The following is a 51,048-nucleotide window of genomic DNA, read 5'->3' on the forward strand; positions in this document are numbered from 1 at the left end:
TGCTGGTCGGGCTGGTCTTCCTGGCACTGTGCAGCGTGTTGCGCCTGCTGTTGCCGGGTCAGGATGTCAGTGCGAAAACCCTCGGCGAGGGCTTGCTGATTGTAGGCTGGGTGGCCATGTGGAAGCCGCTGGAAATCCTGTTGTATGAATGGTGGCCGTTGCTGGCGGATGCAAGATTAGATGCGAGGGCCACCGCCTTGCATGTGGAGGTGCGTGAAGGGTAAGCACGGTGATTCTGACGACGGTGTGCCGGATTCTCCGGCAATGCCAGCCCGTTTACGGATTTCTCCTTGATCTCTGTCATATGAGGCCAACCAGTTCACAAATTACTGACAGTTAATTTGACATTATAACTTATGTGGTCTTAAATCTTTGCCAATCCCTTCCCCAGCCGCTGAGGCCCGTCATGGCATCTACTGCCCCCGCTGATCTGTTCCAATGGTCCGATGATTTCAACGTCAACATCCAGGAAGTCGATGAACAGCACAAGGTACTGGTGGATCTGCTGAACCAGTTGCACCGCGCCATTATGGAACACCGTGGCAAGGCTGCCTCCCGCGTCATTCTTGACCAGCTGGCCGACTACACCCGCACCCACTTCCTGCTGGAAGAGAGCCTGATGCGGGTGCTGCATTATCCCGGTCTGGAAATTCACAAGCAGCAGCATGAAGACCTGATCAAGCAGATTCATGAGTTGCAGCACAAGCTGGACCATGAAAACGTCACCATCACCTTTGAGCTGCTGCACTTCCTGAAGATGTGGCTGATCCAGCACATCAACGAAAGCGACAAGCGTTTCGGGGATTTCTTCGCCAAGTCCCAGAATCTGCAGCAATACCAGACTTGGAACAAGGAAGTGGAACAGACGATGACCAAAAAGAAATGGTGGTGGAAGTTCTGGTAAACCGCCAAGTTTCATTGCGAAAAAAACGGGCCGTCTTGACGGCCCGTTTTTTATGGGTGGTTATCCGGTATCACGACCGGTCCTGCACTGCAGAGGGCTTGGCGCGTGCCTGCCGACGTTCGTTGCGCCAGGCCTCATAACCCCGCGCATAGGTCCCCCAGAACCGGTCCAGATAGGGCAGGAAACCGGCGTAATTACCCTGATACTGCGAGTGATGAAAGTCGTGATAGCCCGCGCCTTCGTACAGCGGGAGGATATGGCCGGGATTCCACGGGAAGACGTAACCGCAATGGCCGTCCGCCGCCTCGAATTGGCGGATCACGATCCAGATCCACAACACGTAGAGATGCGCCCCCACCAGCCACGGCCCCACCAGCGCCAGCGTGCTGATGATGACAAATTCCAGCAAGTGGAAATAGTTGCCGTTGATGGCGCTGGTCTGGCGGATGCGGTGATGCACGCTGTGCACGTGCTTCAGCAGCCAGCCCTTGTGCATGGCGCGGTGCACCCAGTAGTACAGGAAATCGTCCAGGAAGATGAAAAACAGCAGTTGGGCAATAATGATGTACCAGGCAGGCAGCTCACCAAGGTGAATCGGAGTCAGGCGCATCCACGGCCAGCTCAGCACCAGGATCACCACCATCACGGCATTGTTGAATAACAGCCGCCCGATGGTCGGTCCCAGCCATTTTGGGACGTCAAATGGTTTGTCCTGAACCTTGTATCTGGACAGTGAAGGCGGGTCGATCCACGCAAGGACGGTGTAGGGGATGGCAAACAGCAGGAAGGTGCTGAAGCTGATGGCCAGCGTCGCCATCGGATACAGCCAGAACATCGGTTCCTGGTACCAGCCGGTAATGGTGGCGATAAGGTCGGGCGGCATGACGTTCTCGGTTTGTTTTGATTATCGAGTCAGTGTAGTTCGGGATGGCGGGGCGGGCTTGCCGGTTTGCGCCAATGCCGGTCAGGGCGGGTGCGGCGGATGCTTCAGGAAATAGAGATTGGCTGCGGCGCGGGTGCTGCGTGGGTCCAGCCGCATCGCTTCGGTGAAGGCAAGGCGAGCGCAGTTGGGCCGTCCTTCCTTCTGGCAGGCGATACCCAGATTGTTCCAGACCCGGCTTTTGCCCGGTGACTGTTCGGCGGTGCGCGCCCACAGGGCGGTGGCGCTGTGGTAATCCTCGTTGCGGATCTGCAGGGCGGTGATCAGCAACGGCAACAGCAGCCATAACAGGCAACGTCCGGCGCGGACCGGTTGCAGCAGGCTGCCCGCAGCCCACGCCAGACCGATCAGCGCCGGGTAGAGGTGACGGTCACTGGCCACATCCAGTCGCGGCATGAGGCTGTTGGTGGGCGCCAGCATCAGGAAGAACCAGAGCAGCCCGCCCGCCGTCCACGAACGCCGGGCTACGGTAGACCACAAGGCGAGGCTGACGATCAGCAGCCAGCCCGCGCCCCAGAGCCAATGCACCATCGCGGGGGACGACGGCACGGCCAAGTCCGGGTCGAGGTTGGGCGTCAGCCGCAGCGGGCCGGTGACAAAGTAACGCAGAGCCTCAATCTGGGCCAGCCCTTGTGCGGCAGGCGGGCGGGTGGCCAGGCTGACATCGATCAAGCGCCGGAAATGCGGTTCTATCAGGAAGATCAGTGCGGCGACGGCCACGACAGTGAGTGTCGGCCATAACTGCCGCAGGATATCCTGAGCCTTGCGACCCTGAAGCCACAATACCAGCGCAAAGGCCGCCGGAAATATCCAGGCCGTTTCACGCACGGCCAGCGCCGCCAGGGTACACAACGCCGCCAGCGCGGCCCGTTGCGGGTGATGTCCGGCCAGCAGCCACAGCCCCGCCAGTAGGCCTGTGGTGGATAACGATACCGAGCGCCCGGCGATGTAGGTCACGGCCTCGGTCTGCGCCGGATGCATGAACCAGAGCAGGGTCACCGCCAGTTGCACCGGCTTTGCCAGCCGGCCGGTGCGGCCCAGCCACGCGTACAGCAACCCGCCATTCAGGGCATGGATCAGCAGGTTGGTCAGGTGGAAGCCGAACGGGTCTGGAGCCAGCGTCCAGTTCAGGGCATAGCTGAGCTTGAGCAGGGGGCGGATGCCCGGCAGCGACCGCCACCAGGCTTCCAGGCTGTGCACCGCCGGCTGATCGACAATGACATTGTAGTCATCGAACTGGAAGGGCCCGGACAGGGCGGGCAGCCACAGCAACAGCGCAACAACCGGCAGCAGCCATGGCCACGCCGGTTGCCGCTCCAAGTGGCTGGTCATCAGCGACCGAACAGGCCCCGCAGCTTGTTGAGGCCTTCGATCGCCTTCATGCCCTGATCGAGGGTGTTTTCGGTTGCGGCGGCCGGTTTGCGCGGAAGGTAGTGGTCGCAGAGGCCTCTCATGCCGCGGCGCGGGTCATCCTGAGACATACCGGTGAAGATCATGCCCGGACATTCCTTCTGGGCAACGGCAGCCAGTTCTGCATCTTCTCCGCACAGCTCCCAGGCGGCGTCCCAGCGTTTCCGGTTTTTGGCGGCGGAGCAGGCCTTCTGTTGCAGGGCTCCGGCATCCTGTCCGCAGTAGCCCGCCACGCCATCCAGCTTGCTTTCCTGCTTCAGTTCCATGAAGGCGACCGGGTCGTCGGCGCGTTGCGCAAGCGCCTTGCAGATGTTGGTCTTCAGGTTGGGGCAGGTCTGGTTCATGTACTCACTGCCCTGCCAGGAGAGATTTTCAACCATCTGCTGGCACATCATATTGGTATAGGCCACCTGATTGGCCTGGGCATTTTGAGCTTGGGCCTGAATGGCGCGGACGTTGACGCTGTCGCCGGTGCAGGGGCCGGTCTTACGACCGGCGTAGGCCAGGTTCATGTCCATGCGTTGGCCGTCCATCTTGGTATAGGCCTTGAGACTGCCTTTGTAGCTGTTGCCGCTGTAGGTGATCTGGCCGTCACCGGACATGGCTTGCGGGCCGGTGCATTCGATATGAAAGCTGCTGGTGTTGCCGGTGGACTTGAAATTGCTGACCTTGCAGTTCTTGTCGGCGGGCACCATTTTCTGCTTCGACTGCTCCCCTGGCGGCACGCAGATTTTGGTGGTAGTTGGCGGTACCTGGAACGGCATGCCGGCCATCTCGACCGAAGTGGTGACTTCCCACTGCTCATCCGCCAGGGCGTGGGTGGCCAGCAGGCCAAGGATCAGGGTCGTAACGAAGCGGGTTTTCATGGCGTTACCCCTCCAGGGGAGAACAGTGAGTGTCTTTTCGTGATTCTATGCCTGCCCCGAATCAGCGGCAATAACCATTTTCCGCGTGAGGTTTATAGCGCCGGAATGTGCGGTATGGAGAAATGGAGGGCATGAAAAACCCGCCATGAAGGCGGGTTGGACGGGGTGGGAGTCGTTAATCCCGAACCTTGAACGGCATGGGGTCCTTGGGGTTTTTGAAACGCTCGGTCTGAACCACGCGTTGCAGGCCCATGACGGTGTAATACGGCGCCTGACGTTGCACGGCGTTGATCGCCCAGGCGGGAACGTATCCGCCCGGATCAATGTAACCTTCAACTTCTTCCCGCGTGCTGCCGTCAGGCTGGGGAGTCCATTTGATCACCATGTCTTCGGCGTTCATGCGAACCATGCCGGCGCGTGGCGGCATGTAGTCCGGCTTGGCTTCCAGGATGAACAGCGCGTAACCCTTCCGGCTGGTCCAGGGTTCGATTTTGGCATGAATGATGGCGTCACGCGGGGGCAGGCCCACCGGGGCGCGGTGCACCACGTAATAATAGAATTCCGTGTCGGAGACTTTTTTCAGGATGCGGCTTTCCTGAACTTCCCAGAACCATCGCGGGTAATACTCAATGTCGGTATAGGCACGCGCTACGGCTTCCAGCGGAGCGTCGATGATCAGGTCCAACTTGAAGGAGCGGTATTTCTTGTCGTCGTCGCGCTTGTCCCAGGCCTTGATGTTCTTGCGGGAGTCATTCTTGATCAGCCGCCACTCGCTGCCGAGTCCGGGGCCGCGCAGTTCGTCCAGATCCTTGTCAGCGAAGGCGGGGAGGGAAGCCAGGCCGATAAATGCAGCCAAGGTGAGAACGGCGGTTTTTTTTATCATGTAATTTACCCGTCGAGGTCTGATAGTTATAGAAAGAGGTTACGCGCTAAGCTTAGCGGCGACAAGGCCATTCCTTATCTCGAAACCGCCATCTGTCATGAAACGGCAACCGTCCATCCTGTTGCCGTAACACCGTCAGGCCAGGGCTGGGTAGTCGGTATAGCCTTCCTCGCCGCCGCCATAGAGGGTGGCGGGGTTGAGCAGGGCCAGCGCCGCACCGGTGCGGAAGCGTTCCGGCAGGTCCGGGTTGCTGATGTAGGGACGGCCGAAGGCGGCGGCGTCAATGTAGCCCTTGGCCAGCAGGGCCTCGGCTTTCTCCACCGTGTAATTGCCCGCGCCGATGATGATGCCGGGGAAACGGTCGCGCAGCGCCTGGCGGAATTCGTCGGTGTGCGCCGGGCCGCCCGCCCAGTCCGGTTCCGACAAATGCAGGTAGGCAATATGGCGCTTGCCCAGTTCTTCAGCCAGATACAAGCCCATCTCCAGCCCGGCAGAGTCGTCCAGGCCGTTGAAGGTGCCCAGCGGCGAGATGCGGATACCGACATGGTCGGCGTCCCAGGCGGCGATGCAGGCGTCCACCACTTCCAGCGTCAGGCGGGCGCGGTTTTCCACGGAACCGCCGTAGGCGTCGTCACGCAGGTTGCTGACGGCGGACTGGAACTGGTGCAGCAGATAGCCGTGGGCGGCGTGAACTTCCACCAGGTCGAAGCCGGCTTCACGCGAATTGACCGTAGCCAAGCGGTAGGTTTCGATCAGGCCGGGAATTTCATCGGTTTGCAGGGCGCGCGGCGTGTCGCAGGCGACGCGTTGCGGCTTGCCGTCTTCACCCCGGATGGTGGTCTTGTTTTCGTAGGGAATGGCGGAAGCCGAGACCGGCAGCTGCTGGTCCGGTTGCAGCAAATGGTGGGAAACCCGGCCCACATGCCACAGCTGGATGGCAATGTGTCCGCCCTCGTCATGCACGGTCCGGGTGATTTCCCGCCAGGCCTGCACTTGTTCGGCGCTATAAATGCCGGGGGTGCCCATGTAGCCCTTGCCTTGCGGCGACACTTGCGTGGCTTCGCTGATGATGAGACCGGCATTGGCGCGCTGGCGGTAGTATTCGGCCATCAGCGGCAGCACCGGTACGTCGCCGGGCTCGCGGCTGCGCATGCGGGTCAGCGGGGCCATGAAGATGCGGTTGGGCAGGGACAGCGGGCCCAGGCTAACGGGGGTGAAAAGCTTGCCGGTCATGGAGCGGTTCTCGGGGTCGGGAGTGGTGAGGCCTCCGACTATACGAGCAACCGTGCCGGGTGGGTAGGGGTCAGAAGCGTTCGTAGCCCAGCAGGTAGCGCCATTGCCCCGGCTGCAACCCGGCCATGGGCAGGCGGCCAATGCGGATGCGTTTCATGGCTTCGATTTCCAGCCCCACCTCCCCGCACATCCAGGCGATTTGTCCCGGTTGGTTGTCCTTGAGCGCAAAGCGCAAGCGGTTTTCGCTCTGGCGGCTCACTTTCATCGGCGGAATGGCCCAGTCTTCATAGACCAGGCCGTAATTCAGCAGGGCCAGTGCATCCGGCGTCAGCTCACCCTTGAAGGTGACAATGTATTCCTGCTCGATTTGCGCGGCGTCGTCTTCCAGCTTGCGCAAGATGCGCCAGTCCTGGGTGTAGACCGTCAGGCCTTCGGCATCGGTTTCCAGCGGCAGCGGCGAGGAGAGGCGGGTGAAGTGCCGTTTCAGCGGCCGCAGGCCGGAACGGTCCTCGGGCAGCAGTGCTTCCGGCGTCACCAGTTTCAGCGCCGGGTTCGGGCCATCGCCCGACTGGTAGCCGGACAGTTTGTTGAGCAGGATCGTGACCGGCGGCAGCGGTTCGGCCCGGGCACCGGGCAGCAGTTCCACGGTCTGGTCCTGCACCCGGAAATGGGCTTCGTCCACGACTTCGCCGTCCACCAGCACCCAGCCGCCTTCAATATAGAGTTCGGCATCACGGCGCGAGCAGGGCAGCAGTTCGGCCAGGCGTTTGGAGAGACGGACGGGTTCAGTCATGGTGCATAAGTCATTGGGAAGCGGATGCTGCATTGTACCCGATGCCGCCCGGTTTCAGGACTTGGCCTTCAACGGCTCGCCGTCAAAGCGGATACCGGCCCAGCCGTCGGCCATGAAGCGGCGGATGTTGCCGTGCGAACTGCCTGCCGGGTCGGTCAGCACATCGCGGTAATGGCGGCCGAAGCAGCGCAGGGTGTCTTCCGCATTAAGGCCGTTCAGCGCGGCGAACGCGAAGATGCGGCAGGAACCTTCGTTTTGCCCCGCTTCGCTGACCAGGGTGTCGGTCAGGCCGTTGCTGAAGCGGGTGGGGGTGTAGTCGTAGAGGGTGTTGATCAGGGTGATGGTGTCTTCAAAGTCGGTTTCACCGGCGCGCAAACGGGTCAGAAAATCGGTCAGCATGGGGCATCCTTCATCAAATGGACAAGAATCTGTCACGAACGGTTTATGAGCGGCCGCTAGTTTAACGCTTGCAGGACCAACGGCAACCGCAAACGGATTCAGCCATGGACGGAGTGAGGCGGGTCAATCGGCGACAGGGAAACCGTTGGAGCCAGTGAGGGAGCTTTGAATTCCCGCTTGATACGGAGTTGCAGCCTGCAACTCCGTTTTTTTTGCGCCGGCTGTGGCAGAATCGGACGCACTTTTTCTGACCGGACCGGAGAGTCATCGTGGGCAAGAACGTCATTATTACCGGCGCTTCCAGCGGCATTGGCGAGGCGCTGGCGCGGGCCTTTGCGGCCAAGGGTTACAACCTGGGGCTGGCGGCCCGTCGCACTGACAAACTGGAAGTCCTGGCCCGCGCGCTGGAAGATGCCCACGGCGTCAAGGTGGTGGTCACTGCGCTGGATGTGCAGCAGGATGAGACCGTACCGGACGCCATCAATGCGCTGGCGCAAGGGCTGGGTCCGGTGGACATTGTGGTGGCCAATGCCGGGATTACGGGGGTGCGCCGCAGCGGCAGCGGTGATCTCAGTGTCGACAAGGCGGTGTTCCAGACCAACATCATCGGGGCGGTGGCGACGCTGGATGCGGCCACCCGCATCTTCAAGGCGCAGGGTTTCGGGCATCTGGTGGGCATTTCCTCGGTGTCCGCCTTCTTCCCCATTCCCGGCAGTGCGGCCTATTCTTCCAGCAAGGCGGCGCTGACCAACTACATGAATGCCATGCGCCTGGAACTGGCCAAAAAGAAGATTGCGGTGACGGTGATTCACCCCGGCTTTATCAAGACCGACATTGCACCGGGCATGGACAAGTATCCCTTCGTGATTGAAGCCGATGCGGCTGCGAAGCAGATGCTGGCGGCGATTGAGGCGAAGAAGACCAATGTGATTGTGCCGGCCATGCCGTGGAAGCCGGTGAAGGGGCTGATAAGCCTGGTGCCGGATTCGCTGATGACGATGCTGGTCACCCGCTTCATGAAGTAATCATCGGGGCCGGGCAGTGACGCTCCGGCCCGTCGCCGACGCTTAACGTGCGGGCGGAAACAGCACCGGCTTGATGGCCTGTTCGCAATGCTCGGGCGTCTTGCCGTCGTCAACAAGGGCAGTCAGTTGGCGGGCGTTGGTGACCTTGCCGTCATAAAACATCACTACCGCATACTCATGGGCGGTTTTACCGCTGCGGCAATAGTGCCAGGCGTCGGCGCGGGTGTTGAATTCGGCCTTGGCCGGTTCGCCCAGCATGCGGCGCACGGTTTCCTTGCTCATGCCGGGTTCCAGACGGGAGACGAGGTTGATGGGGTCAATGTCGGGGGAGCGGAAGGTGGAACACCCCGCTAGGGCAGTCAGGATGAGGGTGAGTCCCAAGCTCGGTTTTTTCATGGCGGAGTGATCCTTTGACCAGTGTGGATGGCGATTCGCCGCCATGCTAAGAGGATGGGTGGCTGAATGCAATTGCCCTTTGGTTTTTCACATCCGCAGCCGCTCCACCTGCCACGCCCGCTGTGCTTCCAGATGCCGCCGCACCGTATCTTCCGGCACACCCATGCTGGCCAGCGCCCGCCCGGCCAGTTGCAGGGCGGCCTCCACCGCTTCAGGAATGACCTCGGTGGCGCCCAGTTGCAACAGGCGCATGGCGTGCGGAGTGTCGCGGGCGCGGGCGAATACCGGTAACAGCGGCCATGCCTGGCGGACCGTCTTGACAATCTGTTCCGCCGCCTCGGGGTGATCCAGAGTCACCAGCAGCGCCCGGGCGCGATCGGGATGCGCCTTGCGCAGCAGCTCCAGCCGCGAGGCGTCGCCGAAATACACCGGGATGCCCGCCGCGTGCGCCTGTTCGACATGCTCGGCATGGCGGTCCAGCGCTACGAAAGGAATGCCTTCCGCTTCCAGGATGCGCGCCAGCATACGGCCCACCCGGCCAAAACCGGCGATGATGACATGCCCGGCAAGATCACCGGGCAAGTCCGTCCCGGAGGAAGCTGCCGGTGCGCCCGTCGGCTTCATTTGCCGGGCCAGGCGGCCGGCGGCGAAGGCAACCAGCGGTGTCACTGCCATGGACAGCCCGGTCACGATCAGCATGAAGTGGCCGGTTTCAGTGGGCAGGATGCTTAATTGCATGGCCAATCCCACCACCACGAAGGCGAATTCGCCTCCTTGTCCCAGCAGCAGGCCCGTCTCCACCGCCGTGGTTCGCGGTATGCGGAAGGCCAGCGCCAGTGCGGCGATGATGCCGCCTTTGATCAGGAACAGTCCGGCAACCGAGGCGGCAATCCAGAGGGCATCGCGGCCGACTATCCGGTAGTCGATACCCATACCCACAGACATGAAGAACAGCCCCAGCAGCAGCCCTTTGAACGGTTCAATGGTGACTTCCACCTCATGCCGGAATTCGGTTTCCGCCATCAGCAAACCGGCCAGAAAAGCCCCGAGCGCCATGGACAGCCCGCCCGCACCGGTGAGGGCGGAGGCGGCGAGGATAATCAGCAGCGTGGTGGCGGTGAACATGTCCGGGCTGCGGGTGCGCGCTACCATATGCAGCACCGGGCGCATCAGGCGGGTGCCCAAGGTATAAATAATGGCAATGACGGCGGTGGCCTGACCCAGTGAGATCAGCAGTTCTGTACCGACATCGTCGGTATGGGGATGGCCGAGCAGGCCGACCAGGAACAGGATGGGCACCACCGCCAGATCCTGCATCAGCAGGATGGCGAAGCTGGTCTGGCCCAGAGGGTAGCCCAGTTGGCGGCGTTCCACCAGCAACTGCATGACAATGGCGGTGGAGGAGAGAGCCAGGCAACTGCCCAGCACCACCGAGGCGGCGAGGCTGTTGCCAAACGTATACGCCACGCCGCCGATAAGCCCGGCCGTGAGCAGGACTTGCAGCGCGCCCAGGCCGAACACCAGCCGGCGCATGGCCCAAAGTCGGTCCAGCGACAGTTCCAGGCCGATCATGAACATCAGGAAGATCACGCCCAGTTCCGCCAGCGCCTGCACTCCTTGAAGGTCGGTGATGGTGAAATCAGACAGCCAGGGGAGGGTGTCGGTGAACAGGCCGAGTCCGAAGGGGCCGATCAGGCCGCCGATGGCCAGATAGGCCAGCACGCCGGGCACGCGGATGCGTTGCAGCAGCGGCACCAGGATGCCCGCCGTCAGCAGGAAGATCATGGATTCGCGGAGGAATCCGAGGTCGTGTGCTTCCACGTTATACGAAGTCGAAGAGTGCTGAGGGAGATGGATTATGGGGCCGGTTCGGCGGGCTTACCAAGCATTGTTTGGTATCGGCGCATCCCGGGCCGGGCCGTCTTCCGTTTCCGGCATCACCGTCACCCACACATCCAGTTCGTGGTCGCCGCCGCCCAGAATGACGCCGCGCAAGGGTGAGACATCGCTGAAGTCGCGGCCCCAGGCCAGGGTGAGGTGCTCCGTTCCGGGCACCACATCATTGGTGGGGTCGAAGTCAGTCCAGCCCGCATCCGGGCACCACACCGATATCCAGGCATGCGAGGCGTCGGCGCCGATCAGTCGCGGCTGGCCGGGCGGCGGCTGGGTCAGCAGGTAGCCGCTGACATAGCGGGCGGGGATGCCCAGCGCGCGCAGGCAGGCCAGCATCAGGTGCGCAAAGTCCTGGCAGACGCCGCGCTTGCGTTCCAGCACTTCGGTCAGCGGCGTAGCGACGTGGGTGGCTTCGGGGTCGAAGGTGAATTCTTCGTGGATGCGCGACATCAGCGCTTCCACGGCTTCCAGCAGCGGCCGCTGCGGGGTGAAGCTTTTCAGGGCGTAGTCGGCAAAGACATGCTTGATGCGGATGTAGGGGGATTCCTGCCGGTAACGCAAGGCTTCCAGCTGTTCAGAATCAATCGGGCCGCTGTGGTAGCAGCAGTCTTCAACGACCTTTTCCCAGGCCGGTGAGTCTTCAAAGGCCATCAGCCGGGGGCGTTCCATCACCTCCAGGTGCATTTCGGCGCAGACATTGAGCACGGTATGCGGCTGGTTGATTTCCAGCCGGGTGCAGGGATTGCCGAAGCTGTCCTCGCCGTTGTAGCGCCGCACCGGCAGCGGCGATACGGTCAGCGAGCGGCTGTGGACGCGCTGCCAGGGCATGTCGCGTGGTTCCAGATGCAACAGTTGTTGCGACAGCGACACCGGCCAGCGGTAGCGGTATTCGGTTTCGTGGATGACGCGGTAGGCGGGCATGTCAGGTGGATACCGTGGGGTGGCTGATGCTGTCGACATGCGCAAAATAGCGCAGCGTCAGCTGGTCGGAAAGGCCGAGACCCGCCCGGGCGATGTCGTGTAACAGGTGTGCCAGAATGGCCAGCGCCTTCGGCAGCCGTTTGGGATACTGCATTTCACTTTCCAGCACCCCCAGATCCAGGGTCGCCAGTTGGTCGCGAATGGCGGCCAGGCCGTAATCCTCGTCGTCGCCGATATGCCGCAGCGACGACACCAGCTTGTCCAGTTGGTAGATCAGGGCATGCGGGTTGGCCGGATCCAGCAGAATCAGGTCCAGCACCGGAATCAGTTGTGCGGTGGACAGGTAGCGGCTGCGGTAGGTGATGGTGCTGTCGGCCAGTTCCAGCAGCCAGTCGAGGCCGGTCTGGCCAGTGGCGGCCGGGGTTTCCAGCAGCCGCGCAATGGCCGAGGCCAGGAATTGCAGCCGTTCCAGCCGCCGTCCGATCATCAGGAAGCGCCAGCTGTTGTCCTGGGTCATGTCGTCCATGGCGAAACCGGCCAGCGACGACAGCGACATCAGCAGCCGGTCGAGGAAGACCAGCGATTCACCGATGGCCATGGCGCCCGGCCGCAGTTGGTCGGCCTCCTGCTCCAGATCGACAATGGCAATCCAGTTCTCGTGCGACAGCCGGCTCCGCACCTGTGAGGCGGACCAGATCAGCGAGCCCAGTGAGCCGCGCAGGCTGCCGCCTTCACTTTCACACAGCGAGGCGGTCAGTTTCAGCGCCGGGTCGTCATCTTCTTCCAGAATGCCCAGAAAGCGGCAGGTGTCCAGCGCCACTTCCAGACCGGAATCGCCGTCCCCGGCCACTTCCACCAGCCGCGACAATGCCGAGCGCAGCAGCCGCGCGTTGTTGTCGCAGCGCTCGGCGTAGCGGCCCAGCCAGAACATGTTTTCCGCCACCCGTGACGGCAGGTAGGGGTCCTGGCGCAGCAAGTCGCTGACGCCCAGCGGCCGCACGGTCGGCGTTTCGCGGCGGGTGCTGGGGCTGAAGCAGACCCAGGTGTCCTTGCTGATGCCGCCGCGCTGCATCGACACCACTTCCTGCGATTCCTTGCCCGCCACGCGGGTCAGGCCGCCGGGCATCACCAGCCAGCCCTTTTCGGTGGCGACGGCATAAACCCGCATCGCGGCCGAACGGGACGTGAACCGGCCTTCGGAGCTCTGCCAGACCGGGGCCAGCGACAGCTGCTTCAGCTCTTGCGCCACATAGGCGTAAGGCCGGCGGGATATGCGCTGGCGAATCTCGGCCATGCCCTTTTTGTCCAGCAGCTTGCCGAACACCGGCCCGAAGCGCTGGGAGGGGAAGGCGGGCTTGATCACCAGTTCGGGCAACCGCTCCAGGGCTTCTTCCTGCGCCGGGGCTTCACCGCACCACCAAGTGTCCAGCGACGGCATTTCCAGCGTCTCGCCGGTCAGGAACTTGGCGATGCGCGGCAGGAAACCGTGCAGGCCGGGGGTTTCCAGCACGCCTGAGCCGAGGGCGTTGGCAATCAGCACGGTTCCGGCGCGGGCCGCTTCCAGCAGGCCGGGCACGCCCAGCGCCGAGTCGCTGCGCAGTTCCAGCGGATCGCAGAAGTCATCATCCAGACGGCGGAAGATGGCGTGCACCCGCTTCAGACCGTTCAGCGTCTTCAGGTACACCACCGACTGGCGCACCGTCAGGTCGTTGCCTTCCACCAGCGGCATGGCCAGCTGACGCGCCAGGTAGATGTGCTCAAAGTAGGTTTCGTTATAGCGTCCGGGGGTCAGCAGCACCGTCAGCGGCGGTTCGCCCATGGTCGGGGCCAGCCGGGTCAGCGTCTGTTGCAGTCCCTGGAAGAAACCGGTCAGCGCCTGCACCTGCAGCTGCTTGTATTGTTCGGGGAAGGCGCGGGCGACGATCTGCCGGTTTTCCAGCGCATAACCCATGCCGGACGGGGCCTGCGTGCGGTCCGCCATCACCGACCAGTGGCCGTCGGGGCCGCGCGCCAGATCGGCGGCGTACACATGCAGGAACAGGCCGCCGGGCGGCTCCAGCCCCACGCAGGGCCACAGGAAGTTGTTGTGGCCGTAAACCAGTTCCGGGGGAAGAAGACCTTCCGCCAGCAGCGTTTGCGGACCATAGAGGTCGGCCAGCACCCGGTTCAGCAGTTCAGCGCGCTGGGCAATGCCGGAAGCGATTTCCTGCCATTCCGCCGCCGGGATCAGATTGGGCACCGAACCCAGCCGCCAGGGGCGGCTGGTGTCGGTAGCGGTGCTGTAGATGTTGTAAGTAATGCCGTTTTCCTTGACCAGCCGCTCCACCAGCTCGGTGCGGTGCTGCATCTGCTCCGGCGTCATCGCCGACAGCAGGGCGTGGAAGTCGCGCCAGTGCGGGCGAACCTCACCCTCGGCCGTGAATATCTCATGATAACGGTCGGGTTCGTCGGGCAGGGGTGCAAACAAATCGGTCATGGCAGGCGTGGTTTCCGGGACACCCGGACGCGCGCCCTGGCGGGCCAGGGCGCGGGCGTTGCGGATCAGGGTGTCAATCAAAGTCGGTTGGCACGCAAGTCTAGCACGAAGGGGAAGTCAGGCGACCGGTTGATCTGCGGAACCGCCAGTCGTCCCGGGGTATGCCCCAGCCGGAAGAAGCGCGCCAGACGGCGGCTTTCGGCTTCGAAGGCATTGACCGGGAAGGTATCGTAGCTGCGGCCACCGGGGTGCATTACGTGGTACTGGCAACCGCCCAGCGAGCGTTTCTGCCAGGAGTCCACCAGATCAAAGGTCAACGGAGAGTCCACGCCAATGGTCGGATGCAGGCAGGACGGCGGTTGCCAGGCCCGATAACGCACGCCTCCGACGAATTCCCCGACCGTGCCGGTCGCCTGCAGCGGCACCGGCCGCCCGTTGCACATCAGCACATAACGGTCCGGGGCCATGCCGCTCACCTTGACCTGTACCCGTTCCACAGAGGAATCGACAAAACGCACCGTACCGCCGGGTGAACCTTCCTCGCCCATCACATGCCAGGGTTCCAGGGCATGCCGAACTTCCAGCGCCATGCCTTTCACCGCAAAATCGCCGTATTTGGGGAATCGGAATTCAAAATGGGCGTCGAACCATTCCGGACGGAAGTCATAACCCGATCCCTGCAAGTCCTGAATCACATCCTCGAAATCCTGCTTGACGAAATGCGGCAGCAGGAAACGGTCGTGCAGTTCGGTGCCCCAGCGGGTCAGGCGCTCCGGGGCATAAGGTTCTTCCCAGAAGTGCGCCAGCAGCGCCCGCAACAGCAGTTGCTGCGCCAGGCTCATCCGCGCATGCGGCGGCATTTCAAAGGCGCGCAGTTCCAGCAGGCCCAGGCGGCCGGTGGGGCCGTCCGGTGAGTACAGCTTGTCGATACAGAATTCAGCGCGATGGGTGTTACCGGTCACGTCAATCAGCAGGTTGCGCAACAAGCGGTCCACCAGCCACGGCGGGCAACTCGATCCCGGTTGCGGGAACTGCTTGAAGGCGACTTCCAGTTCATAAAGCGAGTCATTACGGGCTTCGTCCACGCGCGGCGCCTGGGATGTCGGGCCGATGAACAGACCCGAAAAGAGGTAGGACAGCGACGGATGGTTGTGCCAGTAGCTGACCAGGCTTCGCAGCAGGTCGGGGCGGCGCAGGAACGGCGAATCGCCGGTGGTGGCGCCGCCCATCACGAAATGATTGCCGCCGCCGGTGCCGGTATGGCGGCCGTCCACCATGAATTTCTCGGTGGTCAGCCGTGACTGGTGCGCTGCCTCATACAGGTGGGTGGTGCGTTCCACCAGATCGCCCCAGTCCGCCGCCGGATGGATGTTGACTTCAATGACGCCGGGGTCAGGGGTGATGCGGAAATTCGTCAGGCGCGGGTCGGAAGGCGGTTCGTAACCCTCCATGATCACCGGCATGCCCAGCGACGCAGCGGTGGCCTCAATGGCGGCGACCAGCTCCAGGTAGTCGTCCAGCTGCACCAGCGGCGGCATGAACAGGTACAGCTTGCCGTCCCGCGGTTCGGCGCACAGGGCGGTGCGGGTCAGTTGCGCGGCGGATTTCTTCTTCTCGGGCACGGTTTTCAGCACTTCGCCGGGATGAGCGTTATGCTGGGACTGATAGCGCAGGGTGGCGTGCGACTTCAGGCGGCCAAAGGTCTGCGCCGGGTCCGGCTGGTGAATGTAGGGATAATCGCCTTCGCTGACCCAGGGCTGTCCGTCCAGCGGCAGGCGATAGCCGATCGGGGAATCGCCGGGAATCAGGAAGCAGTGTTCCCCGCGCAGGAACCACGGTCCGGTTTGCCAGGCGTCGGTGCGGGCGCTGCGCGCCAGCGGCAACACATGGCCGATCACTTTCTCCAGCCCTTGGCTGAAGACCTTCGCCATGCGCTCCCGCTCCATGGGATCGCTCAGGCGGGAATCCAGCGGATCGACGTTGACCGGCAGCTTGCGTTCCTTCCACAGGTAATAAAAGACGTCCTCATAAGCCGGAAAGACATACTGGCTGTCGAGGCCGAGGCGGGCGGCCAGTCCGTGCAGGAATTCGGCGGCCAGCGCGGCATCCGCCCCGTATTGTTTGCGTTCGTCGGCATAAAGGCTGTTGTCCAGCCACACCGGCTCGCCATCCTTGCGCCAATAGCAGTTCAGCGACCAGCGCGGCAGTTGCTCGCCGGGATACCACTTGCCTTGCCCGAAATGACACAACCCCTGCGGGGCATACTTGTTGCGCAGACGGTTGTACAGTTCCAGCGCCCGGTAGCGCTTGGTGGGGCCGAGGGCGGCGGTGTTCCATTCCTCACCGTCGGGATCATCCACCGCGACAAAGGTCGGCTCGCCGCCCATGGTCAGGCGCACGTCGCGTTCGCGCAGGTGGCGGTCAATATCGTGTCCCAGCGCTTCAATGGCCGCCCATTGCTCTTCGGAATAGGGTTTGGTGACGCGCGGGGCCTCCCAGATGCGCTCCACCTTCATGTGGTGTGCGAATTCCACTTCGCAGGGGTCTGTCAGGCCGCTGATCGGCGCGGCGGAGGAGGGTTCGGGACTGCAGGCCAGCGGCAGATGCCCTTCACCTGCAAACAGGCCGGAGGTCGGGTCCAGCCCCACCCAGCCCGCACCCGGCAGGTAGACCTCGCACCAGGCGTGCAGGTCGGTGAAGTCGGCGCTGGGGCCGGACGGGCCGTCCAGCGCCTTCACATCCGCCGTCAGCTGGATCAGGTAGCCGGACACAAAACGCGCCGCCATGCCCAGATGCCGCAGCAGTTGCACCAGCAGCCAGGCCGAATCGCGGCAGGAGCCGGAGCCATTTTCCAGCGTTTCCTCCGGCGACTGCACCCCCGGCTCCATCCGGATCAGGTAGTTCACGTCCTGATAGACGCGCTGGTTCAATTCCACCAGGAAATTGACAGTGGTCTTCGGCTCTCGCGGCACTTTTGCCAGATACTCACTGAAGCGCGGCGACAGCGGCAGGGTCACCAGATACGGGGCCAGCTCGTGCAGCAACGCCGGGTCCTGGTAATCAAAAGGAATCTTTTCGGCATGCGGTTCCAGGAAGAAGTCGAAGGGATTGATCACCGACAGTTCGGCAACCAGATCCACCTCGATGCGCAATTCTTGCGTGGTTTCCGGGAAAACCAGACGCGCCAGATAATTGGACTGCGGGTCCTGTTGCCAGTTGATGAAGTGCTTTTCCGGCGTCACTTTCAAGGAATAGGACAGGATGCGGGTGCGGCAGTGCGGCGCCGGACGCAGGCGCACAATTTGCGGCCCGACATTGATGGCGCGGTCATAGCGGTAGTGCGTGACATGGTTCAGGGCAACATGGATGGACACGGTAAGCTCCCGTCTGCGGAATGGGCAGGTATCCCATCGCCTCAGCAAGAGTTGTGCCATGCCATTCTGACAAAAATATGGCACGGGTGGCGCTTTGAGTGCGCCAAAACAATGCGCATGCACCGCGACAGTGCAGAAACAGGGCTGTTTCATCCATCGTGGCGGCTCATTCCCGCCGCTCATCCTGCGGGTGTATGATTTACAGATAAAGCATGCGGATTTAACGGCATGGGTGAAGAAATCGGCAGAACCCGGTTTACGCCGGCGGATGTGACCCGTTTCAATGAGCGGTTGGCACAGGAAACGCAGTGTCTGGAAGGCTGGTTCCGGGATGGCGTGTTTTCGGAGAGCGGCTATTCCTGGGGGGTCGAGGTCGAAAGCTGGCTGCTTGACCATGATTATTTTCCCAATCCCGCCAATGAGGTTTTCCTCAACAAGCTCAGGCATCCGCTGGTGGTGCATGAGCTCTCGCGCTTCAATGTTGAATTGAACACACCGCCGCTGGATTTCAGTCTTGACACCTTCCAGCGGGCGGATCGCCAGTTGCGCGAGCTTTGGGAGCACTGCAATCGGGTGGCGCACGGGCTGGATGCCAATATGCTGCTCATCGGCACCTTGCCCGCCATCCGCCAGTCCGACCTGACGCTGGCCAATATCTCGGTAGTGAAGCGTTATCAGGCCCTGAACAGCGAAGTCTTGCGCGCCCGGCAGGGAATGCCCTTCGAGCTGGACATCCAGGGCCGCGACCATCTGCACCTGGTGCATGAGGATGTCATGCTGGAAGCCGGCACCACCTCCTTCCAGATCCATCTCAAGACGCCGGCAAGACTGGCGCACCGCTATTACAACGCCTCGTTGATGGCGGTGGGGCCGGTGCTGGCCGTTTGCGGTAATTCGCCTTTCCTGTTTGGCCATGACCTGTGGGCGGAGACCCGGATTCCCCTGTTCGAACAGTCCATCGGCCTTGGCGGCCGCCTGCCGGACAGCGAGCGGGTCGGCTTTGGTCGCGGTTATATTGATTCGGTCATGGAATTGTTCCGTGAGAACCGGGAGGAATACCCGGCCTTGCTGCCCCTGGGATTCGACGAGCCGCCGGAAGCCCTGCGCCACCTGCGTCTGCACAACGGCACCATCTGGCGCTGGAACCGTCCGCTGATCGGTTTCGAGGAGGATGGCCAACCGCATCTGCGCCTGGAATTCCGTTGCCTGCCTGCCGGGCCCTCATTGACCGACATGGTGGCCAATGCCGCGCTTTTTCTGGGGCTGGTGCATGGCTGGGTCATGCAGGATGTTGACACCTCAGGCTTGCTGCCCTTTGCCGATGCCCGCGCCAATTTCTATGCCGCCGCCCGCGACGGAATGGACGCCCCCTTGCGTTGGGCCGGAAAAGACGGCATGCCGGTTCGACGCTTGTGGCTGAATGAATTGCTGCCGATGGCCCGGTCCGGATTGCGCGAATTCGGCATCGGCAGCGTGGATATCCACCGTTATCTGGATGTGATCGCTGGCCGTATCGAGTCCGGAATGACCGGTGCGGTCTGGCAGCGCCAGGCCCTGAAGCGCTGCGGGGGCGATATTCCCCGCTTCATGGCGGCGTATGCGGAGTGCCAGCGCAGCGCAGCGCCCGTCCACCAATGGCCGTTGCCGTCCGGCGGCTGAACGCGACAACCCCATGTTCTCAGGAGATTTCACTCATGCCCCGCCTGCACCTGCTGGATTCATTGCCGCCTGACTTGCTGGCCATGACCGCTCCGGAACTGGCAACCCGTCTGCCGGGACCGACACTGGTTCATCTGCCCGGACGCCATGCCAGGCCGCTGTTTGTGTCCGTTCTGCTGCATGGCAACGAGGATACCGGCTGGGATGCGGTGCGGGAGGTGCTGCAACGCTATCAGGGGCGGGAGTTGCCGCGCGCCATGTCGCTGTTCATCGGCAACATCCATGCAGCGGCGGCGGGGGTGCGTACCTTGCCGGGGCAGAGCGACTTCAACCGTGTCTGGCCGGGAACCTGTGTGCCGGAAGCGGCGGAAGCCGCCATTATGGCTGACGTGGTGGCGATCATGCGTGAACTTCAGCCCTTCGCCAGCATCGACATCCACAACAATACCGGTCTCAATCCGCATTACGCCTGTCTTAACCGGCTGGATACCCGCTTTTTCCATTTGGCGCGGCTGTTTTCCCGCATCGCTGTGTATTTCAGCGAGCCGGTGGGCGTGCAGTCCATGGCCATGGCGGAGTTATGTCCGGCGGTCACCGTGGAGTGCGGCAAGGTCGGGAGTGGCAGCGGGGTGGGTCATGCCGCCGAGTTCCTCGAGGCCTGCCTGCATCTGGATCATTTTCCCGAGCATGCGCTGGCTGCCGGTGAGCTGGAGTTGTTGCAGACGGTGGCCATTCTGAAAGTGCCCGAAGGATTGTCCTTTTCCTTTGACGGTTCAGCGGCGGATATCCGGTTCCGGACGGATATTGATACGCTCAATTTTACCGAAGCGGCTCCCGGAACCCTGCTGGGCAGGGTTGGAACGCCCGGTTCCCGTTTGTCGGTGGTTCCCGGCGTGCCGGGTGAGAGCCTGCCGGCGGATTGCGTGGTGGTCGAATCCGGCAGTATCCGCCTCGGGCAGCGTCTGGTTCCCGCCATGCTGACGCGGGACCCGCAAGCGGTGCGGCTGGATTGCCTCTGCTATCTGATGCGGCGCATTGATGACCAAGGCAATCCCGTGCAGTCCCGTCCCTGATGCATCAGGGCAAGTTCTCCGTGTTGTAGACCGGGAAGGGCAGTGGGTCCCGCGATAACCGGTATTCCGCCTCGTTGGCGATCCGCTGCATGGCCAGCATCACCGCATAGGGCGCAGTGCGCTGCACCAGGTTGGCGGCCCACGGCGGCACCACGCCGCCCGGATCAAAGTAGCCTTCCACCTGCATCTGCACCTGATTATTGGGTAACGGCCAGAAACGGATTGTCATTTCCTCGGCGACCACCCGCACCAGCGGCGGTTTGGCCGGAATCATATCGGGCACGGCCGTGGTCTTCAGCAGCACATACGGTCGGCCCTTGCCTTGGGGCTCCACCGTCGCCTTGAGCACGGTGTCGCGGTCCGGGAGGCCGTAAGGGGCGTCGTGGGTCATGTAGACGAAATATTCGGTGGCCGAGTCCTTCCGCAACAACCGGGCTTCATGGGTCTTCCAGAACCACTTCGGATAATTCTCGAAATCGAGCAGCACCCGTGCCAGTGGTTCCATGCGGGTTTCCAGCACGGCTTCCACCTTGAACGAGCGGTAGCGCTTGCCGTCTTCCAGGCGGGCATAGGTGCGGATCTTGCGCATCCGGTCGTTTTTGACCAGCAGCCATTCCGTGCTGAGTCGGGTGCGCAGGGCATCCAGTTCATTGCCATCGTCTTTGGCCTTTGCGGGGCCGGTGGCGAATGTTGCCAGCAATAGGGTCAGGGTCAGCAGGATTTTGATCATGGCGCTTCAGGGCCCGGGATTATTATGTAAAGGCGGTCTGCCTTGTGACTGACCGCCCGGTTGTCGCAAGGCTAAGCGTGGTTGTGCCGCATGACGTTGGAAAGCTTGGGATGCGGTTGCTTGGCGGCCCGGTACAGCAGCACCAGCTTGCCGATGACCTGCACCGCCTCGCTGCGGGTTTGCGCCGTAATGGCGTCAATGACGGCGCGACGGGCCTCGCGGTCCTCGCCGCCGATGCGCACCTTGATCAGCTCATGGTCTTCCAGGGCGCGTTCGATTTCCGCCATCACGCCCTCGGTCAGCCCTTGGCCCCCCAGCATGACAACGGGATTCAGCTGGTGGCCGATCTGGCGGAAGCGTTTTTTCTCGGTAATGGACAAAGGCATGGCGGAAAGACTCGAAACTTGATAAAAAGAGCGGTTATTTTAACCCAAGTTCAGGTTTCACGCATTGTGGCGGTACGCATCAACAACCGGAATCTCAGTAAAAGCAGCAAGGATTGGCTGAAAGAGCATTTCGAAGACGTTTATGTCCAGCGGGCGCAGAAGGACGGCTATCGCGCACGCGCGGCCTACAAGCTGCTGGAAATCCAGGAAAAGGACAAAATCATCCGTCCGGGCATGACAGTGGTCGACCTCGGAGCGGCCCCCGGCAGCTGGTCGCAGATTGCTGCCCGGATTGTGGGCGTCAATGGTATGGTTATTGCCTCAGATATCCTGGAGATGGATGCCTTGCCCGGCGTCACCTTCCTGCAAGGCGATTTCCGTGAGGAAGAAGTCTTTGCGCAGTTGCTGGATACGCTTAATGGCCGTCCGGTCGACCTTGTAATTTCAGATATGGCCCCCAATACTTCCGGTAATACGGCAGTTGATCAGCCGCGCGCCTTTTACCTGTGTGAACTGGCGCTGGATTTCGCCGTGCGGGTGTTGAAGCCGGGTGGCCAGTTCCTGGTCAAGGTCTTCCAGGGGGAGGGCTACGACGAGTACCGCAAGGCGGTCCAGGATAATTTCGCCACCCTGAAAAGCCGCAAGCCCGATGCTTCGCGGTCGCGTTCACGAGAAATGTACTTGCTGGCCGGCGGATTCAAGGCAAAATAGCCTTGGCCTGCGGTCGGCGGCCGGGCCCCCAATCGGGGATTGTGGCTTCCAAGCAGTTGTAATGCCTAAGGATTGTGACCCTTGAACGACATGATGAAAAATTTGCTGCTGTGGCTGGCCATCGCCGGTATCCTGGTTTTTGTGTTCAGCAATTTCAATCAGCAGACGCCGACCAAAAATCTGAACTACTCCGAGTTTGTCAGTTCGGTCGGTAATGGCGAGGTCAAGCGCGTGCGCATTGACGGCCTCACCATTGCCGGTGAAAAGATGAACGGTGACAAATTCGAAACGGTGCGGCCTTCCATTGCCGACCCCGAACTGATGGGCAAGTTGCTGGAAAAGAACGTCAGCGTTGAAGGCGCCGCTCCCGAGCAGCAGAGCGTCTGGATGCAGTTGCTGGTCGCCAGCTTCCCGGTGGTGCTCATTGTGTTGCTGTTCATGTTCTTCATGCGGCAGATGCAGGGCGGCGGCGGCGGCGGTCGCGGCGGTCCCATGACCTTCGGCAAGTCGCGGGCGCGCATGCTGTCCGAAGACCAGATCAAGACCACCTTCGGCGATGTCGCCGGGTGTGATGAAGCCAAGCAGGATGTGCAGGAAATTGTTGAATTCCTGCGCGATCCCTCGAAATTCCAGCGTCTGGGCGGCAAGATACCGCGCGGCATGCTGTTGGTCGGTCCTCCCGGCACCGGCAAGACCCTGCTGGCCAAGGCCATCGCCGGCGAGGCCAAGGTGCCGTTCTTCACCATCTCCGGTTCTGATTTTGTTGAAATGTTTGTCGGGGTTGGCGCGTCCCGGGTCCGGGATATGTTTGAGCAGGCCAAGAAGCAGGCTCCCTGTATCGTCTTTATTGATGAAATTGATGCGGTTGGCCGCCAGCGCGGCGCCGGTCTGGGCGGTGGTCATGACGAGCGCGAGCAGACCCTGAACCAGTTGCTGGTGGAAATGGACGGTTTTGAAGGCAATGAAGGCATCATTATCGTTGCGGCGACCAACCGTCCGGATGTGCTGGATGTCGCCTTGCTGCGTCCGGGCCGTTTTGACCGCCAGGTTGTGGTCGGCCTGCCCGATATTCGCGGCCGCGAGCAGATTCTCAAGGTGCACATGCGCAAGGTGCCGCTGGGTGATGATGTCAATCCGGGCCTCATAGCGCGCGGCACACCGGGATTTTCCGGCGCCGATCTCGCCAATCTGGTCAATGAAGCCGCTTTGTTTGCCGCCCGCAGCAGTAACAATACGGTCGGCATGCGCGAGTTTGAGTTGGCCAAGGACAAGATACTGATGGGCGCCGAGCGCAAATCAATGGTCATGTCCGAGGAAGAAAAGCGCAACACCGCCTATCACGAAGCAGGCCATGCCATTGTCGGCCGCCTGTTGCCCGACCATGATCCGGTTTACAAGGTCTCCATCATTCCCCGCGGGCGGGCGCTGGGGGTCACCATGTTCCTGCCCGAAATGGATCGTTATTCCCGGTCCAAGCGCGGCATTGAATCGATGATCTGCTCCTTGTTTGGCGGCCGCATAGCCGAGGAGTTGACGCTGGGATTCGACGGCGTCACCACCGGCGCTTCCAATGATATCCAGCGCGCCACCGAACTGGCCCGGAACATGGTCACCAAGTGGGGGTTGTCCGAAAAGCTGGGCCCCATGCTCTACGATGAAGAAGAGGGCGAGGTTTTCCTGGGCCGGTCCGTGACCCAGCGCAAGAATGTGTCAGCGCAGACTGCCATGGATATCGATAATGAAATCCGGGCCGTCATTGACCGCTGCTATAACCAGGCCAAGGAGATGCTGGTCAGTCATCGTGAAATGCTCGATGCCATGGCCGAGGCCTTGATGAAATTCGAGACCATTGATTCCAGCCAGATTGACGACATCATGGCAGGCAAACCGGCGCGGGCCCCGCAAGACACCTCCGGGAATGATGCTGGCAAGGATCGCGACGGCAAGGTATCTATCGACAAGCCCAATCCGGATACGCCGGGCTGATGAAGCCAGGGTTGCAATGTGGCAGTCGTTGGCTTGATCTGTCGCATCCGGTCATTATGGGGGTGCTTAATGTCACCCCCGATTCCTTTTCTGACGGGGGGCGTTTCGTGCGCCCGGATGACGCCTTGCGCCAGGCGGAGCAGATGCTGGCGGAAGGCGCGTCGCTGCTTGATCTGGGTGCGGAGTCCACTCGTCCCGGTGCAGCGGTGGTCAGTGCCCAGCAGGAACTTGACCGCCTGTTGCCGGTGCTGGAGGCCATAGCCGCCCGCTTTGACACCATCCTCTCTGTAGATACCTCTTGTCCTGAAGTGATGACCGAGTCGGCTGCCCGTGGCGCCGGGCTGATCAATGACGTGCGTTCATTGCAGCGTGACGGGGCGCTGGCGGCCGCGGCGGCCACCGGCCTGCCGGTCTGCCTCATGCATATGCAGGGTCAGCCTTCTACCATGCAACAGTCTCCGCAATACCGGGATATCATTGCCGAAGTCCGGGACTGGCTGGAGCGGCGTGTGGATGAGTGTGTACAGGGCGGCATCGCCCGCTCACGCTTGCTGATAGATCCGGGTTTCGGCTTTGGCAAGACAGCCGGGCACAATCTGGAGTTATTGGCCCGGTTGCGGGAAGTCCGGGTCGGGGGGCTGCCGCTGCTGGCCGGCATGTCCCGGAAAAGCATGCTGGGGGCCGTCCTCAACGGCGCTCCGGTGGATCAGCGTCTATTCGCGGGAGTTGCCGCCGCCGCCTTGGCGGTTGAGCGCGGCGCTTCGATTATCCGCACCCACGATGTAAAGGCCACCCGTGAAGCGGTGGCGGTGGCGGCGGCCTTGTTGCCTTGGGAGAACAAAAAATGAGCCGACAGTATTTTGGAACAGATGGCGTGCGTGGCCGGGTCGGCGAGATGCCTATTGTCCCGGAATTCGCCATGAAGCTGGGTTGGGCGGCGGGAAAAGTGCTGGCGGCCAGCGGCAAACCATCGGTGGTTATCGGCAAAGATACCCGCTTGTCAGGCTATATGCTGGAAGCTGCCCTGCACTCTGGGCTTTCCGCCGCCGGGGTCGATGTGCGCTTGCTGGGCCCGATGCCGACACCGGCCGTTGCCCATTTGGCCCGGGCCTTTCACGCCAGCGCCGGCGTAGTCATTTCCGCCTCGCACAATCCTTATTATGACAACGGCATCAAATTTTTTTCGGCTGACGGCAAGAAATTGCCCGATTCGATTGAACGTGAAATCGAGGACTGGCTGGAAAAGCCCATGACCATCGACAATCCGGATGCGGTCGGCAAAACATTGCGCCAGGAAGATGCCAAGGGTCGCTATATTGAGTTCTGCAAGGCCAGTTTTCCTTACCACCTGAGCTTGCGCGGGCTGAAAATTGTGGTGGATTGCGCCCACGGCGCCACCTACCAGGTTGGACCTGCCGTGTTCCGGGAGCTGGGCGCGCAAGTCATTACCGTGGGGTGCGAGCCGAACGGTCTCAACATCAATGCCGAATGCGGTTCCACGCATCCGCAGGCTCTGCAGGCCTCGGTGCTGGTCAATAAAGCCGATTTGGGTATCGCCTTTGACGGCGACGGTGACCGGATTGTCATGGTTGATCATACCGGTTCGGTGGTGGATGGTGACGAAATTATTTTTATGATTGCCCGCGCACGCATGGATGACGGCCAGCCATTGCAGGGTGTGGTCGGCACTTTGATGAGCAACATGGGCATGGAGGTCGCCTTGCGTGATGTGGGTCTGGAATTTGTGCGGGCCAAGGTCGGTGACCGCTATGTCATGGAACAGCTCACGCAACGCGGCTGGACGCTGGGCGGAGAGGGCTCGGGGCATGTGGTCTGTTTGGATAAAACCACGACCGGCGACGCCATCATTGCTTCCCTGCAGGTGTTGACAGCCGTGGTGCGCAGCGGCCGTTCCCTTCAGGAACTGCGTCAGGGCATGATTAAATTTCCCCAGCAGCTGATCAATGTCAAGATAGGCCAGAAATCCGATCCGATGCAGAATGCCCTGGTCAAGGATGCTGTTGCGCAGGTTGAATCCGAACTCGGCGCACGTGGACGCGTCCTGTTGCGCGCCTCGGGCACCGAGCCGGTAATCCGGGTCATGGTGGAAGGAGAGCACCAGTCCCAGATCAGCCGCCTCTGCCAGCATCTGGCGGATGTGGTGCGGTCGGCGCTGGCCTGATTTAATCCGGAGTAACGGTACATGAGTCAAAGACTTCCGAAGCTGGTGATCGGCAATTGGAAAATGAACGGCAGTCATGCCGCCAACGCCCGGCTGTTGCGACAGTTGCTTGACGCTGGCTTGCGCGGCGCAGCGGTTGCTCCTCCTTTTGTGCATCTTGGGCAGGCTGCCTTGCAGCTCGCGGGATCAGGAGTGTTTCTGGCGGCGCAGGATGTGGCGGCAGAGGCTGGTTCGGGTGCGTTCACCGGTGAGGTGTCGGCGAGAATGCTGGCCGAAACCGGTGTCCGTTACGTGATCACCGGGCATTCCGAGCGTCGCCAGTATTACGGCGAAACGGACAGTTTGGTGGCCCGCAAAAGCCTGCGGGTTCGCGAAGCAGGCATGATCCCGGTCATTTGTGTCGGTGAAACCCTGGCTCAGCGCGAGAGTGGCAACGCTCTGGCCGTTGTTGCCGGGCAATTGCAGGCGATCATGGACGAGGGCGGTGTCGACTTGTTGTCCGGTGCGGTGCTGGCCTATGAGCCGGTCTGGGCCATCGGCACCGGTCGCACCGCCACCCCCGAAGACGCACAGACCATGCATCACCATTTGCGCGCCACGGTCGCCGCCCGGAATGCCGGAATCGCCGCCGGTCTGTGCATCCTTTACGGCGGCAGTGTAAAAGCAGATAATGCCGCCTCTCTTTTTGCCATGCCGGACATCGACGGCGCTCTTGTGGGCGGCGCATCCTTGCAGGCCAATGATTTCATCGCCATCTGCCATGCGGCAGAGGCATAACCGCCGGAAACCTTCATGGAAAATTTCATTCTCGTGGTGCATGTGCTGATCGCTATTGCCATGACGGGCTTCATCCTGTTGCAGCAGGGCAAGGGCGCTGAAATGGGTGCGTCCTTCGGCGCAGGCTCTTCGCAAACCGTATTTGGCAGCGCCGGTTCAGCTGGCTTTCTGACTAAGGCCACAGCTGTACTGGCGCTGATTTTTTTCGCAACCAGTATCACACTGGCCATTTTCGCCAAGAAAAAGGTGGAGCGGGTCGCCATGCCCTTTATCCCTGCGGCTGCGGTGGTTGAAAAGGCTCCGGCGGCCCCCGCCAATGCGGATGTGCCGTCAGCGGCGGCCAGCCAGCCCGTGGCTCCGGCGGCGGTCGTGACGGCTGTCCCTGCGCCCGTGGCTCCGGTAGCGGCTCCGGCTCCTGCCGCCGCGCCCGTGGCGGCAGCGCCAAAGCCTTCCCCTGTGGTAAAGAAGGCGGTGGCTCCTGAGCCTGTGACGCCTGCCCCTGCGGCCGCTGCCCCGGCGACTGAGCCGACGCCGTCCGCGCCAGTCGCAGAAACCCCGGCGGAACCCGCCGTTGGGACTAGCAATCCGTAAAGGAGTCGGTTAGACTTGCTGCCCTGTCCGCGGGGGTGGTGGAATTGGTAGACACGCTACCTTGAGGTGGTAGTGGCGCAAGCCGTGGGGGTTCAAGTCCCCCCTTCCGCACCAGACCAAGGTTTGGCAAGGGCAGGAAAAACGAAGTCAGTGAAATAAGTTGTTGACTTCATTAGGATGCGGGGTTATATTCTCGCTCCTGTTGTTGCGGGGTGGAGCAGTCTGGTAGCTCGTCGGGCTCATAACCCGAAGGTCGTTGGTTCAAATCCAGCCCCCGCTACCATATTCCGAGGTCTGAAAAAGCCCACATCTGTGTGGGTTTTTTTTCAGGCAGCGTTTGGCGGTTTGCCGCCGGATGCATGAAATGGGCCTTGGTGCCCATTTTTTGTTTTTGAGGTTTGTGCATGGCGGTATCGCAAAAAGTCCAGAAACTGACGGATATGCTGGCTCCTGCTGTGGCAGCCTGCGGTTTCGAGTTGTGGGGCATTGAATTTTTTCCCCAGGGTAAGCGCTCTTGCTTGCGCATCTACATTGACGGCCCTGAAGGGGTGACGGTTGATGGTTGTGCGATGGTCAGTCATCAGGCGAGCGGCATTCTGGATGTCGAGGATCCCGTGGCCGGCGAATACACGCTGGAAGTGTCTTCTCCTGGTTGGGATCGTCCCTTGTTTTCCTTGTCGCAATACGAGCGCTTTGTGGGTGGTGAGGTGTTGTTGCGCCTGCTGGCGCCACTGAACGGCCGTCGTCGCTACAAGGGGGTGTTGCAGCAGGTGCAGGGTGAAACCCTGGAGTTGTTGTCGGAGGGGCAGGTGGTTCTTGTGCCGTTTGCGCAGGTCGACAAAGCCAATGTGGTTCCCAGTGTTTAAGCGTTCTTGTTTCAGGAAATCAGCATGAGCAAAGAAATCCTGTTGGTGGCTGAGTCCGTCAGCAATGAAAAAGGCGTTCCCCGCGAGGCGATTTTCGATGCGCTGGAACAGGCTCTCGTGGCGGCAACCCGCAAAAAATACAATATTGACGAGATGGATGTCCGTGTCGTCATTAATCGCAAGACCGGCGATTATGATACCTATCGCCGCTGGACGGTGGTTGCTGATGAAGATCATGAAATGCCCGCCCAGCAGTTGGCGATCAGTGATGTCGAAGAGCGCGGCCTGAAGTTGGGTGATGTCGTGGAGGAGCAGATTCCCTCCATCGAGTTCGGGCGCATTGCTGCACAGACTGCCAAGCAGGTCATGGTGCAGAAAGTGCGTGAGGCTGAGCGGGCCCTGGTGGTTGATGCATACCGCCAGCGTATCGGCGACATGCTGACCGGCGAAGTCAAAAAAATTACACGTGACGGTGTTATTGTTGATCTTGGCAATAATGCCGAGGGCTATCTGGCGCGTGACCAGATGCTGCCCAAGGAAAATTTCCGCCTGAAGGAGCGGGTCAGCGGCATTCTGGATTCGGTCAATAATGAAATGCGCGGCGCCCAGTTGCTGCTGTCGCGGACCTGTCCGGAGATGCTCATTTCCCTGTTCCGCAAGGAAGTGCCGGAAATCGGCGAAGAAATCATCGAGATCAAGGGTGCTGCCCGCGATCCCGGCGTGCGCGCCAAGATTGCCGTCAAGACCAATGATCATCGCATTGATCCGGTCGGTGCCTGTGTCGGTATGCGCGGCACCCGTGTGCAGGCGGTAACCAGTGAGTTGGGCGGCGAACGGGTGGATATCGTGCTGTGGGATGATAATCCTGCGCAATTTGTCATTAACTCCCTGCAGCCGGCTGAAGTGGTCTCTATCATTATGGATGAGGATGCACACGCCATGGATGTGGCGGTTGAGTCTGACCAGTTGGCGCAAACCATTGGTCGCGCCGGCCAGAACGTGCGTCTGGCCTCCGAGTTGACCGGCTGGCGTCTCAATGTGATGACGATTGACGAAGCCAACGCCAAGCAGGCCAATGAAGCCCGCCAGTACGTGGACGGGTTCATGCGTGATTTGGGTGTGGATGAGGATATTGCCAATATTCTGGTCAGCGAAGGATTCACCACGCTGGAAGAAGTTGCCTATATCCCGATTGAAGAGATGCTGGCGATCGTCGATTTCGATGAAGAAATTGTCGCGACCCTGCGTCAACGAGCCAAGGATGCCCTGCTTACCCAGGCGCTGGTGTCCGAGGAAAAGGCCGAACCGGCCGAAGATTTGCTGTCGATGGAAGGCATGACCCGCCAGCTGGCCTATGCGCTGGCTGCCCGTGGGGTGATCAGCATGGAAGACCTTGCTGAACAGGCTATCGACGACATTGCCGATATTGACGGAATGGGGGCTGAAAAAGCCGCTCGTCTGATCATGAAAGCCCGCGAACCCTGGTTCCAGTAACCCTTGCCGGTAACCCCGTTTTGGAGTGACGCGCCACATGGCTGATACAACTGTCAAACAACTTGCGCAACTCATTGACCGCTCGGTCGAGACGCTTGTTGCCCAGATGCAGGAGGCGGGATTGACCCGTCGCGGTTCTGACGATCTGGTTACGGATGCCGAGAAGCAGCAGCTGCTTTCTCATTTGAAGCGCAGCCATGGCGGCACAATAGCCGACGATGACGCCCGGCAGATTTCCCTCAAGCGCAAGACGGTCAGCACCATCAAGACCACGCCTTCGACCGGTGGCAAGGCCAAGACGGTCAGCGTCGAAGTGCGCAAGACCCGCACCTTTGTGAAGCCTTCCGACGAGGCTGCTGCTCAGGAAGCCGCACGCAAGGCGGAAGAGGCGGCGCGTCTGGCTGCGGAGGCGGCGGAAGCCGCGCGTCGGCAGGCTGCCGAAGAGGCTGCCCGTCAGGCCCCTGTCAGCGCCCCTGTCAGCGCCCCTGTCGCCGACAGTGAGCCGTCCGGCGAAGTGTCGGCGGCGGGTGATGCCCCGCGCAAGGCGGCAGAGTCCGGCCGTGACAAGAAGCTGACTGTTCCGAAGCCCGCCACGGTCAAGAAATCCGAAACACCCGAGCAGCGCGCCCAGCGCGAAGCGGAAGAGGCTCGTCGGCGTGCGGCTGATGAGGCCCGCAAGGCTCAGGAGACCGCTGTTCGCAAGGCTGCTGAAGAGAAGGCCCGGTTACGGACCCTGGAGCAGGCGCAGAAAATCGCTGCCGATCTGGCTGCCCGTCCGGACTCCGGAACTGCAACTGAAGACGTGCCCTTGGCGCGCGGTCTGGTAGGGCGTGCTTTCGAAGACTCCTTCGCCAAGGAAGACCGCGAGATCCGTCGGGGCGGTAACACCACGCGCGGCGGCAAGAACAAGGGTGGCAAGAAGCGCGAAGAAGAGCATAACTACCGGCCGGCCCAGCGGGCCCTGAGCTCGGCGCTGTCTAAACAGCACGGCTTTGAAAAGCCGGTCGAAAAACAGGTTTACAAGGTCAAGATTGCTGAATCCATCCTGGTTGCGGATCTTGCCCAGCAGATGGCGGTAAAGGCGAAAGAAGTCACCCGCGTGTTGATGAAGATGGGAGAAGTATTGACCCCGAACCAGCCCATTGACCAGGCGACCGCCGCATTGGTGGTCGAGGAAATGGGGCATCAGCCGGAATACGTCAGCTCCACGGCCATGGAAGACTCCCTGAAGGAGTCCATGGCGCATGACGGCGAAGCCATTACCCGTCCGCCGGTCGTCACCATCATGGGTCACGTCGACCATGGCAAGACCTCGTTGCTGGACTATATCCGGCGCGCCAAGGTGGCCTCCGGGGAAGCCGGTGGTATTACCCAGCACATCGGCGCTTATCATGTGACCACGCCTCGCGGCGTGATCACCTTCCTGGATACGCCGGGCCACGCTGCCTTCACCTCCATGCGCGCCCGTGGCGCCAAGGCGACGGATATCGTTGTGCTGGTCGTGGCGGCCGATGACGGCGTCATGCCGCAAACCGTTGAGGCCATCGATCATGCCCGCGCCGCCGGTGTGCCGATCATTGTCGCCATCAACAAGATGGACAAGGAATCGGCGGACCCTGATCGCGTATTGAACGAGTTGACGGTCAAGCAGGTGGTGCCGGAAGAATGGGGTGGCGACACTCCGATTGCCAAGGTTTCGGCGCACAGCGGTCAGGGCATCGACGAATTGCTCGAAATCATCCTGATCCAGGCTGAACTGCTGGAGCTGACTGCAGTCGAAGACGGCACTGCCCAAGGCGTTGTGATCGAGGCCCGGGTCGAGAAAGGCCGTGGCGCGGTTGCGACCGTGCTCGTGCAGAAGGGCACCTTGCGCACCGGTGACCTGGTGCTGGCCGGCCAGCATTATGGCCGTGTCCGCGCCATGATTGACGAACTTGGCAAGCCGACCAAATCGGCAGGCCCGTCCATTCCGGTGGAAATCCTCGGATTGCCGGAAGCGCCGAATGCCGGTGATGAATTCATGGTTGTGGATGACGAGCGCAAGGCGCGCGAAGTCGCGGAGTTCCGCACCAACAAGGAACGCCAGGCCAAGATGGAACTGCATCAGGGCATGAAGCTGGAAAACCTGTTCGCCACCATGGGCAAGCAGGAAGTTCCTTCCGTCAACATCGTGTTGAAGACAGATGTTCGCGGTTCACTGGAAGCGATCGCCCAAGCCTTGAATGATCTCAGCGTTGCCGATGTACGGGTACGGATCGTCAGCTCTGGCGTAGGCGCCATTACCGAGTCGGATGTGAATCTGGCCGAATCGACTGGCGCTGTCATCCTGGGCTTCAACGTCCGGGCCGACAACGCCGCGCGCCTGAAGTGCCAGCAGGATGAAATCGATCTGCGCTACTACAGCGTCATCTATGAAATGATTGATGACGTCAAGGCGGCCATGTCGGGTCTGCTGTCACCGGAACACCGTGAGCATATCCTGGGTGTGGCCCAGGTGCGTAACGTGTTCCGTTCCTCGCGCTTCGGTGCGGCGGCCGGTTGCATGGTGCTGGAAGGCATTGCCTACCGCAACAAGCCGATCCGCGTACTGCGTGATGAAGTGGTGGTCTTTCAGGGTGAGCTTGAGTCGCTGCGCCGCTTCAAGGACGACGTCCATGAAGTGCGTCACGGAATGGAATGCGGTATGGCCGTGAAGGGCTATAACGACATCCGTGAAGGTGACAAGATCGAAGTCTACGAAGTGCACGAAATCAAGCGCACGCTCTAACTGTCGCACCCCTACGGCCATGATCCCTCCCTGGGACATGGCCGTTTTTGCCGGAGACACCCCTTGAGCCAGCGAATACAGCGTATCGCCGACCAGATCCAGCGTGAAATGGCCGACCTTATCCGCAATGAACTGAAAGACCCCCGTCTGGGCATGGTCACGGTTTCCGCTGTCCGGGTCAGCAAGGACATGGGTTATGCCGATGTCTATGTCACGGTCATGGGCCAAAACCTGGATGAGGATTTTGCTCCCAGCATCGCGGTCCTGAACAATGCTGCCGGATTCCTGCGCGGTGAGCTAGGTCGGCGGCTGATGGTGCGCATGATTCCCCGCCTGCGTTTTCATTATGACGAGGCCACCTCGCGCGGCAACCGTATGTCCGCCCTGATCAATCAGGCCATTGCCGAGGATGAAGCCCATCACTCCTCCGATACGGACGAAGCCTGATTTCTCCCGGTAATCCCTCTTGAACAAGCCCAGACGTCCGCGCCGCCCGCTCGACGGCATCCTGCTGTTTGACAAGCCGCAAGGCATGTCCTCCAATCAAGCCTTGCAAAAAGTCCGTTGGTTATTCCAGGCGGAAAAGGCCGGCCATACCGGTAGTCTTGATCCGCTGGCAACCGGCCTGCTGCCCATCTGCTTCGGCGAGGCCACCAAGTTTTCCCAGCATTTGCTGGATGCCGACAAGGTCTATCGCGCCCGCATGCGGCTGGGGCAGAAAACGACCACGTCAGACGCTGAAGGCGAAGTGATCGCCGAACATCCAGTGCCGCGTCTCACCCGTACTGAAATCGACGCCGTGCTGACGAACTTTCGCGGCAACCTCACGCAAGTTCCGTCCATGTTCTCCGCCCTGAAAAAAGACGGGCGCCCGCTCTACGAGTTGGCCCGGCAGGGAATTGAAGTGGAGCGTGAGGCGAGACCTATCCGCATTGACCGCCTGGATGTCCTGCAAGTAGAACCCGAATTCTGGGACATCGAAGTCGCCTGCAGCAAAGGCACCTATATCCGCAATCTGGTTGAAGATATTGGCGAAGCCTTGGGTTGCGGCGCGCATGTGGCGGCCTTGCGCCGACTGGCCAGCGGTCCCTTCCGTCTGCAAGGAGGCGTCACGCTCGAAGCTCTGGAGCGGCTGGGCGGGGAGGGTGGGCTGGAGGCGCTGGATCGCCTGCTATTGCCACCCTGGGCGGCTGTTGACGATTATCCGAAACTGGAGTTGACGGAGACGGCTTCGTTTTACCTGCTGCGTGGCCAGCCGGTTCAGGTGCGCGGTTTGCCGCCTTCCGGTAAGGAAGTCCTGGTTTTTGGCCCGGAGCAACGTTTTCTGGGGATGGGAGTCGTCAGTGATGACGGTTTGCTCGCCCCCCGCCGGTTGTTACGTACACAATAGACGTGGCAATCGCCGGAATGAACCGATAAAATACCGCGCACGCTGGCTGTAGAGATGCACGGCCAGACGCCCTTTCCCTAGCATCTCGTGGAGATAACACCATGGCTCTTACTGTAGCCCAGAAAGCTGAAATCATCGCCAAGTTTGCCCGCGTCGAAAATGACACTGGTTCTCCTGAAGTGCAGGTTGCACTGCTGTCGGCCCAGATCGATGATCTGCAGTCGCACTTCAAGGCGCACAAGCACGATCACCACTCCCGTCGCGGTCTGATCCGCATGGTCAACCAGCGCCGCAAGCTGCTGGATTACCTGAACGGCAAGGATCATGGCCGCTACGTCGCCCTGATCCAGACACTGGGCCTGCGCCGCTAAGCAAGCCTGTAACGGGGAGCTCAGGCTCCCCGTTGTTTTTAGCCAACCCCTATCGTGACTATGGATGAGGCTGCTAAGACTTGCGTTGCCCGCATCTCAAGTCTTAGTGGCCTCCATAGAAGAAAAGCAAAACCGGAGACACTCTCGTATGTTCAATATTGTTCGCAAGGAATTCCAGTTCGGTCGTGACACCGTCGTGCTTGAAACCGGGCGCGTGGCCCGTCAGGCCAGCTCCGTGGTCGTGACCATGGGTGGCGTAACCGTGCTGGTGGCCGTGGTCGCCAACAAGTCCGTCAAGGCAGGTCAGGATTTCTTTCCCCTGACCGTCAACTATCAGGAAAAGGCATATGCCGCCGGTCGCATTCCCGGTGGTTACGGCAAGCGCGAAGGCCGCATGTCCGAAAAGGAAACGCTGACCTCCCGCCTCATCGACCGCCCGGTGCGCCCGCTGTTCCCGGAAGGCTTCGTCAATGAAGTCCAGGTGACGGCAACCGTGGTCTCCACCGACCGTGTTGCGGATACGGATATTGCCGCCATGATCGGCGCCTCTGCCGCGCTGACCATTGCCGGCATTCCGTTCAAGGGCCCCATCGGCGCCGCCCGCGTGGCGTACGTCAACGGCGAATACCGCCTGAACCCGACCTATGCCGAACAGGAAACCTCCGATCTGGATCTGGTGGTTGCCGGTACCGACAAGGCGGTGCTGATGGTTGAATCCGAAGCCAAGGAACTCAGCGAAGACGAAATGCTGGGCGCCGTGCTGTTCGGACACGAAGAAATGCAGGTGGCCATTGCCGCCATCAAGGAATTTGCGGCTGAAGTGAACACCCCGGCTTGGGAATGGCAGGCTCCGGCCGGCAACCAGGCGCTGAAGGATGCCCTGAAAGGCGCTTTTGAAGCCTCCATTTCCGAAGCCTACACCATCAGCGAAAAGCAGGTTCGTTACAGCCGTCTGGGCGCTCTTGAACAGGAAGCGGTTGCCCGCTTTGCGGTTGAAGGCTCCGGCGTTACGGCCGATGACGTGCAGACCTGCTTCGAAGATCTCAAGTACCGCACCGTGCGTGACAACATCCTCAGCGGCAAGCCCCGTATTGACGGTCGTGACACCAAGACCGTACGTGCGCTGGACGTGCAGGTTGGCGTGCTGCCGAACGCACACGGCTCGGCGTTGTTTACCCGAGGCGAAACCCAGGCCTTGGTTACCGCTACCCTGGGCAGCGCCCGCGATTCGCTGATGGTGGATGCGCTGGAAGGCACCTACACCGACCCGTTCATGCTGCACTACAATTTCCCGGCTTACTCGGTCGGTGAGACCGGTCGTGAAACCGGTCCGAAGCGTCGTGAAATCGGTCATGGCCGTCTGGCCCGTCGCGGTGTGGCGCCCATGCTGCCCGCCAACGACAAGTTCCCTTACGCCATCCGTGTCGTGTCCGATATCACCGAATCCAACGGCTCCTCGTCCATGGCCTCGGTCTGCGGCGCGTCGCTGGCGCTGATGGATGCCGGCGTGCCGGTGCGTGCTCCCGTGGCCGGTATTGCCATGGGTCTGGTCAAGGAAGGCGACCGTTTCGCTGTGCTGTCCGACATCCTGGGTGATGAAGATCATCTCGGCGACATGGACTTCAAGGTGGCCGGCAGCGCCAAGGGCATCACCGCACTGCAGATGGACATCAAGATCGAAGGCATCACCGAAGAAATCATGGAAGTGGCGCTGGGCCAGGCGCAAGCCGGTCGCCTGCACATTCTGGAAGCCATGAACAAGGTGTTGCCGACCGCCCGTCCGGAAGTCAGCGGCAATGCCCCGACCTACGCCACCATCCAGATCAATCCGGACAAGATCCGCGACGTGATCGGCAAGGGCGGCGCCACCATCCGCGCCCTCTGCGAAGAAACCAAGGCCAGCATCGATATCGAAGACAGCGGTATGGTGCGCATCTACGGCGAAACCAAGGCGGCCACTCAGGCGGCTCTGGCCAAGGTTCAGGCGATTACCGCCGAAGTGGAAGTCGGCACCATCTACGAAGGTACGGTTGCCCGTATCGTCGAGTTTGGCGCCTTTGTCACCATCATGCCGGGCACGGATGGTCTGGTTCACATATCCCAGATCGCCAACCAGCGTGTGGAAAATGTGGGCGACTTCCTCAAGGAAGGCCAGAAGGTGAATGTGCGGGTGCTGGATATTGACCAGCGCGGCCGCATCAAACTGTCCATGAAGGAAGCGTAATACCGGCGATTGTCCGGAGCGGGTCAACGCCCTGTTGACCCGCAAACCAGAATAAATGACAGTACAGCCAATGATGCTGCCGACAGCTTGGTGATGATAGCGGTTGGTGGTATCTTTGTTCGTCGTCAATGGAAAACCCTGAAAAACAATAAGGCAGGAGTAAAGAGGGCATGAAATTTCCGCGTGCATTGCGTGTTGGCGCTATCGCTTCCCTGGTCACCATGACCGCCCTGTTTTCAGGGTGTTCCCAGGTAGTGAAGACAGGCGCTTCAATCGCCATCAAATTCAGTGAAAACAATATTGTGCCGCCCATCATGGCGCTGGATGACGCCCAGATGGCCTGCGCCTCCGGCGAAGCCCTGACCCCGTTGATCCTCGCCACCGAAGGTATGGGCGCCGATCCCGCCAAGATGGCGGTGTTGATGTATGTCTCCGCCGGTCTGTGTGCTGAAGACCGTGCGCTTGAGCACGAACTCCGTTACGTCCGCTCCTCGCGCTCCAATCTGATTGAAGATGCTCAGGACGCCCGTATTGCCCAGAAGCGCTGGTCAGCCTTGGCGGCGCGCCGTCAGCAAGAGGCCTACCGCCGTTTTGTTGAACATTATGAGAAAAGCTTCAATTTCAAGCTGGGCGAGAATTGCCCTTCCATGCATACCGACTTTGAGAAGATGGTGTACTTGATCGGTCTGGCCTCCGGTATGCAGGCAGTTGTCAATGATATCGCCTCGCAGGGCGCTGTCGGTGTGCCCAAGGATATCGCCGGTATCGTCGATCGTGCCATGACCTGTCTGGATAATGCCGAATGGTGGGGCGTACCCATGGCGACCCGTGCGGCGGTGTGGGCCTTGCTGCCTGGCGCCAGCGAAGGCAAGCCTGACCCGTTCACGACCATGAAGGACTCCACACGTCTGGGCGAGCGCAAGGGCGTGCGTCTGGCGCATGCCATTTACGCGTTGTCCGCCCAGGCCACCGGCAAGGAAGAATTGCTGCGTGACGCCCTCAAGACCTACGGTAACTCCTCTACCATGGCGGTTAACGCCAAGTTCCGCCTGTTCGATGTCATGGGCGGTCTGATGGTGCAGACGATTGCCGACCGCTACTGGACGGAAAAGACCGGCACCCGCATGCCCGATGGTGGTTTTACCAAGTTCTGGGATGACAAGCCTTCTTCCGAGAGCACGGGCATCTCCATTGACGATCTGCTCTGATTGCCAGGAGACGGCATAACCATGTTGCGGCAAACCCTGAGTCTGTTGTTGGCGTTATTTGCCCTGTGCTGGAGCGTCGTAGCTAATGCGATGGTCCAGCGTTCCCTGTGTGTCTGGGATTTGCTGGGCGCCAACGGGGAAACCTACAACCTGATGAAGGATTATCGGGTTGCCGCCCGTGCGTGGGGGGTGGATTTCAACCTCCGTTCCTACAGCGAGGAAAAAATTGCCGCCGAGGATTTCCGGGTGGGGCAGTGTGACGCCATGGTGGTGACCGGTCTGCGTACCAAGCCCTTCAATGGGTTCTCGGGCAGTCTGGAATCCATTGGTACAATTCCTTCCTACGATCATCTCCGCATGGTGATCGGCGCCATGAGTTCGGCCAAGGCTGCCAAGCTGATGACCAGTGGCGCTTACGAGGTTGTCGGCGTCATGCCTTTCGGCGGCATTTATTTCTACGTTAATGATCGCAATATCAATGATGTTGGAAAGCTCGCCGGCAAAAAAATCGCCTATTTTGATTACGACAAGTCCCAGGGCAAATTGTTGCAACAGATTGGCGCGCAAGCCATGCCTTCAGACGTGACCAATTTTGCGCCGAAATTCAATAACGGCGCCGTGGATATCATCTTTGCTCCGGCGGCTGCCTACCGTCCACTGGAGTTGTACCGGGGTATGGGGAAAAACGGGGGTATTCCGGATTTCCTGCTCGCCCAGTCCTCTCTTCAGATTGTTATTCGCTCCGATAAGTATCCTCCGGGCTTTGGTCAAAGCTCGCGAAACTACATCTACGGCCAATATGACCGGATTCTGTCGATCATCAAGAAGTATGAAAGTGATATTGATCCTAAATACTGGTTTCATATTCCGGATTCCGACCGTGCCAAGTATGTAGCCATGATGCGGGAGTCCAGAATCAATTTGGCCAAGGAAGGGTTGTATGACCGGCGGCTGATGGCCTTGCTGAAACGGGTCCGATGCCAGCTTGAACCAGGCAGCGGCGAGTGCAGTGAGAACCTGGAGTAGTTGATCATGGCTTGGTGATTGTTTTTTGTGACGATCACGGAGCCTCAGGAGTGTTGGTTTGGCACGGAATAGCAGCCAGGGAAAGGAAGATGACGCAGCCGTAATGCGGGAATAATTAAACTCACACAGTGAGTCGTTGACCGTCAGGGTTGCAAAAGGGCATCGGTGGTTTCAGGAGGGGAGAGAATACCTGAAGCCCATCGGTTGGTTATTACAAGAGTAGCGGGACACCATGAATCATAAGCCTGTGTTTTTGAACCGTTCGCTGAGCGAATGGATATTCAGTCTGCCAGTTTTCGCACTGCTCATACTGACGCTTGTTATTGGCACCGGGGAAATGATCCACGGTCAATTGCTGCGTATGGGCGAGAAATTGTTTGGGGACCCACCCACCGGTATCCAGTATTTCATGCTGCGTGCCGATCCGGCCAAGCCGGACTGTAATCCCAACCCCGATATTGATGCCGAAGTGCAACGACTGATCCAGGCACAGGCCAGTGATCCGTTCGCGGATATCATGGGCGGCGGACTTTCGGCTGAAGATGCCCGGAAATCCATTGAAACGGCCATGACGTTGTGCGCGGACAAGTACACGGCGTACACCAGCATCAGCAAGCACATCACGCCTGCGCTGAAGGCCTACCGGGGTTTCGAAACGGCGTTTTTCGGGATATTCCGCTTCGGTACTGAAAACCGGTCCGTGATCCTGATCCTGATGGTGGTGATTGCGGCAACCCTGACTACTTTGGGCACACACCATATTTCCTTGCGGCCGCCATCAACACGCACCGACTTCAAGGTTTACTCCATTGCCATGGTCGCGGCCAATCTCTTGTTGCTGGCATCGTCCATCGCCTACTGGAAGCTGCAGAAAGACTCCGGCATACCGATAGAACACCCGATCATTAACTATTTGTGGACGGGATTCTTCGCCATTCTGGTGGTAATCAGCCTCAAGCAATTCTTCAAGCCGCCCGCAGCGGCAAAGGACGGCGGCTCCATCGGCATGGCCCTGCTCTCCATTCCGCTGTATGCGTTCATGGCCTTGAATGCCGGTTTGACCTTCCTTGGGCAGCAGCATTATTCAGGCCTGGCTATTTATCTGGGCCAGATGATGGAACTGTCGGGTATTTTCCTGAATCTGTCGCTGTATCTGTGGGCCGGTATGCTGCTCAAGCAGACCCGTGTCGTGGATCTGTTCCTGAATATTGTGCGTCCGTGGGGTTTTTCGCCCGAAGTACTGACCTACATCATTCTGGTTGCGGCAGCCATACCGACCGCCTACACCGGTGCGTCGGGTATTTTCGTGATCGCAGCCGGTGCGGTGGTGTATCGTGAAATCCAGAACTCCGGCGCCCGTCGCCAGTATGCGCTGGCGGCAACTGCCATGTCCGGTTCGCTGGGTGTGGTGCTGAGTCCGTGTCTGCTGGTGGTGGTGATTGCGGCGCTGAACAAGCAGGTGACCACGGACCAACTCTTTGGCTGGGGCGCCTATGTCTTCATGCTCAGCTCTACGCTGTTCCTGATTGTGTCGCTGATTCTGGCCAAAGAAAAGTTCAAGCTGGCGCCGCCTTCCGTCGCCATACCGCAGTCGGCAAGAGCCTTGGTGCCTGTATCCCCTTATGTCGTTATCACGATTTTGGTGGTTGGGTTCTATAGTCTTGTGCTGGATACCCAGACGGACGAGTTCACTGCGCCCATGGTGCTGCCAATCATCATGCTGGCGATTGTCTGGTTCGACAAGGTGCGCCGTGAGCAGATCCCGGCGACCAGCCCGGCCAATCAGGAGCGTCGTATTGGTTTTGAAGGCGCGGTTCGTGAAGCGACCAACGATACCATCGGTCACATCGGCGCGCTGATCATGCTGATGGCGCTGTCCGTCAGTATTGGCGGTGTCATCGAGCGCTCCGGCATCATGGATGCCGTTCCGGCAACCTTCGGCAGCCCGTTCATGGCGGTTGGCATTCTGCTGGGGCTGTTGGTCTTCATCGGCATGGTAATGGATCCATTCGGTGCGGTGATTCTGGTGTCTGCAACCATTGCCCCCATTGCCTACAACAACGGCATCGATCCGGTACACTTCTGGATGATCGTGCTCACGGCCTTCGAGCTGGGTTATTTGTCACCACCGGTAGCTTTGAACCAGTTGTTGACGCGGCAGGTGGTGGGTGAGGAAGAAATGGATGCCGCCGACAAAGAGGTCAGTCATCTCAGCTTCTATTACAAATACGAGCGCTGGATTTTGCCTTGTATCGTCATGGCTGCTTCCTTGCTGCTGGTTGCCTTTGTCCCGCTCTTCTTCTACGTGAAGTAAACAACGGGCAGAATATGAAAAGCCGACCTCCGGGTCGGTTTTTTATTGGGAGAAATATTGTGTTCGTCCACAAGCATGCGCCCTTGGTTATCCTGATGATCACTTTGGCATTCAGTATGATCCTGAGTCAGTGGCTTGGCTTGCAATGGCTGGCATGGGATCGCGGGCAGTTGCAGGCGGGTGAAGTCTGGCGACTCTATAGCGGGCACTTTGTGCATCTTGGGCTCTGGCACTTGACGCTGAACCTGTTGGCGCTGGGATTGCTGGCCGTGCTGTTTGCGGAAGAGTTGGGTTGGCGAAGCTGGATGCTGGTATTAGGACTGCTTCCACCCTTTATCAGCGCCGGTTTGTGGTGGGGCATGCCGAACTTGCAGGGGTATGCGGGATTATCCGGAGTTTTGCATGGCGTCTTTGTGCTGGGGGCAATCCGGATGTGGTCCAACCCGCCGGAACGGGCGTTGAGCGCCACGCTGCTGGTACTGGTGCTGGTCAAGTTATGGCTGGAGCCTGGCAGTGCCGAGTCAGGAGTCACGGCATCACTGATCGGAGGCCGCATCCTGGTGGAAGCCCATCAGTGGGGGGCAGCCGGAGGTGTGGCAATAGCCTGTGTCATGCGCTGTCAACCGTCATGCAGCCATGCTGGTTCTGTCTGAAAGAAAGTACAAAATTGGTACCATAATCCCATAAATTGATATTCATCAGCCGGGGATTTCGCATATTATCGCCGCAGCCCGCGAAAGTGACTTATTGACATGCCATTTCTGAATATCGTTTTCCTCCTGATCAGTGTGATGTTTGCCAGTGCGGCTTCGGCTTACGAGCCGCCTGCTAACGCTTCACGCTTGGTTTTGGACAGGCAAGGCATCAAGATCTGGGCCTATCAGGTTCCGGACAGTCCACTGTATGGTTTCAAGGCGGTAACCACCGTTAAGAGCACGTTGTCGGGGCTGGTTGCCTTGATTGGTGACACGAATAATGCCCGGAAATGGATTTACCGGACCAAGGCAGTAGACTTGCTGGAACGCAACGACAGCGCCCGGACATTTGCCGTCCGGGTCGTGACTGATTTTCCATGGCCGTTCCGGGACCGGGATGCGGTCGTGGTTGGCTCTATTGATCAGGATCCTAATACCTATCGCGTCCGTATTGACAGCCACAGCGCCCAGAAACCGGTCAAGGCCTGCTGCGTGCGCATGCCGATGGTCGAGGGCTCCTGGATACTGAAACCGCTCCCGGCAGGCATGGTGGAAATCACCATGACCGGTCATGCGGATCCGGGAGGTTACATTCCGACCGGCGCCGTCAACCTGCTGGTGCAGGAGTATCCGTACAACACGCTGAAAGGACTGCGTAAAATCATTGGTGAAGACCTCTATCAACAGGCACAGCTGGCTTTCATTGCCGAGCCGTCCTCCCACAAGAATCCGTGACAACAGATTGTCAGTCGGGGCTGCTTCCTGCTAGATTTCCGCAGTGCGAATAGAATAATAATCTGACGGCGGTTGTCATCATGCGCCTACCGAGGGCGGTTCCCGGATTACTGACACTGGCGGCATCTGCTTGGCTGGTGACGGGATTCGCTTGGGCTGGCGCATGGCCCCAGAAGCCTCGGATCGAGGCGTACAGTAACTATGATGAGTTCGTGAGGGCAACCACCGCCTACCGACGGATATTGCTGGAGCAGGATGCTCCGCCACTGCAGCCCGGCCTCCCGAAAATAACACCGCAGTCCTCCCGGACATTGACAGAGTTATCCGCCGACTCACCGGAGATGAATGATCCGCTCTCGGAAGACTATCCGCCTCCGATTGTGGTGAACGGGCCGGAAGATATGAACGATGCGGTGGAAAAAGCCAAAAGCTTCATTCATCCCAACTATACCGCGCCGCTTCGTTATAATCGCAGTACCTCGCAGAGCTTTCCATTGACGCATGCCGGTAACAGGTTGCTGGAGTCATCGGCTGTAACCGATCTCTTGTTTGGCCATGCCGGGTCGGCCGATGCGCAACGCTTGCTTCTGGCATTGATTCATCAGGATGAAATGCTGTCTGTAGAGAGAGCGGGGACTTATGGGGAGCGTTTCCTGGATATCCAGGCGCAATCATCTCCATTCCTTAAACCGGAAGTCTTTATTGACAGGTCGGCATTCATGAGAGCAGGCATGCCGGAGGGGACGATTGAAAGTTTCAGGCGTTGATTGTCGATTGGTCAAACCTCCTCAGCACACGGTAACAATATTGATGGCGCTAAAGTCCGGTTTTTCCGTCGCTGATGCCGTGTCCCGGACAGGCTCAGCATGAGTGTGCGCCAGTTTGTGACACGGGTGTTCGGCGTACTGCTTGTGCTGGTCATGGCGTATCAGCTCTGGCTTCTGGCCCATGTCTGGTGGTGGGTGGATCATAATCCCGAGAGCAGCGCCTTCATGGAAGAGCGACTGGAGCTGCTTCAGGCCAAAAATCCCGAGGCGGAACTGCGACATCGCTGGGTGGCTTACAATCAAATATCGCCAAACCTCAAACGCGCCCTGATTGCCTCCGAAGACGCCAAATTCCTGGATCATGAAGGCTTTGACTGGGAAGGCATCCAGACGGCTTGGGAAAAAAACATCAAAAAGGGAAAAGTGGTTGCCGGCGGCTCCACCATTTCCCAGCAGCTCGCCAAGAATCTGTTCCTCTCCGGCAAACGTACGCCCTGGCGTAAAGCGGAGGAGGCCATCATTACCGTGATGATGGAACAAATGATGAGCAAGCGCCGTATCTTTGAAATTTATTTGAATGTGATTGAGTGGGGCAACGGGGTTTTTGGCGCCGAGGCGGCGTCACGTCACTATTACCGTAAATCCGCAAAAAATCTGGGGCCGGGTGAAGCTGCCAAACTGGCGGCGATGGTCCCCAATCCCCGCTATTACGACAAGCATTTCCAGGATCGCCGCCTGATGCGCAAGGCCCGAATTATTCAGCGCCGAATGAGATATGCCGAGTATCCGTAACTGCCATCCGGTTGTCATGATGCGCGCGTATAATATACAAATACTATTCCGGAAAAATTGTCATGATGCAGGAATCCATCGTGGATCTGAACCAGCCCGATCTGTATATCAACCGTGATCTCAGTATTCTGGATTTCAACCTCCGGGTGCTGGAACAGGCTGTGGACCCCCTGCATCCGCTGCTGGAGCGTCTGAATTTCCTACTGATTTTCAGCCGGAATCTGGATGAGTTCTTTGAGATCCGAGTCGCGGGCCTGCTACAGCAATTGTCGTGGGAGCGCGCGGTGGGGCCCGACGGTATGCGGGCACAGGAAGTATTAAGCCGGATTGCCTATATCAGTCATGCCGCTGTCGAGCGCCAGTACCGTATTCTCAATGAAGACCTTCTGCCCGCCCTGGCTGCAGAGAATATCCGTTTTCTGAAACGTGACGAGCTGACCCAGCCCCAAGCCCAATGGGTCAAGCAGTATTTCCGGGAGCAAGTGCTGCCGGTGTTGACCCCGATCGGACTGGACCCCGCGCACCCTTTCCCGCGCCTTGTGAACAAAAGCTTGAATTTCATTGTGTCGCTGGAAGGCAAGGATGCCTTCGGCCGGCAAATGTCGCTGGCTGTGGTGCCTGCGCCGCGCTCCCTGCCACGGGTGGTGCGTCTGCCGGACGAATTGACCGGGCAGGGGGATCACCATGTGTTGCTGTCCGCCATCATCCATGAGCATGTCAGTGAATTGTTTCCTGGCATGACCGCAAGCGGGTGCTATCAGTTCCGTGTCACGAGGAATGCTGACCTGACGCTGGATGAGGATGTGGACGACATTGCTTCCGCGCTCAAGGGGGAGTTGTTCTCACGCCGGTTCGGCGCGGCGGTGCGGCTGGAGGTGGCGGATAATTGTCCTCGGCACATCATTGACTACCTGTTGCGCAAATTCGCCCTGAAGGAGGAGTCGCTTTATCGGGTGAACGGTCCGGTCAATCTGGCGCGGCTGTTGTCCAATTTCAACCGGCCGCGGTTGCGCTATACCCCGTTCACGCCAACCTTGCCAGCAGTCCTGCAAAAGACAGAAAGCATGTTTGACGCTTTGCAGAAACGGGACATCTTGTTGCACCACCCCTTTGAGTCCTTCGCCCCGGTCATCAACCTGTTGCGTGAGTCAGCCCGTGACCCGCAAGTGCTGGCCATCAAGCAAACCTTGTATCGCACCGGCGCAGACTCTGAAATCGTCAATATCCTGGCGGAAGCGGCCCGTAATGGTAAAGAAGTGACTGCGGTAATCGAGTTGCGCGCCCGGTTTGATGAAGAGTCGAATATCGAGGTGGCGAACAAACTCCAGGAGGCCGGCGCGATCGTGGTCTATGGCATTGTCGGCTACAAGACACACGCCAAGATGGTGCTGGTGGTGCGTCGCGAAGAGGACCGACTGGAGCGTTATGTGCATTTGGGGACTGGCAACTACCATGCAGGTACGGCGCGCTTGTATACCGACTATGGCCTGCTGAGCGCCAATCCGGAATTGAGCGAGGACGTACACAAGATTTTTCATGAGCTGACCGGCATGGGCAAGGCGGCCAAGTTAAAGAAGCTGCTGCATGCCCCCTTCACCCTGCACTCGACGCTGATCAACCTGATTGAGCAAGAGATTGCTTATGCTCAGGCCGGTAAGCCTGCACACATCATCATCAAGGTCAATGCACTCACCGAGAAGCAACTGCTTCAGGCGCTGTTCCGTGCGGGCATGGCTGGCGTAAAAGTAGACCTGATCATCCGTTCGATCTGCTGCCTGCGCCCCGGAATTCCGGGTATTTCCGACAATATCCGCGTGCGTTCCATTGTCGGACGTTTTCTGGAGCATACGCGTGTTTTCTATTTTTCCAACAATGGCGATGCCAAAATCTATTGTTCCAGCGCAGACTGGATGGATCGGAACCTGTTCTCCCGGGTGGAAGTCTGTTTTCCGATTGACGATCCGGCCTTCAAGAAGCGCATCTATCAGGACGGCTTGCTGAACTATCTGGAAGATAACCAGTTGGCATGGCAGCTTCAGGCGGACGGTACGTGGGTAAGGATTTGTACGCCTGAACAGCCTCCACACATGGCACAAAGCCTGTTGCTGGAAAAACTGGCCAAGACCTGAACACCTTCGCTGCAGAAGGTCTGGTTTTTCCGGGGTTCAGGCCAAAAAACGGTCGATGACGGCCGCAACCTCGGCCGGGGCTTCCAGTTGCGGGTAATGGCCGACGCCCTCAAGCCACACCAGTTCTGCACCGGGGATTTCGTCCGCCAGTTTCTCGGCAATGGCGGCGACTGCAACCGGATCATCCCGGCCCCATAACAGGGTAACAGGGATGTCCAGCCGGTTCAGGGCGCCGATCCAGCGATCCCGGAATTTGCTTCTCTCCCGCACATACCCAATGATCTTGGCCAGCCGGCTTTTGCCATCATTCCAGACCATCAGCGACCACATCGCCTCAAGTTCCTGTTCAGGCAAAGGCTTGCTGACAATTTTTTGCAGTTGCAACTTGAAGATGGTGCGGGATGACACCTGGGCAAACAGCGGTCCGGCCGGCGTCAGCAGAACTTTTTGTGATGGCGTCAGGTGCGCCATTTCAATATGAACGCTGCCGTTCATTAACAGCAGCTTGCTGAGCTCGAAGTCCAGCAGTCCCCGCTCGCGTCGAGCCAGCAACTCACAAGTCACACTGGTGCCCATGTCGTGAGCAATCAGCTTGACTTGCTTTACCCCCAGCCGTTTCAGCAGCATCTGGACAATATCGGCCTGCTCCATCAGCGAATAGCTATATCCTGCAGGCTTGGAAGACAGTCCGTAGCCGGGGAGGTCGAAGACAATGACACGCTGCGCCGGGTTATCGAGCAGGGGCAGCACGGCATGCCAGTCAAAGCTGCTGGACGGGAATCCATGCAGAAAAACCACGGCATTCGGCAGGCGCGGCCCCGTGTCGCGATAAAAAATGTCCATGCCTGCTATCTGGCAGGTCTGGCCGCGTTGCTGCCAAACGGAGACGGCAAGCGGTAGAGCGGGGGATCCTGAAAACATATGGGCCTCTGATCTGGTCAACGAGTGATGAAGTTGATGCCCCAATGCCGCAGCTGTTCTGTTTCCCCGGCCAGATCAGCCACGGTGAGTGGATGCTCAGCCAGCCATCCGGAGGGGAACTCAAGCTCGAAGCTTATGCCATCGCCGGTCAGTATCAGATCCGGCAGGGGAGTGCGGCTGCGGCTATGGTGTAGCAGGGTCGCCAAGCGCAGCAGCACGCAAACATACAGCAAGGACAGGGTGCCACTACGGATCAACTGCATTTTTTGTTCTTCACGGATCTTGCGGCGATGGTTGCCGACGACCAGCCCCAGCTTTTCCTGGTCCACTTGTGAAAAGCCCGGGACATCGGAGTATTGCAGCAAATAGGCACTGTGTTTATGGAAGCTGCTGTGCGAAATAGCCAGACCCACCTCGTGCAATAAAGCAGCCCGGCGCAGGATGTCACGGTTGTCATCGTCCAGATGCAGTTCATCCGTTACCTGGAGGAACAATCGGTCAGCTGTGGCCGCGACTCGTTCCGCTTGCGCCTCATCGACGTGATAGCGACGCATCAGGGCATGCGCGCTGCGATCCCGGATGTCTTCATGCCGGATCCGGCCCAGCATGTCATAAAGGACACCTTCCCGCAAAGCCCCGTCCGAATAGCCCATTTCCTCCAGGCCCAGCTCATCAAAAACTCCCTGCAGGATGGCATAGCCGGCCGGCAAAATGGCCTTGCGGTCATCCTTCAGGCCGGGAATGTCCAGTTCCTGAATGTTCTTGCAGGCCAGTAGTTGCTCCCGGATTTTTTCCAGACCCTTCCGGCAAATGCCGTCTGAAGTGGATGTCCAGTTGTTCTGAGCCAGGATTTGCCGGGCGGCCTTGATGGTGCCGCTGGAGCCTACCACGGAGTCCCAGCCAGCTTCGCGATAGGCCTCGGCGATAGCCATGACCTCCTGACGGGCCGACATGATGGCCCGGTCCAGCGTTCTGGAATGAAGCTGGCCGTCGGCAAAGAATCGCTGGGTGTAAGCGACACAGCCCATCTGCAGCGATTCGGTCAACAATGGCTCGAAATTTTCGCCGATAATGAACTCGGTGGAGCCACCGCCAATATCGACCACCAGTTGACGGCCTTCGGTAACGCGGGTCTGCGAAACACCCAGATAAATCAGGCGCGCCTCTTCTCGCCCGGCAATAATTTCAATGCGCTGCCGAAGAATATGCTCGGCCTGGTCCATCAATCGCTGGGCGTTGTTGGCCTGGCGCAGGGCATTGGTGGCGACAATGCGCAGGCGCTTTGCCGGGATGGCCTGCAATCGTTGGGCAAAGCGGGCCAGGCAGGCCAGCGCCCGGTCTTGGGAGGCCTGCGTCAGGTTGTTGTTCTCATCGAGGCCGGCAGCCAGCTGGACTTTCTCCGACAGGCTGTCAATCCGGCGCAATTCGCCGTGATCAAGCCGGGCGATGGCCAGGTGGAAGCTGTTGGAGCCAAGGTCAATGGCCGCGACCAGATGGTCGTCGGGAGCGTTGCGGTTCATGAATATCCTTCTGTCATTACTGCCACTGTACGGATAAATGGCCTGTGTTAGTATCACATCATGATGGTGGTATAGCAGCTTTGCACAGGGGAAAAAAGCCCGTAAAGCTGCTATCATCGCCCCAGTTTGTTAATTATTCCCGGAGAAGTTCATGGGTAGCCCGCTGATTGTCAACACCACCGATAGCCAGTTTGAAGCTGATGTACTCCAGTCCGACATTCCGGTACTGGTTGATTACTGGGCGCCTTGGTGCGGTCCTTGCAAAATGATTGCCCCGGTTCTGGACGACATTGCCAGCGAATACGAAGGTCGGGTCAAAATTGTCAAAGTGAATGTTGATGACAACCAGGCGACAGCAGCCAAATACGGCATTCGCAGCATTCCCACCCTGACAGTTTTCAAGAATGGGCAAATTGCCGCAACAAAAATGGGGGCACTTGCCAAATCCCAATTGACAGCCTTCCTCGATTCCAATATATAATTGGACTGTCGGTACGGTGGGATTAGTCCCACTGTACCTCTCGTCCGACGCAAGCCACCGAATCAGGCAAATCATTCCCATAATCTGCCTGAACCGCAACTGATTGTTCCTTGCATTTTCTTAATTGGTTGATGACGACGGTACGCACGCGTTATTCGCTATCTCTTCTTTTGCAGCACCTCTATGAACCTTACTGAACTCAAAAAGAAACCGATTGCCGAACTGGTCAGCATTGCCGAGCAGATGGGCCTCGAAAACATGGCTCGCAACCGCAAGCAGGACATCTTTTTCGCTATCCTCAAGCGCCATGCCATGAATGGCGAAGAAATCTTCGGTGATGGCGTGCTTGAGATCCTTAGCGACGGCTTCGGCTTCCTGCGTTCTTCCGAAGGTTCCTATCTGGCCGGCCCTGACGACATCTACGTCAGCCCCTCCCAGATTCGACGCTTCAACTTGCGTACCGGTGACACCATCGCCGGCACCATCCGCCCCCCGAAAGAGGGTGAGCGTTACTTTGCCTTGCTGAAAGTCAACCACATCAATTATGACTCCCCGGAAAGCGCCCGGAACAAGATTCTTTTTGAGAATCTGACGCCGTTGTTCCCGACTTGCCGGATGATCATGGAGTTGGGCAACGGCTCGACCGAGGATTTGACTGCCCGCACCATCGATCTGATTTCTCCGATCGGCAAAGGGCAGCGCTCTCTGATTGTCGCTCCACCCAAGGCCGGCAAAACCATGCTGCTGCAGAATATTGCCCACTCAATCACCAGGAATAATCCTGAGGCGCATCTGATTGTGCTGCTGATTGACGAGCGCCCGGAAGAAGTCACGGAAATGCAGCGCACAGTGCGTGGCGAGGTTGTGGCCTCCACCTTCGATGAGCCGCCGGCCCGTCACGTTCAGGTGGCTGAAATGGTCATTGAAAAAGCCAAGCGTCTCGTTGAGCACAAAAAGGATGTTGTCATCCTGCTGGACTCCATCACGCGCTTGGCACGGGCCTACAACACGGTGATTCCGAGTTCCGGCAAGGTGCTGACAGGCGGTGTTGATGCCCATGCCCTCGAGCGACCCAAGCGTTTCTTTGGGGCTGCCCGAAACATTGAAGAGGGCGGTTCGCTGACAATCATTGCTACGGCGCTGATTGAAACCGGCTCGAAGATGGATGAGGTGATTTTTGAGGAGTTCAAGGGGACTGGCAACCAGGAAATCAATCTCGAGCGCAAGATTGCCGAGAAGCGTGTCTTCCCCGCGATCAATATCAAAAAGTCCGGTACGCGCCGTGAAGAGCGGCTGATGCCTGATGAGGAACTGAAGCGGGTCTGGATCCTTCGCAAGATTCTCCATCCCATGGATGAGATTACCGCTATCGAATTCCTGCTGGACCGCATGAAAGACACCAAGACGAACGATGAGTTTTTTGAGGCGATGAAGCGCAAGACCCAGTAATCATCTTTGCCTGCCTAAAAAGCAGGCGGTTGATGTATGGGGTGTGAATTTGGGGTTGACTCTGTTTCGAAACCCTATAGAATGGCCCTCCTCGCAGCGCTGCTGATGCAGCGAAGCGAAATGAAGTAACCGGATCGGACGACGATCGGTGAGTTCTTTAACAGATTAATAGACAATTTGTGTGGATTTTTGCCGTTGTGAATATGCAAATATTTCAATGGTAGAATGAAGCAATCACAATTCATTGTGAGCGTTTTATAATTCCATTGAGCCAAGATTTTGTGTGTTTCG

The 51,048-nt window shown here is 59.5% G+C and carries 44 protein-coding genes and 2 tRNA genes (1 of these 46 running past the window's edge); 30 read left to right on the plus strand and 16 right to left on the minus strand.

The genetic code is table 11. The features are described 5' to 3' along the window. Both Q7T36_RS17635 and Q7T36_RS17640 read left to right on the plus strand, forming a co-directional pair. On the plus strand, positions 1 to 224 hold the final stretch of the coding sequence (locus tag Q7T36_RS17635) for a hypothetical protein (RefSeq protein WP_304851923.1). The gene continues 334 nt to the left of window position 1, outside the view; 224 of the gene's 558 nt are visible here — the last part of the coding sequence; its start codon lies off the left edge, out of view; the stop codon is at positions 222 to 224. 182 nt (positions 225 to 406) lie between these two features. Then, positions 407 to 904, plus strand: a complete 498-nt coding sequence (locus Q7T36_RS17640) for a bacteriohemerythrin (RefSeq protein WP_304851927.1) — start codon at positions 407 to 409, stop codon at positions 902 to 904. Between the two features lie 70 nt (positions 905 to 974). Here the strand turns inward: Q7T36_RS17640 and Q7T36_RS17645 are convergent, their stop codons facing one another. From Q7T36_RS17645 to Q7T36_RS17675, 7 genes are all read right to left on the minus strand, one after another. Further along, positions 975 to 1,787, minus strand: coding sequence for a sterol desaturase family protein (locus Q7T36_RS17645; RefSeq protein ID WP_304851931.1), 813 nt, complete (start codon positions 1,785 to 1,787; stop codon positions 975 to 977). Positions 1,788 to 1,868: 81 nt separating this feature from the next. Next, positions 1,869 to 3,176 (minus strand): tetratricopeptide repeat protein, encoded by a 1,308-nt coding sequence (locus Q7T36_RS17650; RefSeq protein ID WP_304851934.1) that lies wholly within the window; start codon positions 3,174 to 3,176, stop codon positions 1,869 to 1,871. Continuing rightward, positions 3,176 to 4,120, minus strand: coding sequence for a DUF3617 family protein (locus Q7T36_RS17655; RefSeq protein ID WP_304851937.1), 945 nt, complete (start codon positions 4,118 to 4,120; stop codon positions 3,176 to 3,178). The genes Q7T36_RS17650 and Q7T36_RS17655 overlap by 1 nt, the downstream gene beginning before the upstream one ends. 175 nt (positions 4,121 to 4,295) lie before the next feature. Next, entirely contained in the window at positions 4,296 to 5,003 is a 708-nt protein-coding gene (locus Q7T36_RS17660) for an START domain-containing protein (RefSeq protein ID WP_304851940.1), read from the minus strand. A gap of 135 nt (positions 5,004 to 5,138) precedes the next feature. After that, entirely contained in the window at positions 5,139 to 6,236 is a 1,098-nt protein-coding gene (gene nemA / locus Q7T36_RS17665) for an N-ethylmaleimide reductase (protein ID WP_304851944.1), read from the minus strand. A gap of 70 nt (positions 6,237 to 6,306) precedes the next feature. Further along, on the minus strand, positions 6,307 to 7,029 hold the full coding sequence (locus tag Q7T36_RS17670) for an rRNA pseudouridine synthase (protein WP_304851948.1): 723 nt from the start codon (positions 7,027 to 7,029) through the stop codon (positions 6,307 to 6,309). Between the two features lie 54 nt (positions 7,030 to 7,083). Continuing rightward, positions 7,084 to 7,428 carry a HopJ type III effector protein gene (locus Q7T36_RS17675; protein ID WP_304851952.1) on the minus strand — a complete coding sequence of 115 codons (345 nt, stop codon included), beginning with the start codon at positions 7,426 to 7,428 and terminating at the stop codon, positions 7,084 to 7,086. A 269-nt stretch (positions 7,429 to 7,697) separates the two neighbouring features. Between Q7T36_RS17675 and Q7T36_RS17680 the strand changes: the two genes are divergently transcribed. Further along, positions 7,698 to 8,453 (plus strand): SDR family NAD(P)-dependent oxidoreductase, encoded by a 756-nt coding sequence (locus Q7T36_RS17680; RefSeq protein ID WP_304851955.1) that lies wholly within the window; start codon positions 7,698 to 7,700, stop codon positions 8,451 to 8,453. 42 nt (positions 8,454 to 8,495) lie between these two features. Here the strand turns inward: Q7T36_RS17680 and bamE are convergent, their stop codons facing one another. The 5 genes from bamE to Q7T36_RS17705 form a co-directional block, all read right to left on the minus strand. Further along, positions 8,496 to 8,849 carry an outer membrane protein assembly factor BamE gene (gene bamE / locus Q7T36_RS17685; RefSeq protein WP_304851958.1) on the minus strand — a complete coding sequence of 118 codons (354 nt, stop codon included), beginning with the start codon at positions 8,847 to 8,849 and terminating at the stop codon, positions 8,496 to 8,498. Positions 8,850 to 8,936: 87 nt separating this feature from the next. Beyond that, complete coding sequence (locus Q7T36_RS17690; RefSeq protein ID WP_304851961.1) at positions 8,937 to 10,634, minus strand: monovalent cation:proton antiporter-2 (CPA2) family protein; 1,698 nt, start codon at positions 10,632 to 10,634, stop codon at positions 8,937 to 8,939. A 93-nt stretch (positions 10,635 to 10,727) separates the two neighbouring features. Beyond that, positions 10,728 to 11,663 carry a transglutaminase family protein gene (locus Q7T36_RS17695; protein WP_304851964.1) on the minus strand — a complete coding sequence of 312 codons (936 nt, stop codon included), beginning with the start codon at positions 11,661 to 11,663 and terminating at the stop codon, positions 10,728 to 10,730. Position 11,664: 1 nt separating this feature from the next. Next, a complete protein-coding gene (locus tag Q7T36_RS17700; RefSeq protein WP_304851967.1) occupies positions 11,665 to 14,220 on the minus strand; it encodes a circularly permuted type 2 ATP-grasp protein in 2,556 nt (851 codons plus the stop codon). Beyond that, on the minus strand, positions 14,217 to 17,513 hold the full coding sequence (locus Q7T36_RS17705; protein WP_304851970.1) for a DUF2126 domain-containing protein: 3,297 nt from the start codon (positions 17,511 to 17,513) through the stop codon (positions 14,217 to 14,219). Before Q7T36_RS17705 ends, Q7T36_RS17700 begins: the two co-directional genes overlap by 4 nt. Before the next feature lie 228 nt (positions 17,514 to 17,741). Between Q7T36_RS17705 and Q7T36_RS17710 the strand changes: the two genes are divergently transcribed. Continuing rightward, a complete protein-coding gene (locus tag Q7T36_RS17710; protein WP_304851972.1) occupies positions 17,742 to 19,172 on the plus strand; it encodes a hypothetical protein in 1,431 nt (476 codons plus the stop codon). 35 nt (positions 19,173 to 19,207) lie between these two features. Continuing rightward, on the plus strand, positions 19,208 to 20,245 hold the full coding sequence (locus Q7T36_RS17715; RefSeq protein ID WP_304851975.1) for a M14 family metallopeptidase: 1,038 nt from the start codon (positions 19,208 to 19,210) through the stop codon (positions 20,243 to 20,245). A gap of 4 nt (positions 20,246 to 20,249) precedes the next feature. Here the strand turns inward: Q7T36_RS17715 and Q7T36_RS17720 are convergent, their stop codons facing one another. Continuing rightward, positions 20,250 to 20,975 (minus strand): START domain-containing protein, encoded by a 726-nt coding sequence (locus Q7T36_RS17720; protein WP_304851978.1) that lies wholly within the window; start codon positions 20,973 to 20,975, stop codon positions 20,250 to 20,252. Positions 20,976 to 21,046: 71 nt separating this feature from the next. Beyond that, on the minus strand, positions 21,047 to 21,361 hold the full coding sequence (gene yhbY / locus Q7T36_RS17725; RefSeq protein ID WP_304851981.1) for a ribosome assembly RNA-binding protein YhbY: 315 nt from the start codon (positions 21,359 to 21,361) through the stop codon (positions 21,047 to 21,049). A 66-nt stretch (positions 21,362 to 21,427) separates the two neighbouring features. Between yhbY and rlmE the strand changes: the two genes are divergently transcribed. From rlmE to ppk1, 23 genes are all read left to right on the plus strand, one after another. Next, positions 21,428 to 22,072: a 23S rRNA (uridine(2552)-2'-O)-methyltransferase RlmE gene (gene rlmE, locus Q7T36_RS17730; protein WP_304852053.1), complete on the plus strand. Its 645-nt coding sequence runs from the start codon at positions 21,428 to 21,430 to the stop codon at positions 22,070 to 22,072. Between the two features lie 81 nt (positions 22,073 to 22,153). Further along, a complete protein-coding gene (ftsH, locus tag Q7T36_RS17735) occupies positions 22,154 to 24,058 on the plus strand; it encodes an ATP-dependent zinc metalloprotease FtsH (RefSeq protein ID WP_370690147.1) in 1,905 nt (634 codons plus the stop codon). Beyond that, positions 24,058 to 24,906, plus strand: a complete 849-nt coding sequence (gene folP, locus Q7T36_RS17740; RefSeq protein ID WP_304851984.1) for a dihydropteroate synthase — start codon at positions 24,058 to 24,060, stop codon at positions 24,904 to 24,906. Before ftsH ends, folP begins: the two co-directional genes overlap by 1 nt. Next, the gene (glmM, locus tag Q7T36_RS17745; RefSeq protein ID WP_304851987.1) at positions 24,903 to 26,240 is read left to right on the plus strand and encodes a phosphoglucosamine mutase; all 1,338 of its coding nucleotides are present in this window, start codon (positions 24,903 to 24,905) and stop codon (positions 26,238 to 26,240) included. Before folP ends, glmM begins: the two co-directional genes overlap by 4 nt. Positions 26,241 to 26,261: 21 nt before the next feature. Next, a complete protein-coding gene (gene tpiA / locus Q7T36_RS17750; protein WP_304851991.1) occupies positions 26,262 to 27,017 on the plus strand; it encodes a triose-phosphate isomerase in 756 nt (251 codons plus the stop codon). A 15-nt stretch (positions 27,018 to 27,032) separates the two neighbouring features. Next, positions 27,033 to 27,608, plus strand: a complete 576-nt coding sequence (secG, locus tag Q7T36_RS18045) for a preprotein translocase subunit SecG (protein ID WP_370690148.1) — start codon at positions 27,033 to 27,035, stop codon at positions 27,606 to 27,608. Between the two features lie 29 nt (positions 27,609 to 27,637). Beyond that, positions 27,638 to 27,722 (plus strand) — tRNA-Leu (locus tag Q7T36_RS17760). Positions 27,723 to 27,814: 92 nt separating this feature from the next. Beyond that, positions 27,815 to 27,891, plus strand: a tRNA-Met gene (locus Q7T36_RS17765). A 121-nt stretch (positions 27,892 to 28,012) separates the two neighbouring features. Then, positions 28,013 to 28,474 (plus strand): ribosome maturation factor RimP, encoded by a 462-nt coding sequence (gene rimP / locus Q7T36_RS17770; protein WP_304851994.1) that lies wholly within the window; start codon positions 28,013 to 28,015, stop codon positions 28,472 to 28,474. A 24-nt stretch (positions 28,475 to 28,498) separates the two neighbouring features. Next, positions 28,499 to 29,968, plus strand: a complete 1,470-nt coding sequence (nusA, locus tag Q7T36_RS17775; protein ID WP_304851997.1) for a transcription termination factor NusA — start codon at positions 28,499 to 28,501, stop codon at positions 29,966 to 29,968. 37 nt (positions 29,969 to 30,005) lie between these two features. Then, positions 30,006 to 32,735: a translation initiation factor IF-2 gene (gene infB / locus Q7T36_RS17780; RefSeq protein WP_304852000.1), complete on the plus strand. Its 2,730-nt coding sequence runs from the start codon at positions 30,006 to 30,008 to the stop codon at positions 32,733 to 32,735. Between the two features lie 63 nt (positions 32,736 to 32,798). Beyond that, positions 32,799 to 33,182 carry a 30S ribosome-binding factor RbfA gene (rbfA, locus tag Q7T36_RS17785; RefSeq protein ID WP_304852002.1) on the plus strand — a complete coding sequence of 128 codons (384 nt, stop codon included), beginning with the start codon at positions 32,799 to 32,801 and terminating at the stop codon, positions 33,180 to 33,182. Positions 33,183 to 33,201: 19 nt separating this feature from the next. After that, positions 33,202 to 34,125 carry a tRNA pseudouridine(55) synthase TruB gene (truB, locus tag Q7T36_RS17790; protein ID WP_304852005.1) on the plus strand — a complete coding sequence of 308 codons (924 nt, stop codon included), beginning with the start codon at positions 33,202 to 33,204 and terminating at the stop codon, positions 34,123 to 34,125. A 101-nt stretch (positions 34,126 to 34,226) separates the two neighbouring features. Beyond that, the gene (gene rpsO / locus Q7T36_RS17795) at positions 34,227 to 34,496 is read left to right on the plus strand and encodes a 30S ribosomal protein S15 (RefSeq protein ID WP_304852008.1); all 270 of its coding nucleotides are present in this window, start codon (positions 34,227 to 34,229) and stop codon (positions 34,494 to 34,496) included. A 148-nt stretch (positions 34,497 to 34,644) separates the two neighbouring features. Then, positions 34,645 to 36,720, plus strand: coding sequence for a polyribonucleotide nucleotidyltransferase (gene pnp / locus Q7T36_RS17800; protein ID WP_304852011.1), 2,076 nt, complete (start codon positions 34,645 to 34,647; stop codon positions 36,718 to 36,720). A 170-nt stretch (positions 36,721 to 36,890) separates the two neighbouring features. Continuing rightward, entirely contained in the window at positions 36,891 to 37,928 is a 1,038-nt protein-coding gene (locus Q7T36_RS17805; protein WP_304852014.1) for a hypothetical protein, read from the plus strand. 21 nt (positions 37,929 to 37,949) lie between these two features. Further along, complete coding sequence (locus tag Q7T36_RS17810) at positions 37,950 to 38,954, plus strand: putative solute-binding protein (RefSeq protein ID WP_304852017.1); 1,005 nt, start codon at positions 37,950 to 37,952, stop codon at positions 38,952 to 38,954. 232 nt (positions 38,955 to 39,186) lie between these two features. Further along, the gene (locus Q7T36_RS17815; RefSeq protein ID WP_304852020.1) at positions 39,187 to 41,268 is read left to right on the plus strand and encodes a TRAP transporter large permease subunit; all 2,082 of its coding nucleotides are present in this window, start codon (positions 39,187 to 39,189) and stop codon (positions 41,266 to 41,268) included. Positions 41,269 to 41,363: 95 nt separating this feature from the next. Next, entirely contained in the window at positions 41,364 to 41,921 is a 558-nt protein-coding gene (gene rrtA, locus Q7T36_RS17820; RefSeq protein WP_304852023.1) for a rhombosortase, read from the plus strand. Between the two features lie 99 nt (positions 41,922 to 42,020). Next, complete coding sequence (locus Q7T36_RS17825) at positions 42,021 to 42,698, plus strand: START domain-containing protein (RefSeq protein WP_304852025.1); 678 nt, start codon at positions 42,021 to 42,023, stop codon at positions 42,696 to 42,698. 341 nt (positions 42,699 to 43,039) lie between these two features. After that, positions 43,040 to 43,465, plus strand: coding sequence for a hypothetical protein (locus Q7T36_RS17830; protein ID WP_304852027.1), 426 nt, complete (start codon positions 43,040 to 43,042; stop codon positions 43,463 to 43,465). A gap of 99 nt (positions 43,466 to 43,564) precedes the next feature. Further along, on the plus strand, positions 43,565 to 44,257 hold the full coding sequence (mtgA, locus tag Q7T36_RS17835; protein ID WP_304852030.1) for a monofunctional biosynthetic peptidoglycan transglycosylase: 693 nt from the start codon (positions 43,565 to 43,567) through the stop codon (positions 44,255 to 44,257). A 62-nt stretch (positions 44,258 to 44,319) separates the two neighbouring features. Next, the gene (ppk1, locus tag Q7T36_RS17840; RefSeq protein ID WP_304852033.1) at positions 44,320 to 46,386 is read left to right on the plus strand and encodes a polyphosphate kinase 1; all 2,067 of its coding nucleotides are present in this window, start codon (positions 44,320 to 44,322) and stop codon (positions 46,384 to 46,386) included. Positions 46,387 to 46,422: 36 nt separating this feature from the next. Here ppk1 and Q7T36_RS17845 read toward each other — a convergent pair whose 3' ends face one another. Beyond that, positions 46,423 to 47,229, minus strand: coding sequence for an alpha/beta fold hydrolase (locus tag Q7T36_RS17845; RefSeq protein ID WP_304852037.1), 807 nt, complete (start codon positions 47,227 to 47,229; stop codon positions 46,423 to 46,425). A 95-nt stretch (positions 47,230 to 47,324) separates the two neighbouring features. After that, positions 47,325 to 48,827, minus strand: a complete 1,503-nt coding sequence (ppx, locus tag Q7T36_RS17850; protein ID WP_304852040.1) for an exopolyphosphatase — start codon at positions 48,825 to 48,827, stop codon at positions 47,325 to 47,327. Positions 48,828 to 48,978: 151 nt separating this feature from the next. Here ppx and trxA point away from each other — a divergent pair, with 151 nt between their 5' ends. Continuing rightward, positions 48,979 to 49,308 (plus strand): thioredoxin TrxA, encoded by a 330-nt coding sequence (trxA, locus tag Q7T36_RS17855; protein WP_304852043.1) that lies wholly within the window; start codon positions 48,979 to 48,981, stop codon positions 49,306 to 49,308. 183 nt (positions 49,309 to 49,491) lie between these two features. After that, positions 49,492 to 50,757 (plus strand): transcription termination factor Rho, encoded by a 1,266-nt coding sequence (rho, locus tag Q7T36_RS17860; RefSeq protein ID WP_304852046.1) that lies wholly within the window; start codon positions 49,492 to 49,494, stop codon positions 50,755 to 50,757. Positions 50,758 to 51,048: the final 291 nt, after the last annotated feature.

This window comes from Fluviicoccus sp. (genome assembly GCF_030646115.1).
GTDB lineage: Bacteria > Pseudomonadota > Gammaproteobacteria > Pseudomonadales > Moraxellaceae > Fluviicoccus.

What these genes read in the sequence shown, in the direction of transcription:
- rrtA (WP_304852023.1), top strand. Translation starts at nt 41,364, where the DNA reads ATGATCACTTTGGCATTCAGTATGATCCTGAGTCAGTGGCTTGGCTTG.
- pnp (WP_304852011.1), top strand. Translation starts at nt 34,645, where the DNA reads ATGTTCAATATTGTTCGCAAGGAATTCCAGTTCGGTCGTGACACCGTC.
- Q7T36_RS17815 (WP_304852020.1), top strand. Translation starts at nt 39,187, where the DNA reads ATGAATCATAAGCCTGTGTTTTTGAACCGTTCGCTGAGCGAATGGATA.
- rimP (WP_304851994.1), top strand. Translation starts at nt 28,013, where the DNA reads ATGGCGGTATCGCAAAAAGTCCAGAAACTGACGGATATGCTGGCTCCT.
- rho (WP_304852046.1), top strand. Translation starts at nt 49,492, where the DNA reads ATGAACCTTACTGAACTCAAAAAGAAACCGATTGCCGAACTGGTCAGC.
- infB (WP_304852000.1), top strand. Translation starts at nt 30,006, where the DNA reads ATGGCTGATACAACTGTCAAACAACTTGCGCAACTCATTGACCGCTCG.
- Q7T36_RS17710 (WP_304851972.1), top strand. Translation starts at nt 17,742, where the DNA reads ATGGGTGAAGAAATCGGCAGAACCCGGTTTACGCCGGCGGATGTGACC.
- ppk1 (WP_304852033.1), top strand. Translation starts at nt 44,320, where the DNA reads ATGATGCAGGAATCCATCGTGGATCTGAACCAGCCCGATCTGTATATC.
- Q7T36_RS17650 (WP_304851934.1), bottom strand. Translation starts at nt 3,176, where the DNA reads ATGACCAGCCACTTGGAGCGGCAACCGGCGTGGCCATGGCTGCTGCCG.
- Q7T36_RS17845 (WP_304852037.1), bottom strand. Translation starts at nt 47,229, where the DNA reads ATGGACATTTTTTATCGCGACACGGGGCCGCGCCTGCCGAATGCCGTG.
- Q7T36_RS17670 (WP_304851948.1), bottom strand. Translation starts at nt 7,029, where the DNA reads ATGACTGAACCCGTCCGTCTCTCCAAACGCCTGGCCGAACTGCTGCCC.
- folP (WP_304851984.1), top strand. Translation starts at nt 24,058, where the DNA reads ATGAAGCCAGGGTTGCAATGTGGCAGTCGTTGGCTTGATCTGTCGCAT.
- secG (WP_370690148.1), top strand. Translation starts at nt 27,033, where the DNA reads ATGGAAAATTTCATTCTCGTGGTGCATGTGCTGATCGCTATTGCCATG.
- glmM (WP_304851987.1), top strand. Translation starts at nt 24,903, where the DNA reads ATGAGCCGACAGTATTTTGGAACAGATGGCGTGCGTGGCCGGGTCGGC.
- Q7T36_RS17690 (WP_304851961.1), bottom strand. Translation starts at nt 10,634, where the DNA reads ATGATCTTCCTGCTGACGGCGGGCATCCTGGTGCCGCTGCTGCAACGC.
- bamE (WP_304851958.1), bottom strand. Translation starts at nt 8,849, where the DNA reads ATGAAAAAACCGAGCTTGGGACTCACCCTCATCCTGACTGCCCTAGCG.
- nemA (WP_304851944.1), bottom strand. Translation starts at nt 6,236, where the DNA reads ATGACCGGCAAGCTTTTCACCCCCGTTAGCCTGGGCCCGCTGTCCCTG.
- Q7T36_RS17640 (WP_304851927.1), top strand. Translation starts at nt 407, where the DNA reads ATGGCATCTACTGCCCCCGCTGATCTGTTCCAATGGTCCGATGATTTC.
- rpsO (WP_304852008.1), top strand. Translation starts at nt 34,227, where the DNA reads ATGGCTCTTACTGTAGCCCAGAAAGCTGAAATCATCGCCAAGTTTGCC.
- Q7T36_RS17660 (WP_304851940.1), bottom strand. Translation starts at nt 5,003, where the DNA reads ATGATAAAAAAAACCGCCGTTCTCACCTTGGCTGCATTTATCGGCCTG.
- Q7T36_RS17655 (WP_304851937.1), bottom strand. Translation starts at nt 4,120, where the DNA reads ATGAAAACCCGCTTCGTTACGACCCTGATCCTTGGCCTGCTGGCCACC.
- Q7T36_RS17825 (WP_304852025.1), top strand. Translation starts at nt 42,021, where the DNA reads ATGCCATTTCTGAATATCGTTTTCCTCCTGATCAGTGTGATGTTTGCC.
- Q7T36_RS17810 (WP_304852017.1), top strand. Translation starts at nt 37,950, where the DNA reads ATGTTGCGGCAAACCCTGAGTCTGTTGTTGGCGTTATTTGCCCTGTGC.
- Q7T36_RS17695 (WP_304851964.1), bottom strand. Translation starts at nt 11,663, where the DNA reads ATGCCCGCCTACCGCGTCATCCACGAAACCGAATACCGCTACCGCTGG.
- Q7T36_RS17805 (WP_304852014.1), top strand. Translation starts at nt 36,891, where the DNA reads ATGAAATTTCCGCGTGCATTGCGTGTTGGCGCTATCGCTTCCCTGGTC.
- ppx (WP_304852040.1), bottom strand. Translation starts at nt 48,827, where the DNA reads ATGAACCGCAACGCTCCCGACGACCATCTGGTCGCGGCCATTGACCTT.
- Q7T36_RS17645 (WP_304851931.1), bottom strand. Translation starts at nt 1,787, where the DNA reads ATGCCGCCCGACCTTATCGCCACCATTACCGGCTGGTACCAGGAACCG.
- Q7T36_RS17675 (WP_304851952.1), bottom strand. Translation starts at nt 7,428, where the DNA reads ATGCTGACCGATTTTCTGACCCGTTTGCGCGCCGGTGAAACCGACTTT.
- Q7T36_RS17830 (WP_304852027.1), top strand. Translation starts at nt 43,040, where the DNA reads ATGAATGATCCGCTCTCGGAAGACTATCCGCCTCCGATTGTGGTGAAC.
- trxA (WP_304852043.1), top strand. Translation starts at nt 48,979, where the DNA reads ATGGGTAGCCCGCTGATTGTCAACACCACCGATAGCCAGTTTGAAGCT.
- Q7T36_RS17720 (WP_304851978.1), bottom strand. Translation starts at nt 20,975, where the DNA reads ATGATCAAAATCCTGCTGACCCTGACCCTATTGCTGGCAACATTCGCC.
- mtgA (WP_304852030.1), top strand. Translation starts at nt 43,565, where the DNA reads ATGAGTGTGCGCCAGTTTGTGACACGGGTGTTCGGCGTACTGCTTGTG.
- nusA (WP_304851997.1), top strand. Translation starts at nt 28,499, where the DNA reads ATGAGCAAAGAAATCCTGTTGGTGGCTGAGTCCGTCAGCAATGAAAAA.
- yhbY (WP_304851981.1), bottom strand. Translation starts at nt 21,361, where the DNA reads ATGCCTTTGTCCATTACCGAGAAAAAACGCTTCCGCCAGATCGGCCAC.
- Q7T36_RS17715 (WP_304851975.1), top strand. Translation starts at nt 19,208, where the DNA reads ATGCCCCGCCTGCACCTGCTGGATTCATTGCCGCCTGACTTGCTGGCC.
- tpiA (WP_304851991.1), top strand. Translation starts at nt 26,262, where the DNA reads ATGAGTCAAAGACTTCCGAAGCTGGTGATCGGCAATTGGAAAATGAAC.